The following is a 57,671-nucleotide window of genomic DNA, read 5'->3' on the forward strand; positions in this document are numbered from 1 at the left end:
TTGATACTGCTTTCTTAACTGCATCTTTTTCTGGTTGAGTTAAGGATGACGTATTTTGAACTGGGGTCTTAGTTGCTGGTGCTTTAACACCTTTAGAATCTGCTTCCTTAACTGTCTTATCGCCAGTAAGAGTTGCTGTTGAACCATCTGGGAACGTTACGGTTGCTGATCCATCGTTTCCTACTTCAACCTTAGTTGCACTTGGATTCGCGCCTTCTACTGCTTTTTTAACTGCATCTTTTTCTGGTTGAGTTAAGGATGACGTATTTTGAACTGGGGTTTTAGTTGTTGGTGCTTTAACACCTTTAGAATCTGCTTCCTTAACTGTCTTATCGCCAGTAAGAGTTGCTGTTGAGCCATCTTCAAAGGTTACTGTCGCTGCACCGTCTGTAGCAACTTCAACTTTTGTAGCTTTTGGATTTACTGCTTTAACTGCTGTTTCTACTGAAGATTTTTCATCCTCAGTCAAGGCTGTTGTATTTTTAACTGGAACTTTATTTGTTGGCGCTTGAATGCTAGCTGCATCTTTTTCTTTTTCTTCAAATATATACGTCAACAACTGGCCGCCTGGAGTAAGTTTAACTGTGTTGTTTTCTTTAATGTATGAAGGAGCCTTGGTTGAATCGATTTCTTTTAATTTATAACCTTTGGCTTCGACTGCGGCAATTTTGCTGTCTTGTGTGCTCAGATTAATAACTTGGTCTCTATCACCTGGAATCGCACTACTTGCTTCAATTTCATTACCCTTTGTATCAACAAATTTCATGTGGACGATTTGTGGTGCTGTAAACTCAAATCTTTCAATTTGCACACGTTGCAAGTTGGTACCATCTCCTGTACTTCCTAAGAATGAAAGAGCGAAAGTAGCACCTTTAGCATTCAAGGCATTCTTAGCATCAACTGTCATGATGCTAGTGTTAGTTTTTGATAAGTTTGTTGTCCAAGTTTGTGAGCCATAGGTTACTGTAAAGATTTTATTGTTATTGTTATTGTTATTTTTATCTATTTCATATTTAATTTTAAAGTCTACCCATTGGCCACTAGGAGCTGGATTCAGAGCTTTTGCTGCTGAGCTACTTGTCGTTACCTTACCAGCGTTATTTGATGAGTAGAATGAACCAAAGGCACTTGTTCTCCATGCATTTCCACCATATTTTGGATCGGCTGATGCATTATCTTTTGCTCCTGGGTTGCTTGTATTATGCCATGAGTCCAGTTTGAAACCAAAGGCATTTTTGATAGTTCCCATACCGACTGAAGCACCATTTTGACCAATAGTATCTACCTTACCTGTATGGAAGACGAAACCGACTCCATCACCACCTAGACGGCCATCTGCATCAGTTTTGCCTTCGTATTTATTACCGATATCGACCTTACCTGTGAAAGTGAAGGGTTCAGTAGGGTCGATTTTAAAACGAAGGTAAGCACTACCAACTTGCCCTGAAACGTCATCTGTCAACTTAATAGTACCTGTTGATTTATCATATGTAGCAGTTCCACCTTCTTGGAAGAAACTTTCAAAGTTTTCTTTAGTAACTACCGCTCTTTGCAGGTTGCTTTCATCCACTGAGCGTAGTGAACCTTCAACAGCGCGTTTGTTTCTGACTTTAGGTGTTTCCGAAGATTCTGTAGTTGTTTCAGATACTGTTTCAGCTGCTACTTCAGTCACTTCTTTGACACTTGCTAGAGCTTGAGTCAAACGTTCAACACTTTGGTTGACTTGTTCTTTGCTAGCAGAGCCGTTCGCCACAAATGCTTCTGCTTCTGCAATTGCAGCTGCTACTTCAGATTTAACTGAAGCTTCTTGACCTTCCAAGTTTTTAGCTTTAGCTTGTGCCAAAACAACTTCTAGTTGAGATTTGTCAGCAGAAATGACAGTTGTTGCTGAATTTGCTTCTACTGCTTCAGTAGCAACTGGGCTAGTTGCAACTGGTTTTTCAGCTTTTTCCTCAGTCACTACTGTAGCTGGAGCAGCTAGTGTTGATGGAGCTACTTCGACAGCTGGTGCTGCATAAGTGACATCCTCCTCAGCTACAACTGGATTAATCCCTTCTGTTGTAGAACCTGCTTCTGGATTAGCTTCTACTGTATCTGCTTTGACTGACGGAGCCACCAAAGCTGCCCCAATTGCAAATACAAGCGAACAACCAAACAGGAAATGTTTTCCTTTTTTGATCATCCGCCAGTTCTTCTGTTCCGCATTTTTACGATTAAAATACATTACGTATTCTCCTTCTTATGTTTGCTATAGTGTATTTTACATACTTCTTTAGTATAACTTATTTGCTATCAAGATTCAAATTATTTGTGTTCTTTTTTAAAAAAATATTATTTTCTATAAAAAGAGAGCTTTAATAGCACTCTTAACTAATAAATTCAAGTGTTTTTGAGTAAAATTAGATTTTTTTAAAATGAAAATACTCTTTGTAAATTTTGAAAATCATTGAAAACATTGAAATTTATACATTGTTTGTATTTTATGTTTTTTTAAATTTTTATTTTTTGATTATTTTGTAATAATATACGTATTTTTTATAATCAATGGACATGCTTTTATGCTAGAGAAATAGTTGCTTCTTCTATTTAACATTAAAACAGTATTTACTTCATAAAAAAGAGGCTGGGACAAAAAGTCCTAGCCTCTCAATTGTCTTTGGATTGTCGAGCAAGACGCAGTGGTTGAGTGGGCTCTACTACGCTGATTTCATCAGATTTTACAGCCCTACTCAACTGTGCGGAGGTGGGACGACGAAATCGAATTCTAACGAATTACCGATTTCTGTCTCACTCTCAAGTATAAAGAATTATTTAGCTTCAAATCCTTCTGCTACTGCATCCGCAAAGTTTTCTTCAACGATGCTTGCACAGTGATCGCAGATAGTTGCATGGTAGCTACGTTCTGCTGTACTTGGGTCGATACGACGACAACGGTCACAAACTTCACCAGCCGCACGGTCAACTGTGAAGGCTACATCTTCAAAGGCCACTGCAGCTTCTGGAGCTGATCCTTCAGCGATGGTCAATTCAGAGACGATCAAGAGTTGGGCTACATTGCTATCAACAGCTCCAAGAAGAGTTTTCACTACTTCATTTGGATAAACTGTCAAGTGAGCTTCAAGTGATTTACCAATCACTTTTTCATTACGTGCTTCTTCCAAGGCTTTTTGAGCTTGTCCACGGAAGTCCATAAAGGCTGCCCATGTATCCAAGATTTCCTCTTGGTTGGCAAAAGTTTGAGCTTCTGGTAATTCTGATAATTGAACAAAGTCTTCTGTTTCAAACTCGAGATATGACCAGATTTCTTCTGCAGTGTGAGGAAGAATTGGTGTCAAGAGTTTGGTAATTTTCACAAGGATGTCATAGAAGACTGTTTGCATCTGACGGCGTTCGAGAGATTTTGCACCTTCGATGTAGACAACATCTTTGGCAAAGTCAAGATAGAAAGCAGACAAATCAACGTTGATAAAGTTCACTAGGGCTTTATAGATTGTCAAGAATTCGAAGTTTGCATAAGCGTCACGAATGGTCTTAACAAGCTGATTAAAACGGATAGTCATGTACTTATCAACAGAACGAAGTTCTTCGTAAGCTACTGCATCTTCAGCTGGGTTAAAATCAGAAGTGTTAGCAATCAAGAAACGAAGGGTGTTACGGATCTTACGGTAAGTTTCAGAAACTTGACTCAAGATATCCATAGAGATACGTACGTCGTTGCTTGAATCAACACTTGTTACCCAGAGACGCAAGATTTCCGCACCAAATTGTTTTTCAACATCGCTTGGAGCAATGGTATTTCCAAGAGATTTAGACATCTTCTCACCTTTACCGTCAAGGGCAAAACCTTGTGACAAGATTTGTTTGTATGGTGCTACACCATGGTTGGCAACAGATGTGATGAGTGATGAGTTAAACCAACCACGGTATTGGTCAGAACCTTCAAGGTAGAGGTCAGCTGGATATTTGAGTTCTGGACGGTTAACCACAACCCCGTTCCACGAAGAACCTGAGTCAAACCAAACGTCCATGATGTCTGTTTCTTTCTTGAACTCACCATTTGGAGAACCTGGATGTGTAAATCCTTCTGGCAAGAGGTCTTTAGCATCACGTTCCCACCAGATGATGGAACCATGCTCTTCAAAGAGTTGAGCTACATGCTCAATCGTTTCAGCTGTCATGATTGGTGTGCCGTCTTCTGCGTAGAAGATTGGAAGAGGAACACCCCAAGCCCGTTGACGAGAGATAACCCAGTCACCACGGTCACGGATCATGTTGTAAAGACGGACTTTACCCCATTCTGAATGGAATTTGACTTTTTCAATTTCATCCAGGATTTCTTGACGGAATTTTGAAACTGAGGCAAACCATTGTGGCACGGCACGCCAGATGATTGGTTTTTTCGTACGCCAGTCAAATGGGTAGGAGTGAGAGATTTCTTCTTGAGCAAGAAGGAGGTTGCCTAGTTTCTCGATAACAGTTGGAACCACCTTGTCATAGAATTGACCTTCGAACTCAGCGCCAGCATTAGCCATCATGATTCCGCGTTCGTTAACTGTCACAGCAACTTCAAGACCATTGGCAATACCAACATTGTAGTCATCCTCACCAAAACCAGGGGCTGTATGGACGATACCAGTACCTGAGTCTGTTGTAACGTGGTCACCGAGGATAACAAGTTCATCTACGGCTGTATCCCATGGGTGCTCTGTTACGATATGGTTCAATTCTTGACCACGATAAGTCGCCAAAACTTGAACATCAGTCCAGCCAAATTTCTCAGACAAGCTGTTCAACAATTCCGCCGCAACCACAAACTTACGATCTTCACCAGCAGGTTGAACCAAAACGTAATCAATATCTGCACCAACAGTCAAACCACGAGAAGCAGTGATAGTAAATGGAGTTGTTGTCCAAACAACGATGTAAGTATCAGTGTCTAGGACACCTTTACCATCTTTAACCTTATTGGCATAGTAAAGAGAAGTTGATACCAAGTCGTGGTATTCAATCTCCGCTTCAGCAAGAGCTGACTCAGATGACCATGACCAGTAAACTGGCTTAGCACCACGGTAGATGTAGCCCTTGTTAGCCATCTCACCGAAGACACGGATTTGCGCTGCTTCATAGTCAGGTGTCAAAGTTACATATGGATTTTCCCAGTCACCAGAAACACCCAAGCGTTTGAAGTCTTCGCGTTGTTTATCTACTTGAGAAAGAGCGTATTCACGGCAAAGTTTCAAGTACTCAACCAAGTCCATCTCTTTGCGTTTGACACCTTGTTTTGCCAAGACTTGCTCGATTGGCAGACCGTGTGTATCCCAACCTGGAATGTATGGTGCGTAGAATCCTGACATAGACTTAGAACGAACAATGATATCTTTTGAAATCTTGTTCATGGCATGTCCTACGTGGATATTTCCGTTAGCGTACGGAGGTCCATCATGAAGAGTGAAATGAGGTTTTCCTTCATTCAACTCTTGACGACGTTGGTACAATTTTGCTTCTTCCCATTCTTTTTGCCAGACTGGCTCTTTGGTTGGAAGGCCTGCACGCATTGGGAAATCTGTTTTTCCTAGGTTTAGGGTATCTTTTAGTTTCATTATTACTCCTTTAATGTAAATTGACAATATAAAAACCACGATTCGCTAAAAAGGACGAAAATCGTGGTACCACCTTTGTTCGGAAAAAGAACTAGTCTTTCTCCCTCTTTTCCCGTAACGTGGGCAACGTCAAATCTTACTAACTTCAGACTTGATAACTTGAGAGGATAATCTCATCAACAGGGATTGTAGGACTTCCACCATCTCCTACTCGCTGTAAATATGTTTGATAAGATCTTGTTCTCAGATTTTCTTTCTTATAAAAGATTAATCGATTCTGTCACAGGTGCTGGTTGAGAATCTTAGTTTGAAGAAATGACTCCTTCTACTACTGAGCTAGCAGTATCTGGTATCACTTCTGTCTGGGGTTCTACTAATTCACGATTTGCAGCTTCAATTCTCGCTTGGAGTTCTGCTACTTCTTCAGGTGAAAACTGACGAGTCATATCAATTGGTTCTTCCTCATGGTAGGCAGAAATATCATCACCTAAAACTTCTGCAACGACTGCCTTAAAGGCTTCATCACTAGTTTGTAGATAAGTTGCGGTTGGGCGCAAAATTTCTTGCCAGTCAGATGAATCTACGATAGCTAATTGACTTTCAATCGTAGATTTCAAACGTTGATGGAAGACACGACTCTTATTCTTCAATTCTTCCGTCTCGACTGCAACCTTCTTAGCATTATCTGTAGCTTGACGCAAGATTTCATTAGCCTTATACTTAGCCTCATCAAGCAGATGTTGGGCATCTTGTTCAGCCTGTTTGATAATATTTTGAGAGCGTTCATTAGCAGATTTCTTGACGCGTTCCGCAGTATCTTGAGCGATCAATACAGACTGGCTCAATGATTCCTTAATCTCATCAAAATAAGATAAACGTTCCTCTAAATTTTTAATATGTTGCTCTTTATCATAGTTGCTACGAACGAGTGCTTCATAGTCACGAACAACAATATCTAGAAATTCATCAACCTCTTCAGGATCAAAACCTCTAAACTTGGTACTAAAGTTTTTATCCTTAATTTCTAACGATGTAATTGGCATATTTTTCCTCACTTACTTAATAAAAAATAGAATCATTCAATGGTTCTGGTGCTTGCTCATTTGTCACTGTTCTCTTAGGGAAATCATCAGTAAAAAACGAAAGACGTTCTTCTAATCTTTTGATATAGACTTCAGTTTCATCCTTGTAACGGACTAATTCCTCATAATCAAAATAAATCTTATCCAAAAATTCGTCAACTTCTTCCTTATTATAGCCTCTGAATTTAATGGAGAAAGCTTTATCAATAATTTCTTGTGGTGTAATCGACATTTTTCTTCTCACTTACTTAGTAGTAATTGGACTCTTATTTTTTTCTTATCTTTTTTGGTTTGACCATTTTCTTTGAGTAAGATAATCCTTCCAAAACGTCTGACACTTACTAAATCACCTATCTGAACTTGGTAATCAGATTTTTCAACCAGATGGTAATTTACCTGAACATATTTTCTTTCAAGTAAATCAACTGTCTGGGATCGAGACAGTTTCAGAACATTTGACAAGAAAGCATCCAAGCGCATACTCGGAACTAAAACTTCCTTTTCCTGATAGTCACTCTCAGCTTCTAGCAAGTCTTCAAAAGATTTGACTTCTAGTTTGACAGGTAATCTAGCAATCTTTTGAATCCCATCTTGAAAGAGAGAAGTGAATTTTTGGTCCACAATGATTTGGGCCCTATTCTCCGTAACTAAAATATCACCAAACAATTTGCGATCAATTCCCAAACGATTCAGAACAGTTCCTAGAATCTTGGCATGTGTCAATTGGTCAAACTTACTAGAATAAACAATCTCAAGCAATTCCATTTCAAAATCCGTCAAAGTCGGTTTGAAATAATCTGGTGCCAGAAGTACACGACTATACTCGGTAGCTACAAAATCATTACTGGAGAAAACTTGAATCCCATGATGATTCCCCAATGTCTTTAAAATAAAGACCTGATGGGGATTGATAAAAGGGGTTAAGATTGGTGCATAGTGCTCTTCAACCTGCCTAATCCACTCCAAACCTTTATCAATGAAGGGAATATCCTCGACTGAGAAATGCTGATAAATGTCTTTTCTCATACTAGTATATAAAGAAGTCGAATCAAATAGTTTCCAAGCAAATGAACTAAGAGCACTGCCACCCAAACTGTAAAATCTAAACCACCAATACTTAGTGGCAAACGTCTCAAGGGTTGAAGGATCGGTTTGACTAAACTAGTCAACAAACGACCTAGTGTTGTCTCATAGGCATTGGGAAACCAAGATAAGAGAGCAAAAGCTACAAGTACCCATGAATAGATAGTTGCAGCATTGTGTATAAAATGAATTAGAAAAATCATTACTTCACTCGACTTCTCTTCATATCAAAGTCAAACTCTTCATTATGACTTCCATCAGGCAAACGAATATCTTCAATATTAACCACAACTCCTACTGGTGTCAAAAGGTAGATGGTATTAGCAACCTTTCTTAATTCACCAGCCAGCACATGGCGAGCACCATCTAAATAATCTAGACAACGGCGCGCTTGTACTTCAGTCATATATTGGAAGTCAATTAAAATACTTTCATTGCCTGCCAACAAATCAACGATATCTGTTGCATCTTCGTAGCGACGAGGGTAACGAACATCAATGGTTACCTTTTCTGTACTACGATGGCTCTTCATCGCCAATTCTTGCTGGCGAGCATGAAGGCGCGTAATATTTTTTTCTTTAGTATTCACTTGTGAAGATTGTGATGACTCTTGAGCTTGTGGAAGTTCTTCCTTTGGAGCCGAAACCGACGTTAAGGTTTTTTCAGGTTTTAACTCAGTGACATTTGGTGTCACTTCTTCTCCATCTTCAGTGAAATAATCTATAAACTTTTCAAATTTATTTTTTAGCGACATGGTTATTTCCTATTTAAAAAATGCTGTACCGATTCGAACGAAAGTTGAACCACATTGAATCGCTTCTTTAAAGTCTCGACTCATACCCATACTGAGTTCTGTCATCGGCATATTGGGGAGATGTTTTCCTTGGATGTAGGTTTGCAATTCTCGCGTTTCTTCAAATATCTCTTTTAACTCTTGACTAGTTGCTTCAAATGGAGCCATGGTCATCAGACCCACATACTCAATCTGGTCTAATGCTGAAAGTTCTGGTAAGAGGTCTAACAATTCTTCTTTCGAGAAACCGTGCTTACTCTCTTCCTGGGAAATATTTACTTGCAAAAAGCACTTAATCTTGTGGTCCGCTCGTTTTTGAATTTCCTGAGCTAGCTTTAAGGAATCTAAAGCATGAAAATAATCCACATAAGAAATCACTTCCTTGACCTTACGTCTTTGTAAGGTTCCAATCAAATGCCAGGTAAGATTCTTATCACTCAGGGCATGATACTTGTCAAGAAATTTATCAACACGGTTCTCACCAATGTGTTGCACTCCCTGCAAAACCAAATCTGAGGCTGTGTCAACATCTACATATTTGGTCACCGCAATCACAGAAACCGAATCGTTTTCACGACCGGCCTCCTGAACTGCATTCGATATCTGTTGAAAAACAAGATTCGTATTTTCTTTTAAATTCATCTTTATTAACGATTTTTAAAGAATGGTGGTGTTTCCAACTCATCTCCATCTGACGCCGCTGGAACTTCGAAACGTTCCACTGGAGAAGCCACTGGCTCTCCTTGACGAACAATGGCATCTCGTCTCAAGTCCCAGTCACCAAAAGCTGATGCCTTTGGTGCTTCTTGACGGCGATAACTTGGTGTTGGAATCTCTACTGTATCAGTCAAGTCAAAATTACGATCATAAGTCTGTACATGGCTAGTTCGAGCCGGTTCACGGTGGGTTGCTTGACGTGGTTGCGCAGTTACAACTTTTTCAACTTTATCCTGACGTACTCCTGTCGCAACAACCGTCACGCGGATTTCGTCCTTCATCGTCTCATCAATAGATGTTCCAAGCCAGATATTAACACCATGACCAGCTGCTTGGTTAACAATTTCTGATGCTTCTTCAGCTTCAATCAAAGTCAAGTCCAAACCACCAGTTACGTTGACAATCACATCTTCTGCTCCATCGATAGTTGTTTCAAGAAGTGGTGAGTAGATTGCTTTGCGAGCAGCTTCTACAACACGTTCCTCACCGCTACCGATACCAATTCCCATAAGGGCATTGCCTTTGTTAGCCATAACAGTTTTAACGTCTGCAAAGTCCAAGTTGATCAAACCAGGATTTGTAATCAAATCTGTAATCCCTTGAACACCTTGACGAAGAACGTTGTCTGCTTCACTCAATGCTTCAAGAAGTGGAGTCTTCTTGTCAACGATTTCTAGCAAGTTGTTGTTTGAGATAATCAAGAGTGTGTCAACATGCTCACGAAGTTCGTTGATCCCATCAATCGCAAATTGTCCACGTTTGCTTCCTTCAAAGCCAAACGGACGAGTAACAACACCGACTGTCAAAGCACCAAGACTTTTTGCAATACGAGCGATAACTGGTGCAGCACCTGTACCAGAACCACCACCCATACCAGCAGTGATGAAGACCATGTCAGCACCGCTGAGTGCTTCTGTCAAAACTTCTTCGCTTTCTTCTGCAGCTTTACGACCAACTTCAGGTTGACCTCCTGCACCAAGTCCGCGAGTCAATTTAGGACCGAGCTGAATAACTGTCTCAGCTTTTGTACTGCTCAAAGCTTGTACATCTGTGTTAGCTGCGATAAATTCAACGCCAGAAACGCCTTCGTCAACCATACGATTGATGGCATTTCCACCACCACCGCCAACACCGATTACTTTAATGACTGCACCTTGTGCAGCTGCTGTATCAAATGAAAATGTCATATTTATATTCCTCTATTTTATTCGTCAAACATGCTTCCAATCAAGCTACGGAAACGATCCGTTAATTTACCTTTACTCTTTTCTTCTGATTGAAGAGGAGCTACTGGTTCAACAGATTGAGTTGTTTCAGGTTCAGGAGTTGTCACTGTATTAAATACTGGTCGTGGAGAAACAGGTGAAACTAGTTGAGCTGAACTTCTATAGTCAATCGGTTGATGGCGTAAACTTTCGTCACCTCGAATTGCTCGTTGTGCCAAAATATTCACTTCAGTAAGACTACCAGCGAATTCTGACAAGCTGATGACATGGGCAAAAGCAGGATTGCGAATACCCACTTGATTTGGTACGAATAACTTAACGCGTACTCCAAATACTTCTTGGGCCAATTCAACGACGCCTGGAAGAAGTGCATTTCCACCAATCAAGACAATACCTCCTGGCAAGTCTAATAGGTGACGTCTTTCCAAGTCTTGCTTAATTTGCTCAAAAATGTGCTTAAGTCTTGCTGAAATAATTTCAGCTAAGTATTCCTCAGTCACTTCAACTGGTTCAACCTCACCGATCACTTCAACTTGGAAGGTTTCCTTGCTAGCTAGCGGTGGATATGCTTCCCCGTAGTTCAATTTTAGACCTTCTGCAATTTTCTTAGAAGTTCTAAGAACTTTAGAAATGTCTTTTGTGACATAATCGCCACCCTCTTGATTGACATTTGTATATTGAAGTTCTTGGTTGCGAATCGTAGCAACAGTCGTTTGGCCACCACCCATATCAATCACAGTCGCACCAAACTCACGTTCACCTTCGTTCAAGACAGTGTTAACCATCGCAAGAGGTGAAATAATCACGTTATCAACTTGAACGCCTACACGCTCAACGGTTTTACGAAGATTGTGGAGAATGGTACGTGGGCCAGTGTACAAGATACCACGCATTTCCAAACGCACACCCATCATCCCGCGAGGATCACGAATTCCTTGGAATCCATCTACGACAAACTCCTCTGGAATAAAGGTGATGACTTCACGATCTGGAGTCATACTTTTAGTCAAGGCTGATTTGACCACATTTTCGACATCTTGATCCGTAATTTCTTTTGTATCTGATGTCACTGGAATCATCCCTTGAGTTGGCTCAACTTGTAGCAAATTAGCTGGCAGGCCAACGTTTACAGACTTGATTGAAATTCCTGCTTTTTCTTCGGCTTGAGAAATTGCAGACTTAATAGCAGTCGCTGCTGCTTCGATGTCAACGATAATCCCATCTTTGACACCCTTACTTTTGGCATTGCTTACGCCAATTACATTTACTTCACCATTTACAAGCTCTGCAACCAACACTTTAATAGAGCTAGTTCCGATATCTAAACCTGTAAAAAAACCATTTCTAGTCATTACACTGCGTCCTCTCTATCTTCCCAGTTTCACACTTCTATTTTTAATAGCTACACCAAGGCATAACTACTCACAAAATATTATAACACAAAAAATACATTCGTGCTCGAATTTTCTAACATTTACGCAAGCTTTTTTGAATCTATATCATTGTCCTACGATTTCTGAGGTGAGTAAAGAAAAAAAGAAAGAGAATCTCTCTTCTCTCTCTTTGTGTACCCATTTTTTTCTAAAGTAAGGCTATTTTTTAATATCTTGTTTGTAAAATTCTTTCAAGGCATCTTTCCAAGTTGGAATGACAAATCCAGTTGCTTTGGCTTTGGTCAAACTCATCGTTGAGTTTAGAGGACGTTTAGCCTTGGCAGGAAATTGGCTCGAGTCTACTGGCTTAACTTCGACATCTGTATCCTTCAAAATTTCAACCGCAAAGTCATACCAAGTTGTGTCTTCTGTCGCATCATTTGACAAATGGTAATAACCAAATTCCTTGCGATTTTCAGCTAGGAAAGTCATGAACTCGGCCAAGGTACGCGTCCAGGTTGGTCGACCATGTTGGTCATTTACAACTGTCAAGGTCTTATGAGTTTTAGCAAGATTTTGCATTGTGAACACGAAGTTTTTGCCGTAATTCCCAAAAACCCAGGCAGTACGAATAATATAGAAGTTTGAAACGTATTTTTCTACAAGCTCCTCTCCCATACGCTTAGTACGACCATATTCAGTTTGAGGATCTGGTTTGTCATCCACTTCCCACTCTTGTCCAACTGGTTTCTTACCGTCAAATACATAATCGGTAGAGATGTAGACTAGAGTTGCTCCATGCTTTTCGGATGCTTTTGCGACATTTTCTGTCCCCGTCACATTGATGGCGAAGTCCAATTCTTTTCCTTCATCCTCTGCTGCATCAACAGCTGTGTAGGCTGCACAATGGTAAACTAAAGTCGGTTTTACCTCTTCAAAAACTTTCTCCACCATTTCTGCATCGGTAATATCCATCTCAGCCACATCAACCGCAACATATTCTTCATTACGCTCATCCAATAAATAGCGAAGTTCCGTTCCTAATTGGCCATTTGCTCCTGTAATTAAAATCATTTTTCTTCCTTTCACCTGATTCACAATTCTTCGGTATAGAAATAAAAAGCAGAAAGTCTCTGCCTTTTACTTTTCAAGAACCTCTTGTGTTTTAGCGTAGTTGGCTTCAACAGCTTCTTTTTCTCCCTGCCACCACTCTTGGTTATCTCTGTACCATTGGATGGTTTCTTTGAGACCTTGTTCGAAGTTGGTGAATTCTGGTTTCCAGCCCAACTCATCACGGAGCTTGCTTGCGTCAATCGCATAGCGAAGATCGTGTCCTGCACGGTCAGTCACATGATCATAGGCATCGGCAGGTTGTCCCATTTCCTTAAGGATTAGTTCCAAAACTTCCTTGTTGTTCTTCTCGCCATCAGCACCAATCAAGTAGGTTTCACCAATTTGACCTTTTGTCAAGATTGTCCAAACTCCTGAAGAGTGGTCATTGGTATGAATCCAGTCACGAACGTTCTTACCTTCACCGTAAAGTTTTGGCTTAATTCCACTTAGAATGTTGGTAATCTGACGTGGGATAAATTTTTCAATGTGTTGATAAGGACCGTAATTATTTGAACAGTTAGAAATCGTTGCCTTGACTCCAAAAGAACGTACCCAGGCTTTGACAATCAAGTCTGAAGCTGCTTTAGTTGATGAGTAAGGAGAGCTTGGATTGTATTTGGTATCAGCAGTAAATTTCTCACCTGGACCTTCACCATGACCTGGCAAATCCTCACGTAGAGGGAGATCCCCATAAACTTCATCTGTCGATACATGGTGGAAGCGAATATCATATTTGCGAGCTGCTTCTAAAAGAGTATAGGTTCCGATGAAGTTAGTATGGATAAATGGTGATGGATCATTGAGCGAATTGTCATTGTGACTTTCCGCGGCATAGTGCACAATAGCATCTGCTTGAGCTGCTAACTTGTCTACCAACTCTGCATCAGCAATGTCACCAACAACTAACTCAACACGATCACCTAAAATTTCCTCAATATTAGCGCGGTTTCCAGCATAAGTCAACTTGTCTAGGACTGTCACGTGAACATCTGGAAAATTCTTGTAAACATAGTGGACAAAGTTGGAACCGATAAAACCAGCTCCACCTGTCACGATAATTTTTTTGTATTCAGTCATATTCTTTCCTTTTTACAAATCTTCTTTTTTCAAAGGTTTTACATCCTTAAGTAGTGGATGTTTTTTATCTGCTTCTGAAACCTCTGCTTCTGCAAGATTTTCCCATTCAATGCCAAGGCTTGGATCAGCGTAGTTTACAAAGGCATACTTGGGTTTGAGTTCAAGAGCCCAGTAATCATTGACCAGATAACTATAAGAAACTGCATCTGATAGGACTTGGAAGCCATTGGCCACGCCTCGAGGAACAAAAATTCCCTTGCTTGCATCAATTACTGTCTGATAGGTATTCCCAAAGGTTTCACCCTCACGTAAATCAACCCAAGAACCCAGAACTTTCCCACCATCTGCTACAGAGATGTACTTATCCCAAGGCTCTGCGTGGAGACCACGGAGAACATTTTTGCGTGAGAAGGATACATTGTTTTGCAATTTTCCTTCTGCAAAGAAAGACTCTGGAAACCCAAGTGGAAGCATTTTTTCCTTTTGGAAATTTTCTTTAAACCAGCCACGATTATCACCATGAACGGGGATATCAAACTCCAACATACCTGGAATTGCATCAACCTTGCGTGCTGCAAGCGTCTTACCGAAAAAATTATCTGTCATCTATGCTTCTCCAATCAAACGGAGCAGATACTGTCCGTATTCATTTTTCTTAAGCGGTTGAGCTAAGGCCAACACATCTTCTCGACTGATATAGCCCATACGGTAAGCAATTTCTTCCAAGTTTGCCACCTGAACATTTTGCATCCGTTGGACTGTTTCGATGTACTGTGAAGCCTCTAGCAAACTTTCATGAGTGCCAGTATCCAACCAAGCAAAGCCACGTCCCATAACCTCAACCGATAAATTTCCACGATCTAGATAAACCTTGTTTACATCTGTAATTTCCAATTCACCACGCGGGCTTGGCTTAATACTTTTAGCAATTTCTACTACATCATTATCATAGAAATAGAGGCCTGTAACTGCATAATTTGAACGAGGATGTTCTGGCTTTTCTTCGATAGAAATGGCGTTCATGTCTTCATCAAACTCAACAACACCGAAACGTTCTGGGTCCTTCACATGATAGCCAAAGACAGTCGCTCCTGACTCCTTGCTTGCTGCCTTTTGTAGCATCTTCGAAAGGCCAGGACCATGATAGATATTGTCACCTAAGATCAGAGCAACGCTGTCATCGCCAATAAACTCCTCACCAATGATAAAGGCTTGGGCCAAACCGTCTGGACTCGGTTGCTCCGCATAAGACAGTTGAATCCCGAACTCAGAGCCATCTTGAAGAAGCTCTCTGAAACGAGGCAAATCTTGAGGAGTTGAGATAATCAAAATATCCCTAATCCCAGCCAACATCAATGTTGAAAGTGGATAGTAAATCATCGGTTTATCATAAACCGGCATCAGTTGTTTTGATGCAGCTCGAGTCAAAGGATATAAACGTGTCCCCGAACCACCCGCGAGAATAATACCTTTCATAGTATGGTACCTTTCTATATGTCCTTTATCATAGTGTTTTTTTCAAAAATTCAACTCTACATCTCATGAGAAGAATAAGTTACATTCTAATATAAATGAGTCAGATAACATCAGAACACTCAATCAAATTTTTTTAATGCTGATTTCAAATATAATCCTGATCGGATATTCTCACCTATTTTTTGAGCACGATTCACTATGTGTTGATATTCCTCCTCTGATAAAGCCTTAACTTTTTCTGCTAAATCCGATAAAGAAGTAATCGCAATCCCACAATGATTTTCTAGCACAAAAATAGATAAAGCTGATTCCTCCCACACAACAAGTGGAAAACCTGAAGCTAAGTAAAGTGATGCCTTGTGAGAGTTGTTATATCGAAGGTATTCACCAAAGACACCACTACATGTTTCAGCACTATCTCCATCCCATACAAGACCAAAACCACCTTCAAGGACTGCAGGTAGCTCATCAGGTAGGAAAGAACCAAAGTAAGTCACGTTCTCTAAAGCTCTACTCTCATCAAATCCAACACCATAGAGGTTATAAGCAGGCTCTGAAGGAAGTGTATAAAGATATCCAGCTTTTTCCTGGGCTAAATTCCCTGCCACAATGATTGGTTGTTCCTTAGACATCTTTTCTTTTTCTTTGAAGTTTGGAATAAGATAATCAAAAATATCTAAGCTTACAATCTTTTGCTCAGAAAGACCTTGTTTTACTAAGAACGATTTCATAATTGGATTGTGAGCAATAATTCCATCGGCAACCCCTAAAAGACTTGATTCTTGGAGGTGAACTCGAATTTTATGCTTCAAAGGTACCGTGTCCAGATTAGCATTTCTTAAAACTTCTAAATCATGGATGATTAAATAGACCTTAACTCCTTTACGCTGGAGTTTTTTCACCAAATGAGTAGTAAAAAAGCTATGATGAAGCATAGGAAATTGGATTAAAAGTTGATCTCCGGATTTCAATTGCGCAAATGCTTTTGACAAAGCTTTTGCTTTATGTTGTTGAGCTTTGACAGTTCCTAACTTATACCAATCCTCAACCATCAGTAACAAAGGGAGATACCCTTCTCTCTTGACAATTTCTTCAACATCATTACGCGCTTTGTTACCAGCATTTTTAATATTTTTATCTTGTAAAAATTCTTCTTTTAAATAATATTTCATCTCTTTGTCTCATAGTTCAAAAGTCGATTTTTCAGGATAACGTTCATCTAATATCTGTTTAAAACGAAGCAAATCCTTTTCTTTTAAGTTAACATTATCATTAACACAAAGAAGCTTTTTATGCTTATCCTTAAAAATACGATCCAACTGGTCTAGTCGATTAAAGTCAATCGACTTCCCTATATTGTGTGCTATTGGGTAAAATTGATTGCTTTCAATCTGCCAGTATTGACATATATACTGATTCACATCAACTTTATAGTCTCGAATTTGACTTTTTGATGTCCTATCTAGAGTTTCAAATTCAATCTGCCAGAGATCCGCTAGAGTACTCTTCTTCATCGGAACTGGCAAATGCGGGTTGACATAGCCCGTTGGTCCCCAAGGGAGCAAAACTAAATTTTTAAACAGTCGCAAGCCATAGCAGTAATTAAAGAATTTCCAGGGCGATGTTTTCATAGCTGCTTTATTAGGAAAATGACGATAGATTAACTCGATATTGTTGAGATAGGTCTTTGTTATCGGAGCCCACGGAACTATTGCATCATAAACGGCAAATAGTTTAGGCAAATCATTTTTATAGAAATCTGATGGTTTGCAATCCCTAATCATATACATATCGTCATTAAAATAGAGATAATTCTCAGATAATTCTTCTATACGATGGAGATTCAATTCAATTGCTGCCGAGTTAAAGGTAGGAAGGTAGTCTAGTGGCATAAATTCTTTATGCGTAACCAACCTCAATTTGGGATGATCCAGGTTCAACCATTCAGGTTTCTGACCATTTGTGATTAAAAATACTTTATTGACCCAAGGAGCATGTTTTTCAATCATACGGAACCAATTGTTAAAAGTTCCATAATCACGATATCGCATATCTCCATCAATATATGGGTCAATAGAGTCCATCCCCCCCGTTAGTGTCTGTTTCTCACGGATAAACTCAGGATCACTCCCATCAACCCATAGCACAACAATATCAATTTGTTCTTGTGTCATTTAGACAATTCTTTCTCTACAACCTCAAGTGCACGTTCAATAACCACATGCATGTCGTAGTATTTATAGTCTGCTAGACGCCCACAAAAGATAACCTTGTCATTTTTTGCTGCTTCTTCTTGGTACTTAGCAAATATAGCATTATTTTTGTCGTCATTAATCGGATAGTATGGCTCATCCCCACGTTTCCAATCTGCTGGGTATTCACGTGTGATAACTGTCTTAGGTTGTGTACCATATTCGAAGTGCTTATGCTCAATGATACGAGTATAAGGAATCTCACGCTCGGTGTAGTTGACCACGGCATTTCCTTGATGATTTTCCTCATCCAAGACTTCGTGTTCAAAACGAAGACTGCGATACTCCAACTCACCGTGTTTGTAGTCAAAGTACTGGTCAATCATCCCTGTAAAGACAACTTTATCAGCTGATGCTTCAAGCTCTTCACGATTAGCAAAGAAATCAACGCCAAGCTCTACTTCCACATCACCAAGCATATTTTCAATGATGACGTTGTATCCACCGATTGGAATTCCTTGGTAACGGTCATTAAAGTAGTTGTTATCAAAGGTCAAACGAACTGGTAGACGTTTGATGATAAATGGTGGAAGATCTGTAGCAGAACGGCCCCATTGTTTTTCGGTATAGCCCTTAATCAACTTTTCATAGATATCTGGGCCAATCAACTTGATAGCTTGTTCTTCCAAGTTCTTAGGCTCAACATCCTTCATGTCAGCCGTTTGCTCGGCAATCTTATCCTTGACTTCTTGTGGTGTCTTAGTTCCCCACATAGCGTAGAAGGTATTCATGTTGAAAGGAAGATTGTATAGGCTGCCCTTGTAGTTAGCCACTGGTGAGTTGATATAGTTATTGAATTCAGCAAACTGGTTAACATAGTCCCAAACCTTTTTGTTTGAGGTATGGAAAATGTGGGCACCATACTTGTGGACATTGATGTCTTCAACATTTTCACAGTAGATATTTCCACCGATGTGATCACGTTTGTCAATCACTTTTACTTTTTTACCGCGTTTCGTTGCTTCGTGTGCGAAGATTGCCCCAGACAAACCTGCACCAACAATTAAATAGTCATACATATTAAAACTCCGTTAATGAACTCTACAATTTCTTATTCATGCTGACTCTGGGCCAGCAAACGTTATTTTTTCTTTTTTATAAAGGATTCTTAGCATCTATTAGAGCCTCCTAAAGTCTAGTACTAGAACTAGGTCGCATTTAATTTAGTAATATCATTCGATTCTTTTTTACTAAAAGTATTTGTTGTAAATAGTAAAAACATGAATATATTATATGTAGGAACAAACCAAAATGCTTCAATCATACAGTTAAAAGCAATCAATGATAAAATCGCAACTAATAAATATTGACCATCCTTATACTGTTTCCTTGAGGCGACAACATAAATTATTATCAATAGAACTACAGGCACTATTCCATATGTAAATAACATCTGCACATAAGAGGAATCTACATAGTTATACCCTATTACAGATTCTGTTTTTCCACCTGATCCTATAAATTGAACGTTTCTCGTCCCAAATAGATGAACTCCAAATGTATCAAATGCATTCCTACCTAGAGCTAGCCTTCCCGTGATTAATTTGTTTACCGATACCAAAAATGGATTAGACCAAGAAAACTTGTATGACAAATAGGTAACAATTGATGCGAATACAACAGCCGAATATGGGAACAAGGCAAATATCTTTAGTTTTTTCTCTTTACTGTAATAAAAATAAATGAAAATAACTGTCGCTAACAAGATTGACAAAGCATTTAAACGTGCATCACAGTATTTTATAATGAAAGCTGATAGCAAGACACCAAACAGGGATCTGGTCCATATAAATTTATCTTTTAGAAGATAGGAAATTGCTAAAAATAGATAAAAGCAATGTGATGCAAAGTCCGTAGGATAAATAAACCCAAACGAATTTCGAATAACCCCCGCACGATTATATTGTAGATTAGGAACCATACCAACAAGTGATAGAAGAAAAACTCCGACGACGAGGATGCCAGCTACAATTACATAGTTCCTCAAAACTACTTTCATATCTACATTAACCAAGAGGATTAGTAGCATCGAATAGACTAGAAAATTAAGCCTATTCGTTTGAAAATACACTAAAACCCCCGAAAGCAACAATAGAATAGAAAGTATTAGATATTTGTATGAGACCCGCATTTTATACAAAAAACGAAGACCTAAAAGCAATACAACAAAAAATAGGAAATTTACTTTGACTTGAAAAAAAGTCCTATCCAGCATCGTAGTTGATATGGTATTAAAAAATACCACTACAGATACAACAATGCTGACTAGTAGGTTTTCAAATTTAATTTTTATCATATTTTTTGAAAAAGAATCATACAGAGTGATTTATAAGAAAAAGAAATATGGAATTGAATGAGAAAAAATAATATTTCTTTAATCTTCTAGTTCACTTATACTCTTCTATCCTCCCTTTCCTAACTATTTAATCAACCAAAGCGAATTTAATCTATACAAGAGTTCATTTTACAATAAGACTATAAGCTACTGAAATTTCTATTTATTCCATTCAATTTCACTTATTCAATAACTGCTGTTTCAACTCTTTTGGACTAATTACCTTTAAGAATAGTATTTGAAAAATGTAAAGTATCGCTCCTATTGTAGCAAATACCATAACATTTATAACAGGCGTAAAATTCACTGTAATTTTTACAACGAATAGTACACCGTACATGAGAGCTGATGCTCCTATAATTTTAACTGTCGAAGCTAGAAGAGGCACTTCCTTTAAATAGTTTCTTGTAAAATACAGTTGAATAGCCCATACTAAGGCTTCTGTTAATACAGAAACAATGGCTGCTCCGATATAACCTAATTTAGGTAGTAATAATAAATTTAAACCGACACTCACAACAGCTGGAATAGTAGTCGAAATCATAAATTCTTTATTTTTATTATGTGGAATCAAGATTTGAATACCCATAATATTTGTCCAGCCAATAAAGAACATTCTAAAAATCATAATTGCTATCGCATATTTAGCATCTTGGAAATCCTGTCCTAAGAAAAATTGCACGAAATCATCATTAACAATTAACATTCCTGCTATTATAGGAAAAATGACTAAATTGTATATTAAGAAAGACATCTGATGCATTTTGTTTACAGCCTTGTGATCTCCAGTCGATAGGAGATTGGCAACACGAGGAAGCATTACGCTTCCTAACGAAGTCACTAGTGTAAGCAAAATATTGACCAATTTTAAGGCTTGGTCATAAATTCCGACGTCTTTAGTTGAGGCTAATGCCCCTAGCATAGTACGATCCAAAGTAACATATAGCGAAATAGCTATTTGTGGCAAAAACAAGAGAACAACTGGTTTCAAGTGTTGTTTAGCATAGGACCAATCAAAATGTGGTTTTCCGATAAATTCTCTAGCTGGCAACCACATACTAAACTGCCCCAATAATTCAAATATTGTTAGCAAAAACACATAAAGATATAAATCATTTGCTGATTTTACAAATAAGAAGATTGAAATGACACCGACCAGTTTAACAGTAATATTTCTAACTGTTATCTTGCGAAAATCCTCTAACCCTTGAAACAACCAGGAGATATCCATCCCTTTAGATACCAGACTCAAGCCCAAAATATATGCAACGGGATTTTGCATAAATGACAAGGACAGACATAAGAGAATGTATAAGCATATCGACAGAATGGTCGCACCAAACTGTAAGGTGTATATGCCCCAAAAGTTTTTTCTGATATCTTTACGATGGCCTGAAATTTCTTTTGTACCATAATTGGCCACGCCCAATGTCGCCAATAAAATAAAGTAGGTTACAATTGAATTGAAATAACCATAAGTACCTAAATCAGTTGAACTAAATACCCTAGTTACATAAGGTGTTGTTATAATAGGAAGAATTATCACTAGTAGCTGGTAAGAGAGATTATATGCATAATTTTTTAAAATCTTCATTCTTACCTAACTCATCTTCTCTCTAATTTTTTCATACAGTTTTGGAGAAACCAAAAGCGTCAAGTATTTCACTTTATTTTTCCTTGTAACATTTGAATTCAGAATAACATCTTTGAAATATTGAATGTATTCTTTTCTAATTTTATTAACTTCAGCATACATATCTGAACTAAGCATAGCATGTACAATATGCAGACCATTAAAAACATAGCGAACATTCAAGGCTCTTCTCATATCCCTATCACCTGAATAGTCTCGTTCAACATAACTTATATTCCATTCCATTGCCTTGTAAAAATCTAAGAGACGATCACTATACTTAGAATTTACAATACTTCCTGGTCTTCGATAGTATTTATAAAGATTTAGATCACTAACAGCAATATTTTCACAGGAAGCAATATGCTCATAAGCAAGAGCTAAATCTTCATACAACATCCCATTAGGATATGGAAACCTTAATAAAATTTCTTTCTTATATAGTTTACCACCTGAATGTGTCCCAACATAATTTCCATAAAACATTTGTTCTAAAGCTGTTCGACGATCTAATTTTCCAGAATATTTCTCTCTGAAATCTCCTAGGAAATCGCTATTTTCATAGTTTCTAACTTCAATCACTGGAGTTGCTACAAGATCAACTCTATACTTATCTCTAAGTTCTACTAAATATTCAATGGCTCTATGGTCATAATAATCATCTGAATCAATGAAAACAATCCAATCTGTTGAAGATTCTTTTACCCCAGTATTGCGGGCATTGGATAATCCCCCATTTTCAATATGCAGAACTTTTATTCTGTCATCTTCTTGAGCATATTGGTCACAAATTTCTCCTGAAGAATCTGTAGAACCATCGTCTACCAGTATAATTTCTATATTTTTATAGGTCTGTTGTCTTAGACTGTCTACACAATAGCTTAAGCAATCTTCGACATTGTATACTGGTACAATAATAGAAACCTTATCCATTATCCCTATCCTTCCAAAATGATATTGACGATTCTTTCACAAGCTTTTCCATCTCCATAAGGGTTGCTAGCCTTACTCATCTTGTTATATTCTATTTGGTTTTCTAAAAGAAGCTTAAAATTAGAGTAAATATTTTCTTCTTCCGTACCCACTAATTTTAATGTTCCAGCCGCAATCCCCTCTGGACGCTCTGTTGTATCACGCATGACTAAAACAGGCTTCCCTAACGATGGAGCTTCTTCTTGAACTCCACCAGAATCTGTTAAAATCATGTAGCTTTGATTCATGAAATTATGGAAATCAATAACTTCTAAAGGTTCAATGATTTTCATGCGTTCATTATCCCCAAAGACTTTACTTGCCAATTCACGAACTTTAGGGTTTTTATGAATTGGGTAAACAACTTTTACATCTTCAAATTCATTTAAAATACGATTAACAGCATTAAACATATTTTCCATTGGTTCCCCAAGATTTTCACGTCTGTGAGCTGTCAACATAATCAACTTACTATCCTTAGCCCACTCTAAAATTGGGTGATTGTAATCATCCTGAACAGTTGTCTTTAAAGCATCAATAACCGTATTACCTGTTACAAAAATATTCTCTCTTCCCTCTTTTAGAAGATTGTCTTTAGCCACTTCTGTTGGCGCAAAATGATAATCTGCAATAATAGAAGTAGTCTGACGGTTGAACTCCTCAGGGAATGGACTTTGAAGATTGTAGGTTCTTAAACCTGCTTCCACATGCCCAACTTTGATGCCCATATAAAAGGCAGCTAAAGCTGTAGCAAATGTCGTACTTGTATCCCCATGGACCAAAACAATATCAGGATTTTCTTGTTCAAGCACAGCTTGAATCTTATCTAGAATACTAGTCGTAATTGTAAAGAGAGTTTGATTGGCCTTCATAATCCCCAGATCATAATCTGGAACGACCTTAAAGACATCCAAAACTTGCTCAAGCATCTCCTTATGTTGTCCAGTCACGCAGACGATGGTCTTGATTGAATCATTACTCTTCAATTCATTTACTAGAGGACACATTTTGATTGCTTCTGGGCGCGTCCCAAATACTAGCATTACTTTTTTCATTTTGGTTCTCCCTGTATTTCTCTATACAATGCTCGATAGTTTTCCAAAAACATTGGATAACTATATTTTTCTTCATAAGTTTTTTGGGCATGAAAAGCAAGACGATTTCTTAGCAGTACATCTGTTGCTAATTTGTCTATGGCACCAGCTAATGCACCTGGATTTTTGGCAGGAACAAGAATTCCATTTTCATCATTAACTACTTCATTTATGCCTGGAATATCCGTAGCAACCATCGTTTTCCCATTCATAAAAGTTTCAATGATGTTTAGAGCTAGACCTTCAAATAAAGACGATGAAACCAGAAAATCAAAACTATTGATACATTCTACTATATCCTGGCGATATCCTAAAAATGTTACCGAATCTTGAAGATGTAGCTCTTCAACCTTATTCTCAAGTTCATTTCTAAGCTCACCATCACCAACGATAAACAACCGAATATCCTTCGTTGTAAGTAAAGACATAGCTTCAATAAGATAAGTCAAACCTTTTTGTTCAGACAATCTAGCTATACAGCCAAGCTTAGTCCCATCATAACCGACAATATCATCGACTTGATTATCCGTTTTCTTTAAGATAACTCCATTGTAGATAACCTTACTATCAGTAATTCCTACGTCTTCTTTTAGGTTTTTATTTACTGCTTCTCCTACTGCTACACTTTTAGCATTTCCTAAAGCAAATCTATATAAGGGCAATTTATCTTTAAAGACATTGTGAGCTGTATAAACATGTGTCAATTTTGGACAAACAAATTTTAATAATCGAATATAAAAAGCAGCCATTCGATGATGAGTATGAACTATAGTAATCTCATTATTTTTGATAATCTGGCGAATAGAATATAGAAGCTTTAATACCGTCACGGGATTTTTACTATCAATATCTAAAATTTTATGATGTTGAATCCCTTGAGCAGCCAGTTCGCTCTCCCAAAGCCCACCAGTAGACGCCACATGGACACTATCAAACTCATCTTTCAAATCTGAGCTCAATTGGTAGACAATTCTCTCTGCACCACCAATATCCATGGTACGTGAAATATGTAAAATATTATTTTTTTGATTTTCGTTTTTCATCTAATACTCGCTTAATAAACGTGACATTTCCTACGAAATAACGTTTAAAGAGACGTTTAGGTTCATTTGCCACTCGGAACAGCCACTCAAGATGTGCATTTTGCATCCAGAGAGGAGCTCGTTTAATATGGCCAGATAAAACGTCAAAACTACCTCCAACTCCCATAAAGACAGAATTAACACCTTGGTCCATAAATTTTTGAATGATATATTCTTTCTTAGGAGAGGTGATCCCAACAAAAACAAAATCAGGATTTTTCTCACGAATGTCTTCTTGAATGCCATTTTCATCTTCTTCAGAAAAATAACCATTGCGATGCCCAAGGACTCGTAAATTTGGATAATCTTTCTTAAAGATTTCCAACATATCTACTAAAACTTCTTCTTTGGCACCAAAAAAATAAACCGAATAAGATTTTTCATTAGCTAAATGAAGCAATTTTTGCATCAAATCAATTCCAGCGACTCTCTCAGGAACTTGATATCCCAAAAAACGGGAAGCTAGAACGACTGAAGCTCCATCAGCATTAATGATTTCAGAATCGTTCACTATCTTTTTAATCGATTCATCTGTTTGACATTGATTAATCTTGTCTGCGTTCACCCCCATTAGATGGAGTGGCCGTTGCTCAAGAACAAATTTTTCAACAGCTTGGACAGTTGCGTCCATTGTTAAGGGGTCAATTCTGACCCCCATTAAATCAAAACTATTCAATTTAATCTCCCCACGTAGACTCAAAATGACCCTTACGCTCAGCTTCTTTTGGCAGTTGCATGTAATCACCGTATATTTTTGTCAAATATTCATCGGGATTTGCATGACAACTTATTTGTAAATTTTCAAATTCTAGTAATTGTGGTTCCCCGAACACTTCTTTTCTTGCGAGTTCTCGCTCGCGGTAAGAACCTAAGACATTTCCGACCATAGTACTAGTCTCGTAATCATATTGTTTGATGATATTTTGTAATTTTTTATTAATTTTTGAAGTGTTTAAAAGTTTATTTAATTTCAAAGTTTTTGAAACTTTTACAATCGCATTTTCGAACGAACCTCTATCTCTCTCATGTATGCGATCGATGACAGAAATTTTAGACAAGGCACGATACAATTTTATTTTATTCGTATGCAACCAGTAATGGATCCCATCTTCTGGATAACCATCTAAAGGAAAGATATCAATAAAAGGACTACACCATTCATTACCAAATTGAATTTGAATTGAAGTATCCATAATCGAAGTATTACCAAGATTATCGTCGTGAAGTCTTAAAATAACACTTTCAGGAAGCTCTTTCTCACAAATTGACAAGAATTTTTCATAATCTTTTCTAGGCATCCCTAAATCCATATCGTCATCCCATGGGATAAATCCTTTATGACGAATGGCACCGAGTAATGTCCCACCCAAGGCGTAATAACGCAAATCATGTCTTTTACAAAGATCGATATAACTTTCTAAAAGAGTTAACTCTCCTAATTGAATTTCTCTCACTTTATTCATAGAATCATTTTGCTCCATCTCTCATCAGCACTACTTTTATTGTTTTTAATAAAATTTCAAAATCTTTCCAAATTGTCCAATCATCGATATAAGCCACATCTAGTTTGACAACATCATCAAAGTTGGTAATTTCACTACGACCACTAATTTGCCACAAGCCAGTAATTCCTGGTTTGAAACTCAAACGACGTTTTTGTTCAGGTGTGTACTTTTCGTACTCATCTACGGTTGGTGGGCGTGTGCCGACTAGACTCATGTCGCCAATCAAAACATTCCAAAATTGTGGCAACTCATCCAAGCTAGTTTTTCGGATAAACTGTCCAATCTTTGTCACTCGAGGATCGTTATCGATCTTAAACATACCACCTTGCATCGTATTTTGATCCATCAACTGTTCCTTGATCGCTTCAGCATCGATTCTCATCGAACGGAATTTATAAAAGGTAAAGTAACGGCCATTTTTTCCGACACGAGTTTGTGAAAAGATTGCAGGCCCTCCATCTTTCCGAATCATGGGAACTAGAAATAGACTCGCAATTCCACAAAGGATCAACCCAACGATAGCACCACAAATGTCGAGGATGCGTTTGGCAATGACATGACTCTGCTTGTAAAAATTTGTAGAAAATGTTACTACATTCAAATCCGCCATCTCATGAATTTGTTTATCACGACCTAAGTTTTTATCAAAAGCATTGAGATTGACTGTGACAGCGATTCCCATTGTTTCAAACTGAGAAATAATAGCTCCAATGTCGTAGTCTTCACTTGGAAGATTGACAAAGACTTCATCCACTACCTCATGCGTTGTATAAGAGAGCAACTGTTCCCTTGGAACAACCGTCACCTTTTCATGAGTAAAGTCTGGCATGTCTAAAACACTGACTGCAACTAGTTCCCCTTGAACATCGTTAGCGGTTAATAAGCGATCCAACACCTTTTCAGTACGTGATATCGCTGTGACCAACAAAATCTTACGACTCCCTTTCAAATTATGGTTAAAGATTTTCCAATAGCGTTTTACAAAAAAACTAAGCAGATAATTCAAAACACCGTACAAGGAAAGTAAATAAATCATTCCTCGTCTAGAAATCACAAATTTCTCTTCTAGGAAAAAACTTGAAAAACTAATCAATAGGGCATAAAAGACGATGTATTTAACCGTTTCGGCTAATTCAACAGACTGATTGCGTTTGAAAAAGTCTCTACCGTAACCACTAATATAAAAAGCTACAAAGTGAAGAAAAAACAGGACGAATACTGTATTTGGAACAATATCAGTTTCTGAAATTGCAATCAGTATATAAGCTAACAAACTAACAAGTATACTCTGTAAGCATGCCAGAGTTACATTATAGAACCCTCTTCCCTCCATGCTGAACTCCCTAACTCCTGTTTACTTTTTCCCGTAGGAACCATAAGAACCATATTTTTCACGTTGAACATCAAATTTATTTAAAACCACTCCTAAAAACGGTGTCCCTGTGTGTTCCAACTGATTTTTAGCTTTTTGGACTTCTCTTCGTTTTGCCACACCAGCTTCTGCAACTAAAATGGATGCATCACATTTTTGGACGATAATGGCTGCATCGATTACAACTCCTATCGGTGCCGTATCAACGATGATATAGTCAAAATATTTGCGTAAGGTTTCAATCATAACCCCAAAATTTTCACTTTGCAAAAGAGCAGTTGGATTTGGAGAAACTGCTCCTGATTGGATGACAAATAAATTTTCAACATTTGTTTCACAGAGACCATGTGACAAATCTTGGGTTCCAGCTAGATAGTCCGTCAACCCTGTAATTTTTTCTCTCGACTTAAATATCCCAGACATAACTGAGTTTCGAATATCTGCATCGATTAATAGAGTCTTATATCCTGCATGCGCAAAAGCCCAAGCAACATTAGTAGCCGTTGTAGACTTTCCTTCACTAGGTTCGACTGATGTAACGGCGATAACCTTTAAGTTATTCCCACTCAGTTGTATATTTGTACGTAAAGCATTGTAATACTCTTCTACTTTTGTTACAAATTCAAGCTTTTGTTGCGCTAATTCTAACTTTGCCATAAGTTCTCCCTTACTTTAATTTATCTAGATTTGGAACAACTCCAAGGAGTGAGATGTTCATAACATCTTCGACATCTTCTGGACGTTTAACACGGTCATCTAATAGTTCAACTAATAGAATCACGACAATCACTAGTCCTGCCCCAGCACCAACACCCATCATTGTATTGCGACGGATATTTGGTGATGATGGTCCAGTAGCTGGACGGGCTTCTTCAAGAGTTGTTACATCTGAGACTCGAGTGACTGCGATGATTTTCTGTGCTGCAACTTCTCGAAGTGCATTTGCAATACGACTTGCTTCATCTGGTTTATGATCGCTAACCGAAATAGATACGATACGTGTATCTGCAGGAACTGTTACCTGAACCTTTTTCGCCAATGTTTTTGCATTGATGGCCAATCCAAGATCAGAAACTACCTTCTCTAGAACATCCTGGGACAGAATGATTTCACGGTAGTCCTTAACCAAGTATGTTCCTGCTTGTAGATCCTGATTTGTCAGTCCTGGTTTATCACTTTGGTTTCGGTTTACCACATAGATTCGCGTTGTACTTCTATACTCAGGTTTGACTACAAAACTACTATATGCAAAGGAAACAGCTCCTGCTACGATAGCTACAAGGAGAATTAGTAGCTTCTTTGCCCATAGCGCCTTTAACAACTGAATTACGTTGATTTCAACAGTATCTTGTTCTTTCATTTTTACTCCTATATTATTTGATCTTTAATGACTTTTTCAGGATTTTCCACAAAGAGTTCCCGAGCCTTATCTTGGCCATATCTTTTGCTCACTATCTCATAAGCCTCTCGCATATAAGGTGGACGACCCTCTAGATTATGCATATCACTAGCAACTATATGGACTAAGTCCCTCTCTAAGAAATAGCGAGCACGCTTTTTCATGAATTTATAGGTATCACCAAACAGTTTTGGTTTGAGGATACTCGAACTATTGACCTGGGTATAGCATCCCATATTAATGAGATCGTGCACCCTTTTTTCATTATTTTCCAAAGCATCATAACGTTCTATATGGGCAATAACAGGGGTTATTCCCAACATCAAAATATTGGTCAATGCGCTATGGATTTCACGATAAGGGGTATTCATGCTAAATTCTATCAAGGCATAGCGAGTGCCATTTAGTTGTGGAATCTGTTGGTTCTCTAATTTGTTTAAAGCATCACTGCTGTAATAGATTTCTGCTCCATACAAGATGGTTAAGTCGGGAGCAATCTCTTTAGCCAACTCCTTGACAACTTTAAAATTTCTTGCAATGTCCTCCTCTGGTGTTTCAAACATCCCCTTCCGACGGTGGGAGGTCGAAACGATAGTACGAACTCCTTGAGCATAAGCTTCCTTCAGGAGGGCTATACTCTCTGACTTATCTCTAGGACCATCGTCTACATCAAAAACTATGTGTGAATGGATATCAATCATCTTATTTTCCTTCCATGATATCTTTGATTTCTGTTTTGAGTGTCTCTAAGCTATTTGGATCCACCTCTAACATATAAAGGCTACTATCAGGCATAGCATAGGAAGGAAGATCCATTCGACCAGTTCCCTTTAGATCTCGAGTGATGACAGTATATTTTCCTCCACTTGCTAGTTGGGCATTTACTAAGCTAACCATGGTTTCAGGAGGCATATTGGTTTGTACAGAATCTTGCAGACTTTGCATAATATCATCAAAATTCTTTAAGGCTTCTGCTGAAGTTAGTTTTTGAATAATGGCAGCAATGACTTTTTGTTGATTACGTCCACGGTCACCGTCTCCATTAGTTAAGGAATAACGTTCACGAACAAAACCTAGAGCCTGCTCAGAGTTAAGATGAACATTTCCAACAGGGAAGTGATAGTTCCCATGAAGAGATGTGAAGTCTTGATCATTATAAACATCGACACCACCTAAGAGATCAATTAATTTCAAGAAGGAGGTGAAGTTGAGTCGTGCATAGTAATTTAGGTCAATTCCATAAAGATTTTCCAAAGTATGAATCGAAGCATCCACGCCGTAAATACCTGCATGGGTCAATTTATCATTTTGGTTATTACCGCCATCAGCTATAGGCACATAGGCATCACGAGGTGTCGTTGTCAAGAGAATTTTCTTGGTCTCTTGATTTACCGTCATGATGATATTGACATCCGAACGAGAAACGGAGCTAATCGGTCCGTATGTGTCAATCCCACTGATGTAGATATTAAAAGCCTTATTTTGAGAAACTTTAGGCGCATCAACGCTCTTGGTTAGTTCTTTGGTATAAATCTTCTTGATTTTTTTGGCGTGATCTGGATACTCTTGCTCGATCAGATTTTCAAAGACACTGTTCAAAACGATTGCCTTGGTCTCTCCAGCCAGCAAACTCTTATAAGCAGCAAGATAGGAAGCACTCTCTTCAACCGTTAAGTCTTTACTCTTACTTGCCTTAATATCATCGAGCAGTTTTTTGATATTCTCTGCATCTGTTTTAGTTGGGGCTGTCACACTGGATAATTCCGAGACATTCCCAATCTCGCTATCTGCCAAAACTGCAACACTGATAGAGTAACTAGAATAGTTAGATGTCGCATTTAGTTGATTTGCTAAGCTAATGAATTTATGGATTCCAATCAAAGAAACGGAATTCACAATGACCAGCACCACAAGTAAAATCATGGTGAAAATCTTAGCTTTTCTCTTTAGAATCAAAAACAAGGCTATTAGCGCAAATAGGGCCATAATGATTGCTATAAGGACATTGACATAGCTAATCGCTAAAATATGATACTTAAATATTAAAAACAGCAAAAAACAAGCGAGCATTGCATATACAAACAACAAAATAATATTGAAACTTTGTTGAAACTTGCTCGTCTTACTTTCTTTTAAACGTCTCCCCACCTTACACCTCTAGATAGTATTTTTATTTTTATTATATCATAAACCATTCTTCAATGCTATTTACACCTGTAAAATAAGCGTTTTCCTATTCAAATGACACTTTTCTGGAACAATTATTGATTATTCCATGTATTAAAAGTACACAAGAAAATAAAAAACGCATCATATCAGATATGCCATCATATTGATACAATGCGTTTTTTGATAAAAGATCTACTAAACGTTCTTCTCTAACAGAGTTTTTGTTCAGCTCTATTCTACATTATTTAATGTGCTTTTCAAAGTCTTTTTGACTCTTTTCGACTGAGTTTTTACGTTCTTGTTCCCATTTAGCTTTCGCTTCGTCAAATTGAGCAGTTGTTACTACCTCTGTTTGCAGTCTCATGTACTTGTAGTTACTTCCAGTACCTTTGATTCCGACAAGTGAGTAAGCTCGTGTAAATGGTGTCACACGCGTCACTGAAGCCCCACCACCGTTTGAATTTACAGGGAGCAATAACGAACTATCAATCAGCCAAGCTTGTGCGTCTGCATAGTTTTCATAGCGTTTGGCTACGTCTGTATTTTCTGCATCTGCCGCTTTCAATTTTTGAGTATATTGGTCCAATCCAATACTTGTAATCTTATCAGCATCCTTGCTTGGATCAAGTCCTAAAATCTTGAGATAGAATCCATCCTCAGCGTTGAAAGGATTGAGATAAGTTGATGGATCTTGGTAGTCTGCAGACCAACCATCCAAGTTCAAATCATAGTCATGATCAGCTGTGGTTGGTGCTTGGAATGTCGCATTGGCATAGTCTTCTGTTGAAATTTGAACTACATCAATCACTACATTTTCTGCCCCAAGAGTTGATTCGACAGATTGTTTAAGCGAATTAATCTTTGGAAGTAAGGTTTTGTTAACTTGGTCTACAGGCAAGTCCAAATGAATCGGGAAACTCACACCTTGAGCTTCTAACTCTTTCTTAGCCTCAGCAAATTGAGTTTGTGCTTTTTCTTTGTTGAAGTATCCATCTTGAGCATCTTCAAGATTCATATTTGACCACTGTGTTCCGTAGTTGACCAACTTAGATGAAACTGTCTCACCAAAGGTCTTATCTCCAACTTGTACGAAAGTTGGTGGGACAAGCGTGTTACGAAGAGTGTTTTTCGCAGCTTCTTCTCCATTAGACTGAGCTGAGTAGGCTGTACGATCAATTGCAAAGTTGATTGCTTGACGGAAGTTTTTATTTAAAATAGCAGCTTGGGTAGCTTGTTTTTGCTCATCACTAGTCTTAGCTGTATGATTGTATGCTTGACGGTTAACGTTAAAATTATAGTACCAAGATGTTGCATCTTGCAAGCTATAAACGATATTGTCCTTGTATTTTTCCTTTGTCTTAGCGAAGTTTGAGCTATTTGGGTAGACACCAGCAGACGAGTAGGCTCCGCTTTCGAAATTACGGATTGTCATATCTTGGTCAGAACCATCAACATAAGCCAATTTTACTCTTTCAATCGTTACTTTATCTTGATCGTAGTAATGAGGATTCTTCTTGTACTCAAGTGATGATTTTGATGTAAATTCTTTTAACAAATAAGGACCGCTATAGAGAATACTATCTGCTTTCAACTCTCCAAATTCTTTTCCTTTAGAAGTCAAGAATTCTTCATTAACAGGAAACAAGATACTGTTAGTTGTCTTAGAGTTCCAGAATGGCTCTGGTCGTGTCAAGGTATATTGGACAGTATAGTCATCCAAGGCTTTGACACCAACATTTGAAAAGTCAGTATTTGCACCTGTCACATAATCATCCAAACCCTTGATTGAGTTTTGAATCAAATCGAGTGCTTGACTCTTGTTGTCAGCTGCATATTTGATACCTGTAACAAAATCTTGTGCTTTAAGGGGAGCGTATTCTTCCCCATCAGCAGTGAACCATTTAGCATCCTGGCGAAGCTTGTAGGTGTAGCTCAAACCATCCTTCGAAACACTCCAGTCTTCTGCAAGAGCAGGAATGAGGTTTCCATAATTATCATTTTCAAGCAAACCATCTACAAGGTTAGTAATAACATTAGTATTGTCACCAGAGTAGTCCAAAAGGTAGTTGAAGGTTGTTGGGTCTGCACCAAAGGTAGACGAGTAGGTTTTAGCATCTGATGCTGATTTCCCGCATGCCGCCAATAAGACCGCCGCGGCAAGTGTCAACCCCGCTCCAATCAAACGTTTTTTAAGCTTCATGTTTCATTTCTCCTTTTATGTTAGGTTTTATAACATATTGCTATTTTATCAAATTTTGACCTAAAAGTAAAGTTATATCCTTATACTCTTCGAAAATCAAATTCAAACTGCGTCAACGTCGCCTTGCCGTACTCAAATACAGCCTGCGGCTAGTTTCCTAGTTTACTCTTTGATTTTCATTGAGTATTAATTGTTCGTTCGTAAATAAAAAGAGAAAAGAAAGAAATCCCGCTTTAAAACAGGATTTCTTTATTCATTACAAAAGACTATTTAACATGATTTGCTAGTTCTTTTTGGTATTTGGCATTTGTTTCGATTTTCTCTTTTTGCCATTTCTTGAGAGCTTCTTCATATTCTTTAGCTGTTACGATATCGTTTTGCAACTCTAAGCCTTTGAATACAAATGGATCACCCTTGATACCAACTTGAGAGTATGCTTTTGAGAATGGCACTGTGCGACTAACTGTCGGAGAACCACCTGAAGATGCTACAGGAATAAGGAGTGAGCTATCTGAAACCCAAGCTTGTGCTTTGGCATATTTTTCATAGCGTTTGTTAAGATCGCTTGTTTCTGATGCTGCATCATCCAAGAGTTTCTTGTACTCATCAAGTCCAACTTGAGCCATGACTTCTGGATCTTTACCTTTTGTGATACCCAAGTGTTTAAGAGCAGAACCCTTCTTAGCATCTAAGATATTGAGGTAGGTTGCTGGGTCTTGATAGTCTGGCCCCCAACCAGTTCCGTTCAAGTCATAGTCCTTTTGAGAAGGAACTTTAGCTTGAGATGTAATGCTCATTTTCTCATTGTCAGTCATTTGAAGTACATCGATGACAACATTTTCACTTCCAAGCGCTGCTTCAACAGACTGTTTGAGAGAGTTAGTTTGCTGTACAGCAATGACATCTGTCTGCTCAACTGGAATATCCAAATGGATTGGGAAGGTTACACCTTTGGCTTGCAATTCTGATTTTGCTTTTTCAAAGGCAGCTTTTGCTTTTGTTGGATTGTAAAGGGTATCTTTACCATCTGTCAAAGCTACATCTTTCCACTGGTCCCCGTATGTTACCAGTTGTTCCTGAGCCAATTCTCCGAAGGTCTTTTCACCAACTTGAACATAGTCATAAGGCACAAGGCTAGTACGGATAATCTTGTCTGCACCTTCTTCGCCATTCATCTGTGCAGAGTAAGCATGACGGTCAAGAGCGAAGTTGATAGCTTGACGGAAGTTTTTATTGAGAAGCGCTTCTTTAGTTGATGTTTTTTGGGCATCATCTGTCTTAGCTGTTTTATTGTAAGACTGACGATTTACGTTGAAAGTAAAGTAATAGCTTGTCGCTTCTTGCGGACTATAAACGATCTTATCGCCGTATTCTTTCTTAGTTGAATCAAAGCTTGAACTAGTTGGGAAGAGGCGAGCTGTCGTATATGAGCCTGACGCAAAGCTACGAATCAATGATTCTTGATCAGATCCATCGTAGAAAGTAAGCTTGACGTGGTCAATCTTAACATTGTCTTTGTCCCAATAATTTGGGTTCTTTTCGTACTCGATCACTGATTTTGAAGTGAAGTTCTTCAAAATATATGGACCATTGTAGAGAATCCCTGAAGGAGCTGCCGCACCGTAATCTTTTCCTTGAGAATTTAAGAATTCTTCATTAACGGGGAGCATAGTTGCTGTTGTCACCTTAGAATTCCAGAAGCTTTCTGGTTGGTTCAAGGTGTATTGAACAGTGTAGTCGTCAATTGCTTTAACTCCAACTGTTGAGAAGTCATTGCTTTCACCACTGACGTATTCTGCCAAACCTTTGATAGAATCTTGGATAAGAGTTAGGCCATCTGACTTACCATCTGCAGCATGCTTCAAACCTGTCACAAAGTCTTGGGCCTTGACTTCAGCATACTCTTCTCCTTCTGAAGTATACCATTTGACACCTTTACGTAGCTTGTAGGTGTAGGTCAAACCGTCCTGTGAAACAGACCAGTCTTCAGCAAGCGATGGAATCAAGTTTCCATATTTGTCATTTTCCAAGAGTCCGTCGACCAAGTTGGCAATGACGTCTGATGTTGAACTTTTACTAGTAACGCTATAGTCCAATGTTGTTGGATCAATAGCATATACATACGAAAATGTTGTTGGAGCATCTGCTTTTTTCTCAGTCTTGCCACAAGCCGCTAAAAGTAGAGCTGCGCTCATCGTTATCCCTGCTATTGCAAGCCACTTTTTCGATTTCATCGGTATTCTCCTTTAAAATACTATTTTTCACCATTATACCCTATTTTTATATAAAAGCAAGGGTTTTCATGGAATTTTTTAGAAAATTCAAACTAATATTTTTTAAAGAAATTTCTACACTTATTTTAGAAAAAAACTCAAGCATCTTAGTTACTTGAGCTTCTAGTTTTAATTAGCTAGCTCAACACAGAAGGCATCCCATGGAGCCAAGCTCTGTGTAATCAAAACTGCTTCTACTGAGGTATTTTCAATCAAGATAGACTTAACTGACCCTTCTACTGCAAACTCTTGCTGTCGGTTGGACAAATTGGCCACCACTAGGAAACGACGGTCTCCATCTTTACGGATATAAGCAAAGACTTTTTCAGCCGTATCAAGAAGTTCAAAGTCAGCACGAATCAACCAGCTATTTTCCTTACGAATTTCTACCAGTTTTTGATAAGTGTAAAAGATTGATTCTGGATTTGCTAAAGCTTCTTCTACATTTATCTTCGCATAGTTTGGATTTACAGCAAGCCAAGATTGACCATCTGAGAAACCAGCATTTTTTGTCGCATCCCACTGCATTGGGGTACGAGCATTATCACGCCCAATCACACGGATACTGTCCATAATTTCTTCTATTGGAACGCCTTTTTCAAGAGCTTCACGCGCATAGTTGAGGGATTCAATATCCTCTACTTGATCTAGCGTTTCAAACGGGAAATTGGTCATTCCAATCTCCTCTCCTTGGTAGATATAAGGAGTACCTCTCATAAGATGAAGCAAGATTGCATACGCTTTGGCAGATTTTTCACGGTAGTCTTGGTCATTTCCCCAGATAGAGACGATACGAGGGAGGTCATGGTTGTTCCAGAAGAGGGAATTCCAGCCATCTTCAACTCCCAACTCGGTCTGCCATTTGTTGAAAATCTCTTTTAATTTCCCTACATTTAGTTCTTTTTGGTACTGCCACTTAGGTTGCCCTTCCTGATACTGAAGACAGATATGTTCAAACTGGAAGACCATAGACAGTTCTTGTCCTTTAGGATCTGAATAGAGTTTAGCGATCTCTGGTGTTGCTCCCCAAGTTTCCCCTACTGTCAAAAGCTCTTTGTCGCCGAAAGTAGCCTGATTCATTTCCTTGAGATAGGGATGGAGCATAGGACCATTGTTGACAATCTTCTGGTCAGGAATTTTCCCAATCATGTCAATGACGTCCATACGGAATCCACCAATCCCTTTATCAATCCAGAAATTCATCATCTCATAGATTTTTTGGCGAAGTTCTTCATTTTCCCAGTTAAGGTCTGGTTGCTTCTTACTGAAAAAATGGAGATAGTATTGACCAGACTTTTCATCGTATTGCCAGGCAGAGCCACTGAAAATTGACTCCAATTCGTTAGGTTCATCACGCCAGATATAGTAGTCTCGCTCAGGACTATCAGGATTTTCACAAGCTTCAATAAACCAAGCATGCTCATCTGATGTATGATTGACCACCAAATCCATAATGATTCGGATATCTCGTTTTTTAGCCTCAGCAATCAGCTCATCCATATCTTCCATGGTTCCAAAAATAGTGGCGATATCTTGATAATTGGCAATATCATAACCATTGTCATCCATGGGGCTATCATAGACTGGAGAAAGCCAGATCGCTGTGATCCCTAAATTAGCTAGATAGTCTAGCTTACTGGTAATCCCAGGCAAATCACCAATCCCATCTCCATTGTTATCCCTAAAACTTTTTGGATAAACCTGATAAACAACGGCATTGTGCCACCATTTTTCTTGCATCTTTTTACCTCTTTTAATATTCACTTTATTCCATCATAGACTTTTTATCATTTTTATGCAATCGTTTGCTTTGTCTTTTTTTCTTACTTTTGTGACTCTCTAGTTTCTTATCTTCTATTTTTTTTATATAATAGAGGTCAGAGGTAAAAAAATGAAAAAACAAGCTTTTAGTTCTGAACAATATTTGAATCTACAACGCGACCATATTTTGGAGCGTATCAATCAATTTGATGGCAAGCTCTACTTGGAGTTTGGAGGCAAGATGCTGGAAGACTTCCATGCCGCTCGCGTACTTCCTGGTTATGAACCAGACAACAAAATTAAACTCTTGCAAGAGTTGAAAGAGCAAGTTGAGGTTGTTATCGCTATTAACGCTAGCAATATCGAACACTCAAAAGCTCGTGGAGACTTGGGCATTTCTTATGACCAAGAAGTGCTTCGTTTGATTGATAAATTCAACGAGCTAGGTATCTTTGTAGGTTCAGTTGTTATTACTCAATATGCTGGCCAACCTGCAGCAGATGCTTTCCGCAATCAATTAGCTAAAAACGGTATCGACTCTTATCTTCACTACCCAATCAAAGGGTATCCGACAGATATGGATCACATCATCTCTCCAGAAGGTATGGGGAAAAACGACTATATCAAAACCAGCCGCAATTTGATTGTCGTTACAGCTCCTGGACCTGGGTCAGGTAAGTTGGCAACTTGTATGTCTAACATGTACCACGACCAACTAAATGGCATTAAGTCTGGTTATGCTAAATTTGAAACCTTCCCAGTTTGGAACCTTCCTCTCCATCATCCAGTCAACTTAGCTTATGAAGCGGCAACAGCAGACCTAGATGACGTTAATATGATTGACCCATTCCATCTCCAAACTTACGGAGAAACAACAGTCAACTACAACCGCGATATCGAGATTTTCCCTGTCCTTAAGCGTATGCTAGAACGTATCTTGGGTGAGTCTCCTTATGCATCTCCAACTGACATGGGTGTAAATATGGTTGGTTTTGCAATTACTGATAATGACGCTGCAATTGAAGCATCTAAACAAGAAATTATCCGTCGCTACTATCAAACAGTTCTCGACTTTAAGGCTGAAAAAGTTGCTGAGTCTGCTGTCAAGAAAATCGAACTTCTTATGAACGATCTCGGTATCACACCAGCTGACCGTAAGGTAGCTGTAGCCGCTCGTCAAAGAGCTGAAGAAACAGACGGACCAGCTCTGGCTCTTGAATTACCATCTGGTGAAATCGTTACAGGTAAGAACTCCGAACTCTTCGGCCCAACAGCTGCTGCCTTGATCAATGCTATCAAGAAGTCAGCAAATATCGATGCAGAAACAAAATTAATTGAACCAGAAGTGGTGAAACCAATCCAAGGTTTAAAAATCAATCACCTGGGCAGCCGTAACCCTCGACTCCACTCAAATGAAATCCTCATCGCCCTTGCTATCACAGCAATGCAGAATCCTGATGCAGATCGTGCCATGAAAGAACTCGGAAATCTCAAAGGAAGCGAAGCTCACTCTACGATTATCCTAACAGACGAAGACAAAAATGTGCTTCGCAAACTAGGTATCAACGTAACCTTTGATCCTTACTATCAATACGATCGTTTGTATCGCAAGTAAAATACGACACTCACTCCTCTAAGAGCTGGATCCTTAGCATCCAGCTCTTAGAGTTTTTTTATAGCTTGCAAGTTTTCTACAAGCATATCTTTCAAAAAGAATTCTCATTTTAATAGAAACTGGGATACCATTTAATTTTAGATTTATTTCTAATGAATCCTTAAAAGGAGTGATACTCAATGAAAATCAAAGAGCAAACTAGGAAACTAGCCGCAGGTTGCTCAAAGCACTGCTTTGAGGTTGTAGATGAAACTGACGAAGTCAGCTCAAAGCACTGTTTTGAAGTTGTGGATAGAACTGACGAAGTCAGCTCAAAGCACTGTTTTGAAGTTGTGGATAGAACTGACGAAGTCAGTAACCATACCTACGGCAAGGCGACGTTGACGCGGTTTGAAGAGATTTTCGAAGAGTATGAATCAATCCTCTTCAATCTTGACTTGAACTACCTTGGCTGAGATCTTGATCCATTTTCTCTACAATAAATAATACTGACTGCGTCACTCTTATCTAAAACCTCAAAGCGATGCTTGGAGATATCTACACAAGAGAACTACTTTGGTCATTGATTTTCATTGAATATACAAAAAAGTGAACAAGACAGTATTCTGATTTTCAGAAAACTATCTAGTTCACTTTTGCTTATGATTTAATTTTTTGGTTTATTCTACCGTTACTGACTTAGCAAGGTTACGTGGTTTGTCCACGTCGAGTCCACGGTGTAGGGTTGCAAAGTAAGCGACTAATTGCGTTGGTACGACCATTGAGATTGGTGAGAGGTAAGGGTGGACGGTCGTAAGAACAATGTCGTCTGTATCTTTGGCAACATTTTCTTCTGCAATGGTGAGAACCTTAGCACCACGAGCTGCCACTTCTTGGATATTTCCACGAGTGTGGTTAGCAAGAACTGGATCTGACAAGAGAGCCAAAACAGGTGTTCCATCTTCGATCAAGGCAATCGTTCCGTGCTTGAGTTCTCCAGCCGCAAAACCTTCACATTGGATGTAAGAAATCTCTTTGAGTTTGAGACTAGCTTCCATAGCCACATAGTAGTCTTGACCACGTCCGATGTAAAAGGCGTTGCGTGTTGTTTCAAGGAGGTCACGAACTTTAGCATCAATCAATTCTTTTTCTGAAAGAGTTGATTCGATAGACTGAGCCACGATTGACAACTCATGAACCAGGTCAAAGGCTTGCGCTTTAGCATTGCCATTTGCTTCACCAACCGCTTTTGCAAGGAAGGCAAGGGCTGCTATTTGGGCTGTATAAGCCTTAGTTGACGCTACGGCAATTTCAGGACCTGCATGAAGCAACATAGTATGGTTGGCTTCACGTGACAGAGTTGAACCTGGAACGTTTGTCACTGTTAAGCTTGGAATTCCCATTTCATTGGCCTTAACCAAAACCTGACGGCTATCAGCTGTTTCACCAGATTGGCTGATAAATATGAAGAGTGGTTTCTTGCTGAGAAGTGGCATACCATACCCCCACTCAGATGAGATTCCAAGTTCAACTGGCGTATCTGTCAATTCTTCCAACATCTTCTTAGAAGCAAATCCTGCATGGTAAGAAGTCCCAGCTGCGAGAATGTAGATGCGGTCTGCATCTTGAACAGCCTTGATGATAGCTGGATCAACCACTACTTGACCAGCCTCATCTGTGTAGGCTTGGATTAACTTACGCATCACCGTTGGCTGCTCATCGATTTCCTTGAGCATGTAGTAAGGATATGTCCCCTTACCGATATCTGACAAGTCAAGCTCCGCAGTGTAGCTAGCACGCTCATGGCTGTTACCATCATAGTCTTGCACTTCAACGCTATCAGCTTTTACGATAACCAACTCTTGGTCATGGATTTCCATGTATTGGTTAGTTTCACGAATCATAGCCATGGCATCTGAGCAGACCATATTGTAGCCATCTCCAAGACCAATCAAGAGTGGTGATTTGTTCTTGGCCACGTAGATGACATCTGGATTTTCAGAGTCGATTAAGGCAAAGGCATATGAACCACGGATGATGTGAAGAGCTTTTTTGAAAGCTTCAAGTACTGACAAGCCGTCTTCTTCTGCAAATTTTCCAATCAAGTGAACAGCGATTTCTGTATCTGTTTGTCCCTTGAAGTGATGAACTGTAAGGTATTCTTCCTTGATTTCAAGATAGTTTTCAATCACACCGTTGTGCACCAAGACAAAACGTCCTGTCTCAGAGCGGTGTGGGTGAGCATTGTCTTCTGTTGGTTTCCCGTGAGTCGCCCAACGAGTATGTCCGATACCAGTTGTTCCCTCAACACCAGCAGTTTTAGCAGATAATTCTGCGATACGACCAACCGCCTTCACTAAATGGTTTTCAGCACCACCTAGGACAAAAATCCCCGCAGAATCATAACCACGGTATTCGAGCTTTTCAAGCCCTTGAATCAAAATATCAGTTGCATTTGTGTTTCCAACAACACCAACAATTCCACACATAGTATATACGACACAGTCAAGCTGTGCTTTCCCCTTAAAATTGGTATAGTCTAATTCTTCTTTTATAGAATCAGCAAAAACAGTATATACTTGTTTTTTTTACTTGTCAAGAATAAAAATTGGTATAGCGTGATTCTACTGATTCTTTATACTAAAAATCTTTTATATTTCATCTAAAGCAAGTATTAAAAAAGGGCTCTATCACCCTTAATAACTACTATTTTGTAGCAAGCTTTTCTGCTTCTACTACTTCTTGAAACGTTTTTTGATAATTTACTTTAATCGTCATTGTCATGTGAGAGTCCTCGTTTCTTTTTGATGAACCTAGTATAAAATCCCTTCCTAAAACATAGCTTATATTTTCCTTAGAAAAAACTAAAAGTAACTTGTGACTCAATGAAAACGAAAGAGCAAACTAGAAAGCTAGTCACAGCTTTCTCTAAGCACTGCTTTCAGCTTACCAGATAGACTAAGACCTCGTTTGGAACGATGTTTAAGGTTATACATTCAATGAATAATTTATCATAATCCCTTACCTGAGAATCCCCAGACAAAAAGAGCGTTATCGCTCTTTTACTTAGTATTTAGGAGAAGGTGCTTGCTCCTGTTGAAACGTTTTTTGGTAATTTACTTTAATCGTCATTGTCATGTGAGAGTCCTCGTTTCTTTTTGATGATTCTAGTATAGGCAATAACCCTAAAAGCAAACTTAAGATTTTCTTAGAGAAAGCTTATACTCAATGAAAATCAAAGAGCAAACTAGGAAACTAGCCGCAGGGTGCTCAAAACACCGTTTTGAGGTTGTGGATAGAACTGACGAAGTTAGCTCAAAACACTGTTTTGAGGTTGTAGATGGAACTGACGTAGTCAGTATCCTACATATACGGCAAGGCGACGTTGACGTGGTTTGAAGAGATTTTTGAAGAGTATTAATCTAAATGTTCTTTCTTTTCTAGATTTAGGGCAATCATATGCCACTCTGGGTCCTCCTGCCAGTTAGACAGTGAGCTGATATAACTTGCTACCTTACGTGCTTCTTCAAGTATTGGGAAGTCCTCGATAATATCAGCCACTTGAAACTCTGGTAGACCTGACTGTCTGGTTCCAAAAATCTCACCCGAACCGCGCATTTTCAAATCTTCCTCCGCAAGGACAAAACCATTGGTCGTTTCTGTCATGATACGCATGCGGTCTTTACCTGAGTCCGTTTTAGGATTAGCCACAAGAACCGCATAGGACTGCTTCTCCCCACGACCGACACGACCTCTGAGCTGATGAAGCTGACTAAGTCCGAAACGGTCAGCATCCATGATAATCATGACTGTTGCATTTGGCACATTGACCCCAACCTCGATAACCGTTGTCGAAACCAGAATATCAGTCTTTCTATCTTTAAACTCCTGCATAATCTGGTCTTTTTCATCACTCTTCATCTTCCCGTGTAAGAGAGCTACTTTTGCTTTTCCTGCAAAATGATCCGTCAATTCTTCCGATAAAGTAATAGCATTTTTAAGATCTAGGGCTTCAGATTCTTCAATCAAGGGCGAAATAACATAGGCTTGAGAACCTTTTTGAATTTCTCCTTCCAACCAAGTCAGGACCTGTGGTAATTGCTCATGCTTGATCCAGCGAGTTACGATTGGTTTGCGCCCAGCAGGCATCTGGTCAATAATGGAAACATCCATATCTCCAAAGGCGGTGATGGCTAAGGTTCGTGGAATCGGAGTCGCCGTCATCATGAGGACATCTGGATTCTCTCCTTTTTCACGTAAAATACGTCTTTGTCCCACACCAAAACGGTGTTGCTCGTCGATGATAATCAAACCGAGTTTAGCATAGTCTACCCCATCTTGAATCAGAGCATGAGTTCCGATAATCACATCGACCTCACCCTTGGCAATGGTCTCTAAAACCGTACGTTTTTCTGCAGCTTTTAATGAACCTGTTAGGAGAGCTAGTTTTAAATCAGGAAAGAGACTTTCTAGACTTTCAAAATGTTGCTCTGCAAGAATCTCTGTTGGAACCATGAGGGCAGCCTGATAACCAGCCGTTACGGCTGCGTACATGGCAAGACCTGCTACCACTGTCTTCCCGCTTCCTACATCCCCTTGTAAGAGTCGATTCATGTGATGGTACGACTTCATATCGGTCAGGATTTCTTGCAGGCTCTTTTCTTGTGCTTGGGTCAAAGCAAAAGGCAAATTTTCTTTAACCGCAGTTAGTTTTTCCTGGGACCAATTCAGGACCAGACCACTTCCATGAACCTTATTTTCAGACTTGAGGGTCTGTAATTGCATTTGGAAATAGAAAAGTTCCTCAAACTTGATTCGACGGAGAGCCTGCTTGTATTCTGCCAAATCCTTAGGAAAATGCATAGCACGAACAGCCTGACAGCGAGACATGAGTTTGTATTTGTCTAGCAAGGATTGAGGGAGATTTTCCTCTATCAAGAGATCTAGCCCCTGATCAAAGGCGGTTTTAATGACCTTAACAAGGCTTGCTTGACTAACTCCTTGTGCAAGACGATAGACAGGTTGAAGGTCGTCCTCCACTTGGGCTAAAACCTTCATCCCTGTGAGACTAGCCTTGGCGCGATCCCACTTACCAAAAACGGCTAGAGTCGCTCCTAGCTCAATCTTGTCAGCCAGGTAGGGTTGGTTAAAGAAGTTAACTGCAAACACAACCTCTCCCTGCTTGAGACTAAAGCGTAGACGATTGCGCTTAAAACCATAATACTGAACACTAGCTGGTGTTACTACCTGACCAGATAGGACAGCCTTTTCACCATCTTCTAACTCTAGCACCTGCTTGGTCTTAAAATCTTCATAACGGAAAGGAAAGTAGAGCAAGAGATCTTGCAGGTTTTCGATTCCTAGTTTGGCATATTTCTCTGCTGACTTTGGTCCCACGCCAGGCAAGACATGCAAGGGTTGGTGTAAATTCATGCTCCTCTCCTTTCCTTCTTTCTTTTAATGATATTCTCTCGGAATTCGATCACTGAGGAGACAAACTACCTCATAATTGATCGTTCCACGGTAAACCGCTACATCTGTTGCAGTAATCTCCTTGTCACCGTTTGAGCCAATCAAGGTTACCTTGGTACCTAATGGATACAGCTTAGGTAAACGAACCGTGATTTGGTCCATGGATACTCGCCCTACGATAGGGCACAATTGTCCATCCACCAGAACTGAGAAATTCTGCATATCTCGTGTCCAACCATCAGCATAACCTATCGGTACCGTTGCAATGACTTGTTCACTGTCTGCCTGATAAGTCGCTCCATAGCCCATACAAGCCCCAGCATCTACTGTTTTGATATGAACGATGGCTGTTTCCAAGGTCAAAGCAGGTTTTAGTTCATAAGGCAATTCTAAAACTTGTCCGCTTGGATTGAGACCATACATGGAATCTCCCATACGAACAGCATTGAAAATCGTTTCCGAATGCCATAGAGTCGTTGCTGAGTTACTCGCATGGACTAGTTCTGGTACTTCTTGCAAGTCAGCTAGGATTCCCTTAAAGCATTCTAACTGTTGATTAAAGTAGCTATCTGATTCTTCATCTGCAGTCGCAAAATGGGTAAAGATTCCCTCAATATTTGCTCCATGTTCCTTGAGTAAAGTTTGAGCTTGTGCTGCCTCGCTTGCACTTCTAAAACCAATTCGCCCCATACCTGAGTCAATTTTAAGATGAACGGTTAAACCTGACAAGTCTGACTCTGTCGCTATGAGTTTCTGGATCCATTCCAATCCAGCCACTGTCAAAGTAATAGCATACTCCTTAGCCAATGAAAGAGATTCAACCTCAGATACTCCCAAAATGAGAATTTTCTTAGAAATTCCTGCTTGACGGAGTTCGAGGGCTTCATCGATATTAGAAACGCAAAAACCATCGACATCATCCTGGATAGCCGTAGCAACAGCTACCGCTCCGTGTCCGTAAGCATTGGCTTTCACAACCGCCCATTTAAGAGTATCTTTAGGAATGTGCTCTCCCATTTGTTGGATATTGTAGCGGATAGCACCCAGATTGATGAGGGCCTTGGTTGGTCTATGTGGACTAGTTTTCATAATTTTCCTCCAAAATAACACTAGCTGTCACAAACTGATCTGTATGGCTGATCGATAGCCACACTTTCCCTGAAAACGGGGATTTGCTGAAGTAGGGAGCCCCTCTTTCATTGTTCAAAACTTCCAAGTCCTGAAAACCTAATTTCCCAATTCCCGTTCCCATAGCCTTTGAGAAAGCCTCTTTTGCTGACCAACGCCCAGCCAAATACTCGATTTGTCTACGACCTTTGAGACTGGCAAAGCGCTCCATTTCCTTGTCTGTCAAGACACGCCGTGCAAATCCTTCTCTTTTTTCAACTGCATTTTGTATGGAAGCTAATGCTTCAATATCAATTCCGTGTCCAACTATCATTTTCGTCAAAAGGAGTTGAGATACCCCCAACTCCATCCTTTTCACTTATTTTGTTAAGGTAGTATAGATTTCTTCTACCAGGGCTACTGTGTTTTCCCATCCTAGACATGGGTCTGTAATGGAACAACCAAAGATTTCTGGTTGGTTTTGGCGACCATCTGCCAAGTAGGATTCAATCATGAAACCTCGAACTGTTTTCTTAATCTTTTCATTCCAGTCACGGTTGAGCAGAGCCTGGCGAACAATTCGAACTTGCTCCATATATTGCTTCCCTGAATTATCATGGTTGGTATCAATCATGATAAAGGGATTTTCAAGCCCCATAGACTCGTAACGCCCGATAGCATTTAAGAGAGTTTCATAGTAGAAGTTTGGTTCATTTTTCCCATATTCATTCATAGCTCCACGAAGGATAACGTGAGCTAGGGGATTACCTGAATTCTCAACTTCTTGTCCATGGTAAAGAAATGTTTGCTTGTTTTGTGCAGCATAGATGGCATTAAACATAACAGACAGATTTCCAGAGGTTGGATTTTTCATACCCACTGGTGCATCAATCCCTGAAGCTACAAAACGGTGTTCCTGATCTTCTACTGAACGCGCACCCACTGCATGGTAGCTCACCAAGTCATCAACCAAGACTAGATTGGATGGATAAAGCATTTCATCTGCTGTAGTCAATCCAGTTTCTGTAATAACTCGATAATGAAGCTGACGAACAGCCTGTAAACCATTAATCAAACTTGGTGCTTTAGAAGTATCTGGCTGATGAACCAACCCCTTGTAGCCATCTCCATTGGTACGTGGCTTGGCTGTGTAAACACGCATGACCATGAAAATCTTATCCGTAACTTTCTTCTGCAAGTCTGCTAAACGGCGAGCATATTCAAGCACTGCTTCTTCATTGTCAGACGAACAAGGTCCAATGACCAAAAGAATACGGTCATCCTTACCAGATAGAATATCAGCCAGTTCTTGGTCTCGGCTTTCCTTATGTTGCAATGTTTCTGCAGATAGTTGTGTTTCCGCCTTAATCGCTTCAATATCGATTTCTTGACCTTTTTCAATAAATGCCATATTATTCTCCTAGTCTTTGGTAGATTTCGCGAACAAGAGACTCAGTATTTTCCCATCCTAGACATGGATCGGTGATAGATTTTCCAAAGACCTCTGGTTCATTTTGACGACCATCTTCTAGATAAGACTCAATCATGAAACCACGGACATATTTTTTAATCTTTTCATTCCAGTCGCGGTTAATCAAGGTCTGACGAACGATGCGAATCTGATCCATGTACTGCTTGCCTGAGTTGTCATGGTTGGTATCAATGATGATAAATGGATTTTCAAGTCCCATCTTTTCATACTGGGCAATGGTATCCATCAAATTATCGTAGTAGTAGTTAGGAATATTTTTCCCGTATTCATTGAGGGCACCACGGAGAATAGCATGCGATAGAGGATTTCCAGTCGTTTCAACTTCTTTCCCTAGGAAAAGGAAACTTTGTTTGTTTTGAGCCGCATAAATACCGTTGAACATGACATTGAGATTTCCAGACGTTGGATTTTTAAAACCTGTTGGGAAATCTGCTCCACTGGCTACAAAACGGTGTTGCTGGTCTTCAACTGAACGAGCTCCTACTGCCATGTAAGAAATCAAGTCATCTACCAAAGGAAGGTTTTCTGGGTACAACATTTCATCCGCTGTCGTCATTCCTGTTTCAGAAATAACACGATAGTGCAAATGGCGAACCGCCTTGATCCCATTGATGAGACTAGGTGCTTCTTTGGCATTTGGTTGGTGAATCAAGCCCTTATAGCCATCACCATTAGTACGTGGTTTAGCAGTGTAAACACGCATGACCATAAAAACGCGGTCTTTGACTTCTTCTTGCAGTTTTGACAAACGCTTAGCATATTCGAGAACTGCTTCTTCATTGTCAGATGAACACGGACCAATCACCAACAAAATACGCTGATCTTCACCACGAATAATCGCTTCAAGCTCTTGATCGCGTTGCTGTTTATTGGCCAGCGCTTGTCCTTCTAATTTAGACAAACTACGAACTTCTTCAATATTAATTTTAGGGCTTTTGGCTGTAAATACCATGATTCATCCTCCTTATAAAGCAAACGGACGCCAAGCGAAAATTCACTTTTCACTAGGCATCCGCCTGAAAATTAGTCATTCTTAATGTTGCTTACCGTGACAGTTTTTAAATTTCTTACCAGAACCACAAGGGCACAAGTCATTACGCTTAACTTGGCTAAGATCCAAATCTGCAGGAAGCTCAGTCTGTTGCGCAGCAATATTACGAGCCGCTGTCGTACTGATATGACGCTCTGCTTGTGGACGCTCTTGTTCATGAATTTGTGCTTTCATCATCAAACGCGTCACATCAAATTCAATGGAACCGATCATATCATTAAACATACGGAAGCCTTCTGCTTGATACTCAACGACAGGGTTGTTTTGTGCATAGCCACGAAGGCCAACAGCATTACGCAACTGATCAAGAGCATCAATATGGTCTGTCCACTTGTTGTCTACAACACGTAGAATCAAGACTTTTTGGAATTCTTTAACAGCTTCCTCATCACGAAGCTTGGCAACTTGGCTATCGTAGACTTTCAATGCACGTTGGTAAAGTTCATCTTTGATCGCTTGGTCTGACAAAACTTTTAAGTCTGAAAGTGAAATTGAATCTTCTGGAAGCAAGTTGTATCTTGCAAAATTCAAGATAGCTCCTATTTTTTCAAACTGTTTAGCACGCGCATGATTATCAACAACACGATTAATAGTGCGTTTAATCATTGCATGAATCTCAGGAGCCAAGTCGCGATCAGCAGTGATGACATCGTAACGTTGTGAGTAGATAATCTCACGTTGCTCACGCATGACATCATCGTATTGAAGGACTTGTTTACGGGTGTCGTAGTTGTTTCCTTCAACACGTTTTTGTGCTGCTTCAACCTGACGTGTCAACATACGAGATTTGATCGCTTCGTCTGACATATTGAGACGTTCAAAGACACCCTTCAAGCGCTCTGAACCGAAACGTTTCATCAAATCATCTTCAAGAGAAAGGTAGAATTGTGACTCTCCTGGGTCCCCTTGACGTCCTGAGCGTCCACGAAGCTGGTTATCGATACGACGACTTTCATGGCGTTCTGTACCAATGACACAAAGTCCACCAAGTTCACGAACACCTTCACCAAGCTTAATATCAGTACCACGACCAGCCATGTTGGTCGCGATTGTAACTGCACCACGTTGGCCAGCATTCATGATGATTTGAGCTTCTTTATAGTGGTTCTTGGCATTCAATACTTCGTGAGGAACACCTGCAGCAACCAATTTCTTAGAAATATAATCACTGGTTTCAACAGCAACAGTACCAACCAAGACCGGCTGACCCTTTTGGTAGCGAGCTTTTACATCTTCAACAACAGCCTTAAATTTAGCTTCAAGACTAGCAAAAAGTAAATCTGGATGGTCGATACGTTGAACTGGACGGTTTGTTGGGATTGGAATAACACGAATGTTATAGATTTCGCGAAACTCCTCTTCCTCTGTCTTACCAGTACCTGTCATCCCTGACAACTTCTTATACATACGGAAAAGGTTTTGGTAGGTGATAGAAGCTGAAGTCTTGGTTTCATCTTGGATTGGCACACCTTCTTTGGCTTCAATCGCTTGGTGCAAACCATCAGAATAACGACGACCTTCCATAGTACGACCGGTAAATTGGTCGACAATCAAGATTTCCTGCTCTTCGCTGACCACATAGTCAATATCAAGAATCATAATGTAGTTAGCACGAAGGGCATTGTCGATAAAGTGAGTCAAGGCTACGTTTTCGATATCGTAAAGATTTTCTAGTTTGAAGTAGCTTTCAGCCTTGTCAATACCAGAATCAGATAGACCAATTGTCTTAGACTGAATATCAATGATATAGTCATCCTTATCCAAAGACTTCACAAAATGGTCAGCCATATGGTAGAGTTGGCTGGTTTCAACGGCATTGGCTCCTGATACAATCAAAGGAGTACGAGCTTCGTCAATCAAGATTGAGTCAACCTCATCGACCAAGGCATAGTTGAGTGGACGTTGAACCATATTTTCAGCACGAACGACCATATTATCACGAAGATAATCGAAACCAATCTCTGAGTTTGTTGAATAAGTGATATCACACTCATAAGCTTCTTTTTTCTCCATTGGAGATTTGGCTGCCAAGTTGATCCCAACTGACAAGCCGAGCCATGAGTACAATTCACCCATCTCAGTCGCGTCACGTTCTGACAGGTATTCATTGACCGTAACTACGTGAACTCCTTTACCTGAAAGAGCATTGAGGTATACAGGCATAGTCGCTGTCAAGGTTTTACCCTCACCTGTACGCATCTCAGGTACGTCACCATGGTGAAGAACGATCCCTCCCATAACCTGAACCTTATAAGGGAAGAGACCAAGAACACGCTTAGCTCCCTCGCGTACAACAGCAAACGCCTCATACAAAAGTTGGTCAAGAGTCTCACCATTTTGATAGCGCTGTTTAAATTCTTCTGTTTTTGCTTGCAATTGCTCGTCTGTTAACGCAGCCATTTCATCTTCATATTTTAAGACTTTGTCCGCCATCTTTCCCAAGCGACGGAGTTCGCCTTTATCATTTTCGATGATTGTTTTTAGTAAATTTGCCATTTTTTTCCTTACTTTAAATTCTGAATATTTTAGAATGTTCTTTTTATTGTAGCATATTTGCCCAATTTTTTCAAGAAATATTCCGTTTTCCCTTAGGGCAAAAAAAGGGCTAATCATCAAGATTAGTTCCCCTTAAAATTCCTCTTCTTAATCTCATTTTCCCCTAATTTGAACTTCTACTTAACTCAGCATTGAGAAACGAATCATCTTCAGTTATTAGACAAGAATTTCCTCAGTTCTCTTAAGGAAGATTAGCCTTCTTCTTTTCCAACATCAGTTTTTTCATAAATTTTAGACCAGTATAAACTATCCAGTCATTGAGTAAGGACAAAAGGACTAAAACTATCCATATCAACCACCTAGCTAGATCCTTGGGTTCTAGTAAAATAAAATTAAATAAGATTAGCGAAAAAAGAGTGAAAGCTAGACTAAACAAGGCCATGAGAGGTAAATAAATCCAGTAAAAATAGTAAAGGAATGAAAAGTGCTTACTTCCTGGTTGCACCTTCCTTTGCCAACTAAAAAAGTAAAAATAGGGCACTAAAACCAATAATTGTAATAACTTCTCCATCTCCTTACCTCTCCAACACTTTCCTTATTTTATTATAGCAAAAAGACCTGGAAAGTAGTTTCCAGATCTTGCAAGTCTTAGAAATAAACAACCGTCTACTGTTTTGATGTAGAAGTACTAAAGTCAACCTTTGGAGGCGTCTTGGCTTCTTCGCTTTCTTTGAAGGTTTCTGCTTCTTTAAAGTTCATCATATTAGCAAAGAGAACAGTTGGGAAGCTTCTTAATTTTTGATTGTAGTCAGTTGCTGCCTGGTTGTAATCCTTGCGGGCTACAAAAATACGGTTTTCGCTTCCAGCCAACTCCGTCATGAGTTGTTCCACATTTTGATTGCTCTTAAGCTCAGGATAGTTCTCCGTCAACACAAGCAGGCGTGAAATAGCTGAACTCAACTCACCTTGAGCCTCTTGGTTTTCCTTTGAAGTAACAGAGCCATTCCCAATTTTTGCACGTGCTTCTGCAATCTGGGTAAAGATCTCTGTCTCATGGTTCATTTGTCCCTTTACAGACTCTACCAGATTTCCAATCAAGTCTGAACGACGTTGGAGGGCTGTCGCTACATTTGCTTGAGCTTGTTCTACCTTGGTCTGTCCGGAGACAAGACCGTTATAAGTACCTACGACCGAGCAACCTCCTAGCAAGATAATTGCTAGCAAAATGCTCAATACATAAATGATTCCTTTATTTTTCATATCTAAACCTACTCATTTCTTTAAATTTTATACTGACATTACCAATCATCGGATGAACCTCCACCATCAAAGCCTCCGCCGTCCCAGCTACTAGAAGAATCTGAGCCTGAGTCGGACCAAGATGAACCCGAATCGGATGAGTCACTAAACCACCAGCCGCCGTCAGAGGAGTCTCCTCCTCCGCCACCTCTACCTCTGATAATGGCAATAATGACTCCAATGAAATATATTACCGTCAGGAACATAAAGAAATCTTTTATGGGGTCATTTTTTTGTCGGCGACTTGATGAATCGCTTCTTTCTCGATTAGATTTTTTTCCACTGATGCTATCGGAGTAACGTCTGATTTTTGCAGAAGCATCTGCAAATGACGTATCATCAGATGAAAAGGTTCCAGCTCCCTTATAAAACTGATTATCCAAACCTTTGGCAATCGCTAGAATTCCCTTACTATAGTCCCCATTTTTAAAATCTGTACGACTGGCTGCCAACAATTGCTTGGTTTGATAGTCCGTTATTCTAATTGCGGTATTATTACTGGTTTCAATTCTTGATTTACGATCTTGAACAGCTACCACAATCAAACTTCCAAAATTATCTCCTGAATAACCTACCTTCCAGGCTCTAGCCGTCTCATTAGCGACCGTTTCAATGCTTTCTCCTTCAAGACTATCTACGATATAGACACCCACTTGAAGCTTTTCTGCCTTTTTACTATTGGCTTCATTCAAATCACGAATTTGTGTGATAGTGTCCTCTGTCAAATAATGATTTGGATCGTAGATACCATAGTCTGGTTTTTCAGGTGCGGTGAATGCTGATAGGAAGAGAAATACCATCAGCAATCCAAGGATACGCACCAAGAAAGGATTCTTCAACAATCTATATTTTTTCATAATAACCTCCCTGTTCAAGGAAAATTGTTTAGAGAATTATAGCATTTTGATTTTTACAAAGAAAGTACATTTTCATTACAAATCCATGACAAGAACTAAGAAAAAGATGTTATTTTGATGACAAATCGGACTCTCTAGGATGCATTTTAAAATGATCCTTTCATTCAAACCCAACTTTTACATTAAAGAAACTAAAAAATCTACTGCCAATATTTTTTAACGCTCATCTACCTTCATTTCTTTACTTACATCATTCTGCTCAATCAAGTCAGCACCAAATTTAACATACACTAAGTCCTTAGCTAAGATTTCAGCAGCATAAACTAATTTTATAAATTTCGGCCTAGTATTTTATCCTTTTTAGGATAAAATCTCTCGCCATAAATATATGTTTCATCTATCCTAGCATCTAAATTATCTATTCACATGCTTTTTATAGTGAAATTTTCTACATCCTACGCGATAATCTATCTCAAAATAATAATAATGATCTCTGCCATCTTTGGCATTTTCCTTGTTTAAGACAAAGTAGTTCTTTTGGTTGATGGCCATGGTTCGTAGGATGTCGTCAATTAGGAAAGTCAGGGGTACATTCATGGCAGAGTATTTTTGGAAATCTTCTTCAAATCGGATATAGTCATCTGAGAAATAATCCATCTGCAATTTATTTCCATATAGCTCTTTTCTAGTCATGAACTTCCTCCTGACATAATTGAATTGCGAGAATATCATCTACCCTTATCAATCTATATCCCTCATCCGTTTTAACAGAGATTTCTTGAGAAGATAATTCTCTTAGTTCACCCAATATCGTGCTTTTATGATTTTTCTCCTTGACCACAAAAGAGCCTTTTAGTCGCCCAACGTAGAGCTGGGAAAGTAGCAACAACTTCTCGACTGGAGTCAAATCAGTCGACAAATCGACACTATTTTTTTCTTCACTGAGTGAACTCGTATGCTCCGATAAGAAAAATTCCATCCACTTCTGCATTCCTGGATCCTGGTAGTCCCTCGCGGATTGAAAAGGTAAGTAAGAACGATCAATCATTTGAGTCCATCTAATCCTCCAGCAGAATGCCCTCCGATCAGCTTACTTCTGGCAATACTTCTCGATGCATCCTCTAAGGCAGTCGCCTTCAAGAGAGAAGTAAATCCGAATTGCTCTCGAATAGAATCAATGGCCGTCTGGAGCCTTTCTTCTTTTTCTAGCTTATCAACATCATCAAAAAGGGAAATCAAAGCAAAGGATTCGTCCACAAATCCTGAATAACTAACGGCAACACTCCTAACAGCACCAGAAGTGTATTTACTATGGAATAATTTCAATACATAGCTGACCAAAATACTGGTGTTATTGGTCGGCTCAATCTTCATCTGAGTATGGATAGAGCGTTTTTGTTCCTGCTTCGAAAAACCAAGATGAATAGATACCACTGTCGCCTTTTTACTAGCTCTTCGAAGCCTGATAGCCACCTGCTCAGCCATCTCTCGGAGTATAATTTCGATATCTCGCTGCTTGACATAGTCTCTCGGTAAAATTTGCGAATTGCCTAGACCGTGAGATTTAGCTTTATAGGGTTTATGAACATTACTTTCATCAACTCCATTAGCATGAAACCACAGGCGCAGCCCAGCTTGACCAAGTTCTTTCTTCAGGGCATCAGGATTGCTATTAGCCAATTCCTTAATCGAATGAATTCCTAAGGCGTTCAAGCGTTTCTCCATCCGATGCCCAATCCCCCAAAAATCGGTCATCTTGGGAATGGACCAGACCTTATCTTCCACATCCTGGTAAGACCAATTGGCTCGCATAGTCGGTGTTCGCTTGGCTTCATTATCCAAAGCCAGCTTAGCAAGTAGAGGGTTGGCATTAGACATACCCACCGTCGAGTAAATCCCTGTCTGTCGCCAGATATCTCTCTGGATACGAGCCGAGAGCATATCCAGCTTATCTTTGCGAGAAATCTGCTGGTCTGGGACAAAATAATTGAGCGAACTACTCAAATCGATAAAGCCCTCATCAATAGAGTAGGGATAAATATCATCTGGACTGCCATAATTCTGAAAAATACGCTGGATGTCCATATTAACTGCGATATACTTATCCATCCGAGGAGGGACAATCACGGTCACCCGAGCCCAGTCTTCGATAAATTTCACATAGTCTGAGTCTGTCCGCAAGCCTTGTTTCTTGGCATTGTAGTAGGAAAATTTACGCGTCTTAATATCAAAGGGCAGGTCATAAGCACGGCCTACATTTGCTTTCCCAAAGACCTTTTTGAACATAGGTGAGGAGGCAAGAATAAGCCCAACAGAATTATCCGCTCGACTCATAACACAAAGGGAGGTTTTAAGAGGATGAAATCCTCTTTCCACACACTCAACACTGGCATAAAAGGACTTCATATCAACAAAGGCAATATCACTTTTGGGCTCTCTGGAATAATCAAAGTAGCCCATAGCCTATCCCTCCATCGGTACAAAATTACCCACGATAATGCCTACAATCCGCGGATCTTCCTCATAGGAGATAAAAATATCCTTGTATTTAGGATTGATTGAGACCAGACGTAAACCTTCTGCCTCTCGATAGACCCGTTTGATATAGGTCTGGTTGTTGCAAACCACTGCATAGACAGCGCCATCATAATCAAATCCTGTCTCTCGAATCAGAGCCACGGAACCATTTTGATACTTGGGTTCCATAGAATCCCCAGATACCCAGGAAGCAAAATCGTGAGCTAGTTCTTCATTGAAGTAAACCGTATCAAAGTTTCGGTCATCATAAACTGAAGCACCGATCCCAGCTGACATACGTTCATAGACATGATACTCGAAAAGTTTTTCTGGCATGGCCGTTACCTTCTTTGCTTGTTCTTCTTGAACCAGGTTGCGAGCATAGACTACCACCTTTTCTTTCCCTTGGCTAGAGAGGCTATTATAGAGACGAACAATCTCAATTTGGGTGAAATAACCTTTTGGTACTTTTAAAATCTCTTCTAGTTGTGAAACCTTCTCTTTAGAAGGCTCCTTGACTCCACGCTCCCAAGCCGAATAAGCCTGAAAACTAATGCCAAGCTGCTCTGCAATTTCCTTCTGTGTTAGCTTTAGCTCTTTTCTCCGAGCCTTTAGTTTTTCTGGTTGGTACATGACTTCCCTCCTAGTGTGATGTTTCATCCTAGGTTAACTCTATTTTTGAGATTCAACCATTTTGGTTTAGTTTTATTATATAAAAAAAGTAGACGAATGTCTACTGGGAATGTTGAGTTTTGGCAAACGACTGGTAATGATGATGCTATAGATTCCTTATCTCAAATACTGCCGTATGAATCCACTCGTTATGCATTTGAAAGTCATTTTCTATGATTTTACTAAAGGTGAAACCATTTTTTAAAAGCACTCTCTGAGAGGCCAGATTGCCCGTTGCCGTTCCTGCAATAATCTTATGTAAACCATAAGTAGTAAAGGCCTTTTCTAAAACGAGTTTAACCGCTTCGCTGGCATATCCTAAATTAGTAACATTTTCTCCAATCCTATATCCAAGTTCTGCTGTTTTTCTATCCTTCCCTAAAACACTTAAATTGATTCTTCCGACCATAATGACTTGTGCATCTCTAATAAGATGCATGTAGACATCATGGCTCTCTTGTTCCCTTAACAATTCCCTTGTAATTTCTTTAAAACCTTCTAAGTCAAAATAGTGAGCTGGCCTAGGAGGTAAACTTCGCTCAAAATACTCCCGATTTTCTTTTTCAAAAGAATAAATATCTATACTATTTTCTTCAGACATCAGCTCTAAACTTATCATTGTAAACCACCTCCTATCATTCTATAAATTCAAATGTACTCATGTTCACACAAAGTGACATTTACAGAATTTACAGAGCTATCTTAATTTTTTCATATCGTATCTACATTATAACACAACATACTATGAAGAAAAATAATATCCAAGGTTAAAACACATTTCACCTCATAAATTACGCCATACCGATGCTACTCTTGCTAAACAGGCTGGAACGCCTATGGGAGCTATTTTTAACCCCCACCTACTTCATCTTCATAAATTGATAATGACTTACAAATAAAGAAGAAAACCATCTCAGCAATTCTGAGATAGTTGATTATTTAGTCTACCTTATAAAAAACTTGTTCTGAACTAGTTGGAGCAGCTTGACCAGCAGTAAGCCTGTTTTTACTTAAGTCAGAATCTAACCCAGGTATAATAAGTCCAGCAGAGTAAACACTCATTCCATACCCTGTAAAACCAGATCTAACACTGAATTCAATAGTTCCATGGTTACCCATGCTCACTTTCTCAATGTTTCCACTGTTTACTAGTCCATTTTTATCGAATGTAAACTCTTGTCCAAGTCCATTTCTCCAAGTTCCAACTAGAGTAGAGAAGAATGGCTTGCTCATCTATTTTTTGTGGCTCAACATTCGTTTGCTCTTCTCGTGTAGAAGGTTTTTCCTCCGTAGTCGTACTACTATCTTGGGAAGTCGTTGAACTAGTGCTTGTTGTAGTTGTTGTACTAGTCGCTGTCGTACTACTAGTAGTAAAACTCTGTTCCGTTGTAGGAGCATTTACTGCTTCTGTATCTTGATTCTTATGATTAAAGAGGAAGAGAGAACTTATCAGCACTACCGGGATTAAGGAACATAACAAGATCAACAGCCAGTTGATGTCTTTTTCTTTGGATTGCATAACAATCA

The 57,671-nt window shown here is 39.2% G+C and carries 50 protein-coding genes and 2 pseudogenes (1 of these 52 running past the window's edge); 4 read left to right on the forward strand and 48 right to left on the reverse strand.

All coding sequences use genetic code 11. From position 1 onward, the window contains the following. From QM911_RS03980 to QM911_RS04135, 32 genes and pseudogenes are all read right to left on the reverse strand, one after another. Positions 1–2,224, reverse strand: a 2,224-nt coding sequence (locus QM911_RS03980; RefSeq protein WP_414313185.1) for a lectin-like domain-containing protein, incomplete at its 3' end; no start/stop codon positions are given. 583 nt (positions 2,225–2,807) lie between these two features. Next, entirely contained in the window at positions 2,808–5,600 is a 2,793-nt protein-coding gene (gene ileS / locus QM911_RS03985; RefSeq protein ID WP_414313186.1) for an isoleucine--tRNA ligase, read from the reverse strand. Positions 5,601–5,953: 353 nt separating this feature from the next. Next, positions 5,954–6,643 (reverse strand): annotated as a pseudogene (locus QM911_RS03990) (DivIVA domain-containing protein); the annotation flags it as partial. A 16-nt stretch (positions 6,644–6,659) separates the two neighbouring features. After that, positions 6,660–6,914, reverse strand: a complete 255-nt coding sequence (locus tag QM911_RS03995) for a DivIVA domain-containing protein (RefSeq protein WP_414313187.1) — start codon at positions 6,912–6,914, stop codon at positions 6,660–6,662. An 8-nt stretch (positions 6,915–6,922) separates the two neighbouring features. Further along, entirely contained in the window at positions 6,923–7,708 is a 786-nt protein-coding gene (locus QM911_RS04000; protein ID WP_414313188.1) for an RNA-binding protein, read from the reverse strand. After that, positions 7,705–7,968, reverse strand: coding sequence for a YggT family protein (locus QM911_RS04005; RefSeq protein WP_414313189.1), 264 nt, complete (start codon positions 7,966–7,968; stop codon positions 7,705–7,707). The genes QM911_RS04000 and QM911_RS04005 overlap by 4 nt, the downstream gene beginning before the upstream one ends. Further along, the gene (locus QM911_RS04010; RefSeq protein ID WP_414313190.1) at positions 7,968–8,519 is read right to left on the reverse strand and encodes a cell division protein SepF; all 552 of its coding nucleotides are present in this window, start codon (positions 8,517–8,519) and stop codon (positions 7,968–7,970) included. Before QM911_RS04010 ends, QM911_RS04005 begins: the two co-directional genes overlap by 1 nt. Positions 8,520–8,528: 9 nt before the next feature. Next, positions 8,529–9,200, reverse strand: a complete 672-nt coding sequence (locus QM911_RS04015) for a YggS family pyridoxal phosphate-dependent enzyme (protein WP_414313191.1) — start codon at positions 9,198–9,200, stop codon at positions 8,529–8,531. A 5-nt stretch (positions 9,201–9,205) separates the two neighbouring features. After that, positions 9,206–10,462, reverse strand: coding sequence for a cell division protein FtsZ (gene ftsZ, locus QM911_RS04020; protein WP_414313192.1), 1,257 nt, complete (start codon positions 10,460–10,462; stop codon positions 9,206–9,208). Between the two features lie 17 nt (positions 10,463–10,479). After that, on the reverse strand, positions 10,480–11,853 hold the full coding sequence (ftsA, locus tag QM911_RS04025) for a cell division protein FtsA (protein WP_414313193.1): 1,374 nt from the start codon (positions 11,851–11,853) through the stop codon (positions 10,480–10,482). A 240-nt stretch (positions 11,854–12,093) separates the two neighbouring features. Then, complete coding sequence (gene rfbD / locus QM911_RS04030) at positions 12,094–12,948, reverse strand: dTDP-4-dehydrorhamnose reductase (protein WP_414313194.1); 855 nt, start codon at positions 12,946–12,948, stop codon at positions 12,094–12,096. Positions 12,949–13,014: 66 nt separating this feature from the next. Next, positions 13,015–14,064 (reverse strand): dTDP-glucose 4,6-dehydratase, encoded by a 1,050-nt coding sequence (gene rfbB, locus QM911_RS04035; protein WP_414313195.1) that lies wholly within the window; start codon positions 14,062–14,064, stop codon positions 13,015–13,017. 12 nt (positions 14,065–14,076) lie between these two features. Next, on the reverse strand, positions 14,077–14,670 hold the full coding sequence (locus tag QM911_RS04040; RefSeq protein ID WP_414313196.1) for a dTDP-4-dehydrorhamnose 3,5-epimerase family protein: 594 nt from the start codon (positions 14,668–14,670) through the stop codon (positions 14,077–14,079). Next, complete coding sequence (gene rfbA / locus QM911_RS04045) at positions 14,671–15,540, reverse strand: glucose-1-phosphate thymidylyltransferase RfbA (RefSeq protein ID WP_414313197.1); 870 nt, start codon at positions 15,538–15,540, stop codon at positions 14,671–14,673. A gap of 119 nt (positions 15,541–15,659) precedes the next feature. Next, positions 15,660–16,712, reverse strand: coding sequence for a galactofuranosyltransferase (locus tag QM911_RS04050; protein ID WP_414313198.1), 1,053 nt, complete (start codon positions 16,710–16,712; stop codon positions 15,660–15,662). A gap of 9 nt (positions 16,713–16,721) precedes the next feature. Further along, the gene (locus QM911_RS04055; protein WP_414313199.1) at positions 16,722–17,714 is read right to left on the reverse strand and encodes a stealth family protein; all 993 of its coding nucleotides are present in this window, start codon (positions 17,712–17,714) and stop codon (positions 16,722–16,724) included. Next, positions 17,711–18,811: a UDP-galactopyranose mutase gene (glf, locus tag QM911_RS04060; protein ID WP_414313200.1), complete on the reverse strand. Its 1,101-nt coding sequence runs from the start codon at positions 18,809–18,811 to the stop codon at positions 17,711–17,713. Before glf ends, QM911_RS04055 begins: the two co-directional genes overlap by 4 nt. Positions 18,812–18,939: 128 nt before the next feature. Beyond that, entirely contained in the window at positions 18,940–20,088 is a 1,149-nt protein-coding gene (locus QM911_RS04065) for a polysaccharide polymerase (protein WP_414265935.1), read from the reverse strand. Between the two features lie 217 nt (positions 20,089–20,305). Beyond that, positions 20,306–21,721: a flippase gene (locus QM911_RS04070; protein ID WP_414313201.1), complete on the reverse strand. Its 1,416-nt coding sequence runs from the start codon at positions 21,719–21,721 to the stop codon at positions 20,306–20,308. Positions 21,722–21,727: 6 nt separating this feature from the next. Beyond that, positions 21,728–22,693, reverse strand: coding sequence for a glycosyltransferase family 2 protein (locus QM911_RS04075; protein WP_414265937.1), 966 nt, complete (start codon positions 22,691–22,693; stop codon positions 21,728–21,730). Positions 22,694–22,698: 5 nt separating this feature from the next. Next, positions 22,699–23,787 (reverse strand): non-hydrolyzing UDP-N-acetylglucosamine 2-epimerase, encoded by a 1,089-nt coding sequence (gene wecB / locus QM911_RS04080; protein ID WP_247913391.1) that lies wholly within the window; start codon positions 23,785–23,787, stop codon positions 22,699–22,701. After that, the gene (locus QM911_RS04085) at positions 23,784–24,869 is read right to left on the reverse strand and encodes a glycosyltransferase family 4 protein (protein WP_247913392.1); all 1,086 of its coding nucleotides are present in this window, start codon (positions 24,867–24,869) and stop codon (positions 23,784–23,786) included. The genes wecB and QM911_RS04085 overlap by 4 nt, the downstream gene beginning before the upstream one ends. Then, complete coding sequence (locus tag QM911_RS04090; RefSeq protein ID WP_414313227.1) at positions 24,844–25,566, reverse strand: WecB/TagA/CpsF family glycosyltransferase; 723 nt, start codon at positions 25,564–25,566, stop codon at positions 24,844–24,846. Before QM911_RS04090 ends, QM911_RS04085 begins: the two co-directional genes overlap by 26 nt. 19 nt (positions 25,567–25,585) lie before the next feature. After that, on the reverse strand, positions 25,586–26,371 hold the full coding sequence (locus tag QM911_RS04095; RefSeq protein WP_414265940.1) for a LicD family protein: 786 nt from the start codon (positions 26,369–26,371) through the stop codon (positions 25,586–25,588). Positions 26,372–26,375: 4 nt separating this feature from the next. Further along, on the reverse strand, positions 26,376–27,746 hold the full coding sequence (locus tag QM911_RS04100; protein ID WP_414313202.1) for a sugar transferase: 1,371 nt from the start codon (positions 27,744–27,746) through the stop codon (positions 26,376–26,378). Between the two features lie 21 nt (positions 27,747–27,767). Beyond that, positions 27,768–28,442: a tyrosine-protein kinase gene (locus QM911_RS04105; RefSeq protein ID WP_414313203.1), complete on the reverse strand. Its 675-nt coding sequence runs from the start codon at positions 28,440–28,442 to the stop codon at positions 27,768–27,770. 10 nt (positions 28,443–28,452) lie between these two features. Beyond that, positions 28,453–29,145, reverse strand: a complete 693-nt coding sequence (locus tag QM911_RS04110; protein ID WP_414313204.1) for a capsular polysaccharide biosynthesis protein — start codon at positions 29,143–29,145, stop codon at positions 28,453–28,455. Positions 29,146–29,153: 8 nt separating this feature from the next. Further along, positions 29,154–29,885 (reverse strand): capsular polysaccharide biosynthesis protein Cps4B, encoded by a 732-nt coding sequence (gene cps4B / locus QM911_RS04115; protein ID WP_414313205.1) that lies wholly within the window; start codon positions 29,883–29,885, stop codon positions 29,154–29,156. 1 nt (position 29,886) lies between these two features. Further along, a complete protein-coding gene (locus QM911_RS04120) occupies positions 29,887–31,332 on the reverse strand; it encodes an LCP family protein (protein ID WP_414313206.1) in 1,446 nt (481 codons plus the stop codon). Positions 31,333–31,594: 262 nt separating this feature from the next. Continuing rightward, entirely contained in the window at positions 31,595–33,553 is a 1,959-nt protein-coding gene (locus QM911_RS04125) for a peptide ABC transporter substrate-binding protein (RefSeq protein WP_414313207.1), read from the reverse strand. Positions 33,554–33,819: 266 nt separating this feature from the next. Further along, the gene (locus tag QM911_RS04130; RefSeq protein WP_414313208.1) at positions 33,820–35,787 is read right to left on the reverse strand and encodes a peptide ABC transporter substrate-binding protein; all 1,968 of its coding nucleotides are present in this window, start codon (positions 35,785–35,787) and stop codon (positions 33,820–33,822) included. A gap of 168 nt (positions 35,788–35,955) precedes the next feature. Next, a complete protein-coding gene (locus QM911_RS04135) occupies positions 35,956–37,566 on the reverse strand; it encodes a glycoside hydrolase family 13 protein (RefSeq protein WP_414313209.1) in 1,611 nt (536 codons plus the stop codon). Positions 37,567–37,717: 151 nt separating this feature from the next. Here QM911_RS04135 and QM911_RS04140 point away from each other — a divergent pair, with 151 nt between their 5' ends. Continuing rightward, on the forward strand, positions 37,718–39,202 hold the full coding sequence (locus tag QM911_RS04140; RefSeq protein ID WP_414313210.1) for a DUF1846 domain-containing protein: 1,485 nt from the start codon (positions 37,718–37,720) through the stop codon (positions 39,200–39,202). Between the two features lie 179 nt (positions 39,203–39,381). Beyond that, complete coding sequence (locus tag QM911_RS04145) at positions 39,382–39,657, forward strand: hypothetical protein (protein ID WP_045762826.1); 276 nt, start codon at positions 39,382–39,384, stop codon at positions 39,655–39,657. Positions 39,658–39,861: 204 nt separating this feature from the next. Here the strand turns inward: QM911_RS04145 and glmS are convergent, their stop codons facing one another. Then, positions 39,862–41,670, reverse strand: a complete 1,809-nt coding sequence (gene glmS, locus QM911_RS04150) for a glutamine--fructose-6-phosphate transaminase (isomerizing) (protein WP_414313211.1) — start codon at positions 41,668–41,670, stop codon at positions 39,862–39,864. Between the two features lie 739 nt (positions 41,671–42,409). Here glmS and QM911_RS04155 point away from each other — a divergent pair. Further along, positions 42,410–42,580, forward strand: a complete 171-nt coding sequence (locus QM911_RS04155; RefSeq protein ID WP_045762824.1) for a hypothetical protein — start codon at positions 42,410–42,412, stop codon at positions 42,578–42,580. An 18-nt stretch (positions 42,581–42,598) separates the two neighbouring features. Here QM911_RS04155 and recG read toward each other — a convergent pair whose 3' ends face one another. The 13 genes from recG to QM911_RS04220 form a co-directional block, all read right to left on the reverse strand. After that, on the reverse strand, positions 42,599–44,614 hold the full coding sequence (recG, locus tag QM911_RS04160) for an ATP-dependent DNA helicase RecG (protein ID WP_414313212.1): 2,016 nt from the start codon (positions 44,612–44,614) through the stop codon (positions 42,599–42,601). 24 nt (positions 44,615–44,638) lie between these two features. Beyond that, a complete protein-coding gene (gene alr / locus QM911_RS04165; protein WP_414313213.1) occupies positions 44,639–45,742 on the reverse strand; it encodes an alanine racemase in 1,104 nt (367 codons plus the stop codon). Continuing rightward, entirely contained in the window at positions 45,732–46,094 is a 363-nt protein-coding gene (gene acpS / locus QM911_RS04170) for a holo-ACP synthase (protein ID WP_153225249.1), read from the reverse strand. The genes alr and acpS overlap by 11 nt, the downstream gene beginning before the upstream one ends. Positions 46,095–46,139: 45 nt before the next feature. Then, on the reverse strand, positions 46,140–47,171 hold the full coding sequence (locus QM911_RS04175; RefSeq protein ID WP_414313214.1) for a 3-deoxy-7-phosphoheptulonate synthase: 1,032 nt from the start codon (positions 47,169–47,171) through the stop codon (positions 46,140–46,142). Between the two features lies 1 nt (position 47,172). Next, positions 47,173–48,204 (reverse strand): 3-deoxy-7-phosphoheptulonate synthase, encoded by a 1,032-nt coding sequence (locus QM911_RS04180; protein ID WP_414313215.1) that lies wholly within the window; start codon positions 48,202–48,204, stop codon positions 47,173–47,175. A gap of 81 nt (positions 48,205–48,285) precedes the next feature. Then, positions 48,286–50,799 carry a preprotein translocase subunit SecA gene (secA, locus tag QM911_RS04185; RefSeq protein ID WP_414313216.1) on the reverse strand — a complete coding sequence of 838 codons (2,514 nt, stop codon included), beginning with the start codon at positions 50,797–50,799 and terminating at the stop codon, positions 48,286–48,288. 666 nt (positions 50,800–51,465) lie between these two features. Continuing rightward, the gene (locus QM911_RS04190) at positions 51,466–52,059 is read right to left on the reverse strand and encodes a LemA family protein (RefSeq protein WP_414313217.1); all 594 of its coding nucleotides are present in this window, start codon (positions 52,057–52,059) and stop codon (positions 51,466–51,468) included. A gap of 38 nt (positions 52,060–52,097) precedes the next feature. Beyond that, the gene (locus QM911_RS04195; RefSeq protein ID WP_414313218.1) at positions 52,098–52,955 is read right to left on the reverse strand and encodes a TPM domain-containing protein; all 858 of its coding nucleotides are present in this window, start codon (positions 52,953–52,955) and stop codon (positions 52,098–52,100) included. Positions 52,956–53,369: 414 nt separating this feature from the next. Further along, a complete protein-coding gene (locus QM911_RS04200; protein WP_414313219.1) occupies positions 53,370–53,648 on the reverse strand; it encodes a DUF5960 family protein in 279 nt (92 codons plus the stop codon). Next, entirely contained in the window at positions 53,641–54,003 is a 363-nt protein-coding gene (locus tag QM911_RS04205) for a hypothetical protein (protein ID WP_414313220.1), read from the reverse strand. The genes QM911_RS04200 and QM911_RS04205 overlap by 8 nt, the downstream gene beginning before the upstream one ends. Beyond that, positions 54,000–55,415 carry a Y-family DNA polymerase gene (locus QM911_RS04210; protein ID WP_414313221.1) on the reverse strand — a complete coding sequence of 472 codons (1,416 nt, stop codon included), beginning with the start codon at positions 55,413–55,415 and terminating at the stop codon, positions 54,000–54,002. The genes QM911_RS04205 and QM911_RS04210 overlap by 4 nt, the downstream gene beginning before the upstream one ends. Positions 55,416–55,418: 3 nt before the next feature. Continuing rightward, on the reverse strand, positions 55,419–56,105 hold the full coding sequence (locus QM911_RS04215; RefSeq protein ID WP_414269907.1) for an XRE family transcriptional regulator: 687 nt from the start codon (positions 56,103–56,105) through the stop codon (positions 55,419–55,421). A 145-nt stretch (positions 56,106–56,250) separates the two neighbouring features. Next, positions 56,251–56,763 (reverse strand): GNAT family N-acetyltransferase, encoded by a 513-nt coding sequence (locus QM911_RS04220; protein ID WP_414313222.1) that lies wholly within the window; start codon positions 56,761–56,763, stop codon positions 56,251–56,253. A gap of 139 nt (positions 56,764–56,902) precedes the next feature. Between QM911_RS04220 and QM911_RS04225 the strand changes: the two are divergent. Next, positions 56,903–56,992, forward strand: a pseudogene (locus QM911_RS04225) (integrase); the annotation flags it as partial. A gap of 91 nt (positions 56,993–57,083) precedes the next feature. Here the strand turns inward: QM911_RS04225 and QM911_RS04230 are convergent. Then, positions 57,084–57,377: a DUF6287 domain-containing protein gene (locus QM911_RS04230; protein ID WP_414313223.1), complete on the reverse strand. Its 294-nt coding sequence runs from the start codon at positions 57,375–57,377 to the stop codon at positions 57,084–57,086. After that, on the reverse strand, positions 57,304–57,671 hold the 3' portion of the coding sequence (locus QM911_RS04235; protein WP_414313224.1) for a hypothetical protein. It continues 328 nt past the right edge of the window; only the last 368 of its 696 coding nucleotides appear in the window; its start codon lies beyond the right edge, outside the window; the stop codon is at positions 57,304–57,306. The genes QM911_RS04230 and QM911_RS04235 overlap by 74 nt, the downstream gene beginning before the upstream one ends.

The sequence above is a fragment of the Streptococcus infantis genome (assembly GCF_047460825.1).
GTDB lineage: Bacteria > Bacillota > Bacilli > Lactobacillales > Streptococcaceae > Streptococcus > Streptococcus infantis_V.

What these genes read in the sequence shown, in the direction of transcription:
- QM911_RS04110 (WP_414313204.1), bottom strand. Translation starts at nt 29,145, where the DNA reads ATGAAAGAACAAGATACTGTTGAAATCAACGTAATTCAGTTGTTAAAG.
- QM911_RS04090 (WP_414313227.1), bottom strand. Translation starts at nt 25,566, where the DNA reads ATGGGGGTCAGAATTGACCCCTTAACAATGGACGCAACTGTCCAAGCT.
- rfbD (WP_414313194.1), bottom strand. Translation starts at nt 12,948, where the DNA reads ATGATTTTAATTACAGGAGCAAATGGCCAATTAGGAACGGAACTTCGC.
- QM911_RS04065 (WP_414265935.1), bottom strand. Translation starts at nt 20,088, where the DNA reads ATGATAAAAATTAAATTTGAAAACCTACTAGTCAGCATTGTTGTATCT.
- QM911_RS04105 (WP_414313203.1), bottom strand. Translation starts at nt 28,442, where the DNA reads ATGGCAAAGTTAGAATTAGCGCAACAAAAGCTTGAATTTGTAACAAAA.
- QM911_RS04005 (WP_414313189.1), bottom strand. Translation starts at nt 7,968, where the DNA reads ATGATTTTTCTAATTCATTTTATACACAATGCTGCAACTATCTATTCA.
- ileS (WP_414313186.1), bottom strand. Translation starts at nt 5,600, where the DNA reads ATGAAACTAAAAGATACCCTAAACCTAGGAAAAACAGATTTCCCAATG.
- rfbA (WP_414313197.1), bottom strand. Translation starts at nt 15,540, where the DNA reads ATGAAAGGTATTATTCTCGCGGGTGGTTCGGGGACACGTTTATATCCT.
- QM911_RS04145 (WP_045762826.1), top strand. Translation starts at nt 39,382, where the DNA reads ATGAAAATCAAAGAGCAAACTAGGAAACTAGCCGCAGGTTGCTCAAAG.
- QM911_RS04190 (WP_414313217.1), bottom strand. Translation starts at nt 52,059, where the DNA reads ATGAAAAATAAAGGAATCATTTATGTATTGAGCATTTTGCTAGCAATT.
- wecB (WP_247913391.1), bottom strand. Translation starts at nt 23,787, where the DNA reads ATGAAAAAAGTAATGCTAGTATTTGGGACGCGCCCAGAAGCAATCAAA.
- QM911_RS04220 (WP_414313222.1), bottom strand. Translation starts at nt 56,763, where the DNA reads ATGATAAGTTTAGAGCTGATGTCTGAAGAAAATAGTATAGATATTTAT.
- ftsA (WP_414313193.1), bottom strand. Translation starts at nt 11,853, where the DNA reads ATGACTAGAAATGGTTTTTTTACAGGTTTAGATATCGGAACTAGCTCT.
- QM911_RS04125 (WP_414313207.1), bottom strand. Translation starts at nt 33,553, where the DNA reads ATGAAGCTTAAAAAACGTTTGATTGGAGCGGGGTTGACACTTGCCGCG.
- QM911_RS04230 (WP_414313223.1), bottom strand. Translation starts at nt 57,377, where the DNA reads ATGAGCAAGCCATTCTTCTCTACTCTAGTTGGAACTTGGAGAAATGGA.
- glmS (WP_414313211.1), bottom strand. Translation starts at nt 41,670, where the DNA reads ATGTGTGGAATTGTTGGTGTTGTTGGAAACACAAATGCAACTGATATT.
- QM911_RS04015 (WP_414313191.1), bottom strand. Translation starts at nt 9,200, where the DNA reads ATGAATTTAAAAGAAAATACGAATCTTGTTTTTCAACAGATATCGAAT.
- glf (WP_414313200.1), bottom strand. Translation starts at nt 18,811, where the DNA reads ATGTATGACTATTTAATTGTTGGTGCAGGTTTGTCTGGGGCAATCTTC.
- QM911_RS04180 (WP_414313215.1), bottom strand. Translation starts at nt 48,204, where the DNA reads ATGGTATTTACAGCCAAAAGCCCTAAAATTAATATTGAAGAAGTTCGT.
- cps4B (WP_414313205.1), bottom strand. Translation starts at nt 29,885, where the DNA reads ATGATTGATATCCATTCACACATAGTTTTTGATGTAGACGATGGTCCT.
- QM911_RS04075 (WP_414265937.1), bottom strand. Translation starts at nt 22,693, where the DNA reads ATGGATAAGGTTTCTATTATTGTACCAGTATACAATGTCGAAGATTGC.
- QM911_RS04210 (WP_414313221.1), bottom strand. Translation starts at nt 55,415, where the DNA reads ATGGGCTACTTTGATTATTCCAGAGAGCCCAAAAGTGATATTGCCTTT.
- QM911_RS04040 (WP_414313196.1), bottom strand. Translation starts at nt 14,670, where the DNA reads ATGACAGATAATTTTTTCGGTAAGACGCTTGCAGCACGCAAGGTTGAT.
- secA (WP_414313216.1), bottom strand. Translation starts at nt 50,799, where the DNA reads ATGGCAAATTTACTAAAAACAATCATCGAAAATGATAAAGGCGAACTC.
- QM911_RS03995 (WP_414313187.1), bottom strand. Translation starts at nt 6,914, where the DNA reads ATGTCGATTACACCACAAGAAATTATTGATAAAGCTTTCTCCATTAAA.
- QM911_RS04095 (WP_414265940.1), bottom strand. Translation starts at nt 26,371, where the DNA reads ATGAATAAAGTGAGAGAAATTCAATTAGGAGAGTTAACTCTTTTAGAA.
- QM911_RS04050 (WP_414313198.1), bottom strand. Translation starts at nt 16,712, where the DNA reads ATGAAATATTATTTAAAAGAAGAATTTTTACAAGATAAAAATATTAAA.
- QM911_RS04140 (WP_414313210.1), top strand. Translation starts at nt 37,718, where the DNA reads ATGAAAAAACAAGCTTTTAGTTCTGAACAATATTTGAATCTACAACGC.
- QM911_RS04130 (WP_414313208.1), bottom strand. Translation starts at nt 35,787, where the DNA reads ATGAAATCGAAAAAGTGGCTTGCAATAGCAGGGATAACGATGAGCGCA.
- QM911_RS04205 (WP_414313220.1), bottom strand. Translation starts at nt 54,003, where the DNA reads ATGATTGATCGTTCTTACTTACCTTTTCAATCCGCGAGGGACTACCAG.
- rfbB (WP_414313195.1), bottom strand. Translation starts at nt 14,064, where the DNA reads ATGACTGAATACAAAAAAATTATCGTGACAGGTGGAGCTGGTTTTATC.
- acpS (WP_153225249.1), bottom strand. Translation starts at nt 46,094, where the DNA reads ATGATAGTTGGACACGGAATTGATATTGAAGCATTAGCTTCCATACAA.
- ftsZ (WP_414313192.1), bottom strand. Translation starts at nt 10,462, where the DNA reads ATGACATTTTCATTTGATACAGCAGCTGCACAAGGTGCAGTCATTAAA.
- QM911_RS04100 (WP_414313202.1), bottom strand. Translation starts at nt 27,746, where the DNA reads ATGGAGGGAAGAGGGTTCTATAATGTAACTCTGGCATGCTTACAGAGT.
- QM911_RS04175 (WP_414313214.1), bottom strand. Translation starts at nt 47,171, where the DNA reads ATGGCATTTATTGAAAAAGGTCAAGAAATCGATATTGAAGCGATTAAG.
- QM911_RS04215 (WP_414269907.1), bottom strand. Translation starts at nt 56,105, where the DNA reads ATGTACCAACCAGAAAAACTAAAGGCTCGGAGAAAAGAGCTAAAGCTA.
- QM911_RS04070 (WP_414313201.1), bottom strand. Translation starts at nt 21,721, where the DNA reads ATGAAGATTTTAAAAAATTATGCATATAATCTCTCTTACCAGCTACTA.
- QM911_RS04200 (WP_414313219.1), bottom strand. Translation starts at nt 53,648, where the DNA reads ATGACTAGAAAAGAGCTATATGGAAATAAATTGCAGATGGATTATTTC.
- recG (WP_414313212.1), bottom strand. Translation starts at nt 44,614, where the DNA reads ATGAATTTACACCAACCCTTGCATGTCTTGCCTGGCGTGGGACCAAAG.
- QM911_RS04135 (WP_414313209.1), bottom strand. Translation starts at nt 37,566, where the DNA reads ATGCAAGAAAAATGGTGGCACAATGCCGTTGTTTATCAGGTTTATCCA.
- QM911_RS04085 (WP_247913392.1), bottom strand. Translation starts at nt 24,869, where the DNA reads ATGAAAAACGAAAATCAAAAAAATAATATTTTACATATTTCACGTACC.
- QM911_RS04155 (WP_045762824.1), top strand. Translation starts at nt 42,410, where the DNA reads ATGAAAATCAAAGAGCAAACTAGGAAACTAGCCGCAGGGTGCTCAAAA.
- QM911_RS04195 (WP_414313218.1), bottom strand. Translation starts at nt 52,955, where the DNA reads ATGAAAAAATATAGATTGTTGAAGAATCCTTTCTTGGTGCGTATCCTT.
- QM911_RS04010 (WP_414313190.1), bottom strand. Translation starts at nt 8,519, where the DNA reads ATGTCGCTAAAAAATAAATTTGAAAAGTTTATAGATTATTTCACTGAA.
- alr (WP_414313213.1), bottom strand. Translation starts at nt 45,742, where the DNA reads ATGAAAACTAGTCCACATAGACCAACCAAGGCCCTCATCAATCTGGGT.
- QM911_RS04000 (WP_414313188.1), bottom strand. Translation starts at nt 7,708, where the DNA reads ATGAGAAAAGACATTTATCAGCATTTCTCAGTCGAGGATATTCCCTTC.
- QM911_RS04055 (WP_414313199.1), bottom strand. Translation starts at nt 17,714, where the DNA reads ATGACACAAGAACAAATTGATATTGTTGTGCTATGGGTTGATGGGAGT.